The sequence below is a fragment of the Stenotrophomonas sp. YJH_SMC_105-26 genome, from assembly GCF_059368915.1.
On record NZ_JCAFSD010000001.1, the window covers coordinates 505921 to 563282 of the forward strand.

Consider the following 57362-nt stretch of genomic DNA (forward strand, 5'->3'; position numbering starts at 1 on the left):
GCTCGCCATCGCGCTGCAGTTCGCGCAGGCGATAGTCGAAATGGATCCGCACGCCCTGCTGTTTCAGGTTCTCGGCCAGCTGATCGGTCAGCTCGTAATCGAAGCGCTCCAGCAGGCGCTTGCCGCGCACCAGCAGGCTCACGCGGCTGCCGAGCGCCTGCAGCAGGCCAGCCAGCTCCACTGCGATGTAACCACCACCGATGATCGCCACCTCGGCCGGCGCCGCACGCAGGTCGAAGAAATCGTCGGAGACCAGGCCCAGCTCCGCGCCGGGAATATCCGGACGCAGTGGATGCGCGCCAGTGGCGATCAGGATGTGTTCGGCGCTGTAGCGCACGCCATCACTGCAGGCCACGGTGTGCGCATCAAGCAGATGGCCACGTGCCGGAATGCGCACCACGCCGGTTTCGTCCAGGCGCTTGTGGTAGCTGGTGTGGATGTTGCTGATGTAGGCCTGGCGATGGATCACCAGTTCCTTCCACGACAGCGCCGGGCGTGCCTCGACATCGAAGCCCATCGCATTGGCCAGGCCGATGCGCTCGTGCAGGTCGGCCGCCAGCCACATCGCCTTCTTCGGCACGCAGCCGACATTGACACAGGTACCGCCCAGTTCGCCGGGCTCCAGCATCGCCACGCGCTTGCCATGCTGCGCGGCGCGGATCGCACCGGCCAGGCCGGCGGAGCCGCCGCCAAGGACGATCAGGTCGTAATCATAGGATGCAGTGCTCATCGGAATCGCTCGGGTCGGTAAGGGGCAGGATCGATCGCTGGCGTGTGGCCGCAGACGAGATCGGCGATCCGCTGGCCGATGCCGGCGCTCATGCTGACGCCGAGCATGCCATGCCCCGCTGCAGGCCAGACGTGAGGATGCGCGGGCGCGCGGCCGATCAGCACAGCGCGTGCGCGCTCATCGCTCACCCCTGCTTCGTCCTGCGCCGCATCGGTGGCCACTGCCGGTAGGTCATTGCACGCCACAGCCATTCCATCGGACCAAAGCGGAAGCGCGCCAGCCACGCGTGCGAAACAGCCACCTGCACGGCAAACAACAGCAGCGCGAACAGCAGCTGCACGCTGCGCGGCATCATCTCGAACCTGCCCAGGCCGTAGTGGTAGAAGGTCCAGGTACACAGCAGCGACTGGCCAAGATAGTGGGTCAACGCCATGCGCCCCACCGGCGCCAGCCACGCCAGCCGCGTGCGCCAGTGCACGATCCACGCCAGGTAGCCCAGGCACATCGGCAGCCCGCCAACCGTGACCAGGGCCATCGCCGCGGTCACCGGCAGGTTGTAGGCGCCGGGTGCGAGGTAGGGTTTCCAGGCAACCCCCAGCAGCGTGACCAGCAGCCCCAGCGGCAGTGCGATCCAGCGCAGCGACGCGTACAGCCGCGGGAAGCGCTCCGGCGTCGCCAGCGCGCCACTGCCGGCGAACCAGCTGCCGAGCAGGAACATGCCCAGCACTTCCGGGCCGCTGATCAGCAACGCGCCCATCGAGGTGCCGAACTCGCTCAGGCGCTGCACAGTGGCCTGCGCCCAGCTGCCCTGCCCGTACACCTGCCGCTGCAGGTCGATGCTCTGCTGCGCCTCGGCAAGCATGCCCTGCACCTCTTCGGCCGAAGCCATCGACACCATCGCACCCACCAGCAGCATCATCGCTACACCGCCGAGGTAGACGATCACGCCCATCCACGGGAGCCAGCTGCGCGGCGCCTCGCGGCAGGCCAGCAAGGGCAACGAGACCAGCGCATACATCACCAGGATGTCGCCGGACCAGACCAGCAGTGCATGGCACAGGCCGATCAGCAGCAGGCCGGCGCTGCGGCGCAGGTAGAACGGGGTGAAGTCGCGCCCGGCCACCTCGGCGCGTTGCGCCATCACCGCAAAGCCGGCACCGAACAGCAGCGAGAACAGGGTGAAGAACTTGCCCTGCACGAACACATAGACGAAGGCGTCGGCCCAGTAATCGATGCCCCGCCAGTGCACGTCAATGCCGGTGAAGGCCAGGTCCAGCGGGCCGCTGAAAGCCTCGATGTTCATCAGCAGGATGCCCAGCAGCGCAGCACCACGCAGCACGTCCAGCACGGCGATGCGTTCGCCGGAAGCCACCGGCTGCAGGGAAGGAGAAGCGGCGTTCACGGGGCGTCCGTCAGGCAGGTCCGCCATTATGCCGCCGGCCCGTGCACCATGGATGGCCGCGGCGTGTTCCAGAAACGCAACGGCCCGCCGAAGCGGGCCATTGCTGCCATCACGATCGCGCTGCGATCAGTGCTGGTGACCGCCGTCGCCGTGGACGTGGCCGTGGTCCAGCTCTTCCTTGCCGGCTTCGCGCACGTCGACGATTTCGACGTCGAAGTGCAGGTCCTTGCCAGCCATCGGATGGTTCAGGTCAACGTCGACGACGCTCATGCCGACCTTCTGCACGGTCACCGCACGCGGGCCGAAGTTGGTCTGCAGCACGACCTGCTGGCCCGGCGCCAGCTTGGTATTGCCGAAGTGCTTCTTCGGCACGCGCTGGGACAGGCCCTCACGACGCTCGCCGTAGGCATCGGCCGCCTTGACGTCGACGTTGAAGGTCGCGCCGGCTTCCTTGTCCATCATGGCGTTTTCCAGGCCCGGGATGATGTTGCCGTGACCGATCAGGATCGCCAGCGGCTCGCCGCGGTCCTTGGACGATTCGATCGGCTCCTGGCCGACTTCGGAAACGGTGTAGTGGAAGCGGACAACGCGGTCTTTTTCGATCTTCATGCGCAACTCTGTCTGGATCTGCCGGAGGCAGGCGGGTTGGGGCGGGTTGTCGCCCGGCGGGGACGCCGCCATCATGGCGGCCAATCCAAGGTGGCGCATTATCCGGAGATCATGCACATCACGCCAGTTTCGTCCGGCCAGCGCCGGTTTCTCGCCCCGGCCCTGCTGCTGGCCCTGCCCCTGTTGATGACCGCCTGTGGCGGTGGCAAGGCCACCCGCCCGGCCCCGCCCCCGCCCACGGCGAACTGGCCAAAGACCGTGCCGGACAACCCCGAGGCTGCCAACTCGGTGCTGATGCGCGCCATCAGCCTGGTCGGCACGCCCTACCGCTATGGCGGCAACACCCCGGATTCGGGCTTCGACTGCAGCGGCCTGGTCGCTTATGTCTATCGCGAGATGCTGGACCTGCGGCTGCCGCGCACCTCCCGCGACCTGGCCGCGGTGCAGGGCCCGAAGATCGACCCGCAGCGCCTGGCCACCGGCGACCTGGTGTTCTTCGGCAGCCGCGGCAGCGTCACCCACGTCGGTATTTATGTAGGTGAAGGGCGTTTCGTGCATGCGCCGAGCACCGGCGGCACCGTGCGCCTGGACTCGCTCAGCGGTCCCTACTGGAAGGACCACTACACAGGGGCGAAACGCGTCCTTCGCTAAAATGAACAGGCGATATATTCAAAACTGTGACGAACATCACTGTGCAACTAACGAATTACTAACGGAATTTTTAACTTATCCGCGCTTTTACAGGGCATGATGCCCCATCGTTTTTTTCCTGTGACCGACGCGTGACGACTGACGACCTGAAAAGCGAAGGCCAGACTTCCGTATCTTCACGTAGTGCCCGCCCGCTGTTGCTTGGCCTGGCACTGTGTCTGACCAGCCTTCCGGCCTGGTCGCAGACTGCTCCGAACCGTTCCGATGTGACCCCGGCCCCGGTGGCCGAGAGCACCGCCCGACCGGCCGCCAAGGCCGAGGCTGCCGCTCCGCAGCGCAGCCGCGTCGATGCCGCCGCCAGTGCCACGCTGGCCGCCCTGCTGCCGCACCTGGCCGCCAACGATACCATTCCGCTGATGGACCGCTCGGCCGTGGTGGCCGGCGACCTCAGCCGCCTGCTCGCCAACTACGACACCAGCAGCGCCGCCAATGGCAGCGTCGTCGGCACCGCCGCCGACAACGGCAAGGTGCAGTCGCTGCTGCGCCGCGCGATGACCCTGCTGGGCACCCCGTACCGTTGGGGTGGCAGCAACCCGGACAGCGGTTTCGACTGCAGCGGCCTGGTCGGTTATGTGTTCCGTTCGGCCCTGGGCATCGAACTTCCGCGCGTCTCGCGCGAGATGGCCCACGATGACAATGCCGAACTGATCAACGACCGCACCGCGCTGGCCGCGGGTGATCTGGTGTTCTTCGGCCGCAAGGGCCGCGTCGACCACGTCGGCATCTACGTCGGCGATGGCCGTTTCCTGCATGCGCCGAGCTCGGGCAAGGACGTCCGCGTGGACACCCTGCTCAGTGGCTACTGGGGCAACAAGTTCATGCAGGCCCGCCGGGTCGACCTCTGACCGGCTGGCGTCACAGCGCCGCCTGATACGCAAAGCAAAGCCGCTGCCCTGCAGCGGCTTTTTTGTTGGGCCCGCGTAATGGTGGGTAGCTGCCGACCTTGGTCGGCACCGCCTCCATCCACGCATGGCGTGGATCTACCACGGCCGGCAGCGCGTCAGCCATCTCCCAAACGAAAGGCCCGCCGGTCAGGGCGGGCCTTTCATCTCCACGCAACCTCAGCTGCGTGGCGGTGTCGGGTCAGGATCGTCCACGCCCACATTGCTGGACGGATTGTCATACACCGTCTGGTCCAGCAGCCCGGTTTCCTTGGCCACGATCACCGGCACCAGCATCTGGCCGGTCACATTCGTCATCGTGCGCATCATGTCGAGGATGCGGTCGATGGCATACAGATAGCCGATGGTCTCCAGCGGCAGGTTGGCTGCGCTCAGCACCACCGTGGCCATGATCACCGCGGTACCCGGCACGCCGGCCGTACCGAAGCTGCCCAGCACCGAGGCGATCAGCACCACCACGTACTGCTCCGGCGTCAACGGCACACCGCTGTACTGCGCGATGAACACCGCGCACAGCGCCGGATAGATCGCGCCGCAGCCATCCATCTTGATGCTGGCGCCCAGCGGCACCGCGAACGAACCGTAGTCCTTGTTCACGCCCAGGTTGTGGGTGATCGAACGCAGCGCCACCGGCATCGCGGCGAAGCTGGACGAGCTGACGAAGGCCACCTGCATGCCCGGCGCCGCGCCGCGGAAGAACTTCAGCGGGTTCAGGCCGTGCGCCAGCAGCAGCGCGCTGTAGACCACCACGATGTGCAGGGCGCAGGCCACGTACAGGGCCAGCACGAAATGGCCCAGCGGCAGCAGCTTCTCGAAGCCATAGCTGCCGACCAGGCCGGCGATCAGGCCAAAGGTACCGATCGGGGTGACTTCCAGCACGAAGCGGGTCACCTGGATCATGATGTCGCTCATCTGGCCGACCAGCTTGCGCGCCTCGGTCACCTTCTCGCCCAGCTTGACGATGGCAAAGCCCACCAGGCCTGCGAAGAAGATCACCGGCAGGATCGAGCCGCGACCGGCCGCCAGCACAGTCTCACCGGCCGCATTGACCTTGGTACCGATGCCGGACAGCGCGTAGAAGACATTGGCCGGCACCACGTCCAGCAGCACCTGCACCACACTGGGCACTTCGCGCGGCACGTAGTTGCTGGCCATTGTCAGCTGCAGCCCGCCGGCACCGGGCTGCAGCACGGTCCCCACGCCCAGCCCAACGCATACCGCCAGCGCCGCGGTGATCACGAACCACAGGAAGGTGCGGCCACTGAGCGCGGCGACCGACTTCTGCCCGTGCAGCGACGAGATCGCGTTGATGACCGCGAAGAACACCAGCGGCACGGCGATCATCTTGATCAGGGTGACGTACAGCTCACCGAGCGGGCCGAACCACGTTTCCGCGGCCGGGCCAAGCGCCCAGCCGGCCAGCGCGCCGAGCACGAAGCCACCGACCACGCGCTGCCAGAATGGAATCCGCAGCCAGGCAGAGACCAGCTTCATAGGCAATCCAGAGGGGAAGGAAGGGATGCTGGCACGATAGCCCAAGGCGGCCCGCAGAACGACCGCCCGGCCGGCAAATCAGTGTGTCATCGGCGTGCCTTGCAGGGGCGGGCATAATGAACGTCCCGTTACAGTTTGTGAGATCCCAGCGTCCATGCGCCGTTCCGTCTCAATGTTGGCCGCCTGCGCCACCACCCTGCTGCTGGGCGCCTGCGCCAGCACCACCCCCGCCTCTGTCCCGGCCGGCCTGAAGGTCGCCGTCGACCCGGTCGCCCATCCTGCCGGCGAGACCCCGCAATGGTGGTACCGCAGTGGCGCCGCCCAGGCCGCCGCCAACGGCGCGATGTCCGGCAAGGCGAAGAACGTCATCCTGTTCCTCGGCGACGGCATGAGCCTGACCACCGTGGCCGCCTCGCGCATCTACGAAGGCCAGCAGAAGGGTGGCTCGGGCGAGGAGAACCTGCTGTCCTGGGAGCGCTTCCCGGCCACGGCGTTCAGCAAGACCTACAACACCGATTCGCAGACGCCGGATTCGGCCGGCACCATGACCGCCATCACCACCGGCGTGAAGACCCACATGGGCGCGATCGGTGTCAGCGCCGGCAGCCGCACCGACTGCGCCGACAGCCTGTCCAAAGGCCTGCTGACCTGGCTGCAGCTGGCCGACAGCGCCGGCCTGGCCACTGGCGTGGTGTCCACCGCGCGCCTGACCCATGCCACCCCCGCCGCCACCTACGCGCACTCGCCCGAGCGCAACTGGGAAAACGACACCGACCTGACTGAAGCGGCCAAGGCTGCAGGCTGCAAGGACATCGCACAGCAGTTGCTGTCGACCTCGCGTTATGGGCGCGGCCCGCTGGTCGCTCTCGGCGGCGGTCGCGGTGAATTCACCACCGTGGAAGAGCGCGATCCGGAATACGACGACAAGGTCGGCCAGCGCCTGGATGGCCGCAGCCTGGTGCAGGAATGGCAGCAGGCGCACCCGCAGGGTGCCTACGTGTGGAACAGCAAGCAGCTGGCGGCGGCCGCCAATGCGCCGGCCATCCTCGGCCTGTTCGAACCGGACCACATGCGCTACGAATACGAGCGCCCGCAGGATCCGGGCGGTGAGCCGAGCCTGGCCGAACTGACGGCTGCAGCGATCAGGAATCTGGCCAGGCACCAGGAAGGCTACGTGCTGATGATCGAAGGCGCGCGCATCGACCACGCCAACCACAGCGGCAACGCCTACCGTGCACTGACCGAGACCGTGGCGCTGTCCGACGCGGTGCGCGTGGCCAACGAACTGACCTCGGCCGACGACACCCTGATCATCGTCACCGCCGACCACTCGCATACGCTGAACTTCGTCGGCTACCCGGCACGTGGCAATCCGATCCTGGGCAAGGTGAAGGACAAGGGCGGCGAAGATGGTGCCGGCAAGCTGGACTACGCGCTGGACGGCACCGGCCAGCCGTACACCACGCTGAGCTATGCCAACGGCCCGGGCCATACCGGCAGCAGCAACCAGCAGCCGGCCGGCCCGAAGCGTTACCCGCACAACCCGAGCAGCTTCGAACCGGCCAACGGCCGCCCGAACCTGCGCGAGGTCGACACCGAGCATCCGGACTACATGCAGGAAGCACTGGTGCCGATGAAGTCCGAATCGCACGGTGGTGAGGATGTCGGCATCTGGGCGCGTGGCCCGGGCAGCAAGGCGATCCGCGGCACGCTGGAACAGAACGCGATCTACCACATGATCGTGCAGGCCACCCCGGCCCTGCGCGAGCGCCTGTGCCAGGCCGGCACCTGCGATGACAAGGGCGTGCCGGTGCAGCTGCCGGCACCGACGGCCTTCGAGCGCAAGGCCGAGGCCAAGTGATCGTGCGGCAGGCCCGCCTCGACCGCGGCCGCTTCGCGCGGTCGCTGGTCCTGCTCGGCGTACTGGCCGGTTCCAGCGCGCTGGCGCAGGCGCCGGCCTGCAAGCTGCTGACCGACGAACACGGGTTGTGGCCGCTGCCCAACTGCGAGGTGGTCGATCACCGGCCGAAGATCAGCGCCGATGCGCTGAAGGACCTGAACTACGACGACCACGGCCTGGCCGTGGTGTATGCCGACCAGGGCTTCCACTACGTCGACCGCAAGGGCCGCAGCCTGCCTGTGCTGACCTGGGACAACGGCCCGGAAACACCGCAGGAAGGCCTGCTGCGCGGCCGCGTCGGCAACCGTGTCGGCTACTTCGACCTGACGTTCCGCCAGGTGGTGCCCGGCACCTACGATTTCGGGTGGCCGTTCCAGGATGGCGTGGCCGAGGTCTGCAACGGCTGTCGGCGCGGCACGCCGGATGCCGATGGCCACACGCCGATGGAAGGCGGGGAGTGGTTCCGCATCGACCGCGCGGGCCGTCGGGTGAAGTAGGTTTTTCGGCAGGGCTGCGCCCTGCACCTGCTACACGCCAGAGCAATAGCAACGGCCACGGCCGAAGCAACAGCAACAGCGTGCGTTCCGTGGGATGGCGGGGCACTGTGGGTTTGCGGGGACGCCGTAAACCCGTCCCTGGGGGCTTGGTCGCCGCATCCATGCGGCTCACACCCCGCAAACCCACAGTGCCCCGCCTTCGACAGTTTTCCGGCGGCTGTTGGTAGGTGTCGACCTTGGTCGACACATCTGTCAGATATCGAAATAAATCGGGGTCAGATCCGTTTTCCGCAGGAAAACGGATCTGACCCCATCGGCACGTCCAACAGTTCGCAGGAAACTGTCGAAGGCGGGGTGGGTCCGGTTGCGGGGGCGTGAGCCGCATGGATGCGGCGACCGAGCTTACATGGACGTACTTGCAGCGGCCCCCGCAACCGGACCCACCCCGCCCACCCTCAGGAAACCAGCTTCTGCTGTTGCTGTTGCTGTTGCTGTTGCTGTTGCTGTTGCCGTTGCTCTGGATCGTAGCGGGTGCAGGGCGCAGCCCTGCCGAGCAACCCTATACTTGCCGCCGTGACTGCCTTCCCTGCCCTCGTTCCGCTGGATGCACCACTGCTGGTGGGCTACAGCGGCGGTGTCGACTCGAACGTGCTGCTGCACTGGCTGTGGCGCTGCGCCAAGGCCTCCGGCACGGCGCTGCGCGCGGTGCACGTGCACCATGGCCTGCACCCCGATGCGGACGACTGGGTGCGGCATTGCCAGCAGCAATGCGCAGCGCTGGGCATCGAACTGGCCGTGCATCGCGTGCAGATCGCCCCTACATCGGGCCTGGGCCTGGAAGGCGCAGCACGGCAGGCGCGACGCGCCGCGTTCGCCACCGAACTGCGCGACGGCGAAACACTGGCGCTGGCGCAGCACCTGGACGACCAGGCCGAGACCTTCCTGCTGCGTGCCCTGCGTGGCTCCGGCGTCGATGGTCTTGCCGCGATGTCCGCAGACAGCCGCGTAGGCGAACACCGTGTGTGGCGACCGCTGCTGGCGGTGCCGCGCCGTGCGCTGCTCGATTATGCGCACCAGCACGCGCTGCGCTGGGTTGAAGACCCCAGCAACGCCGACGACCACGCCGATCGCAATTTCCTGCGCCTGCAGGTGCTGCCGTTGCTGCGCCAGCGCTGGCCGCACGCCGCCGCGGCATTGGCGGGCAGCGCCCTGCATTGCCGGCAGACCCGCGAGCTGCTGGACGAGGAGGACGCCGAGCTGATCGCGCATCTGGAGGTGGCACCGCGTGTGCTGTCGCTGCAGCTGCTGCGCCAGGTGTCACCGGGCCGCGCCGCGCGCGTGCTGCGTGCCTGGGTGATCGGCCATGGGGCCGCCCCACTGCCGGCCACGGTGCTGCAGCAGGCGCTGGACGAGCTGCTGCCAGCCAGCAACGATCGCCAGGCGCGGGTGCGCTGGCACGATCATGCCATCCAGCAATGGCGCGATCATGCCTATCTCCTGCCCGCGCAACTGCCGGCGCTTCCCCATGATTGGCAGGCCGGATGGGATGGACGCGCGCCATTGGCGCTGCCCGATGGCGGTCAGCTGCACCTGCACGGCGCCGAGGCCTTCGAACGGCCGCTCCAGGTCCGTGCGCGTGTGGGCGGCGAACGCATCCTGCTGCCCGGTCGCCAGCATTCGCATGCGCTGAAGGACTGCCTGCAACGCGAACACCTTGCCCCCTGGCGACGCGCCCAGCTGCCGCTGGTCTTCGATGGAGCGCAGCTGCTTGCCGCCGCCGACGTGGTCATCGCAGCTCCCCTGCAGGCCTGGTTGCAGGCCCACGACGCGCAGCTGCAGTGGCGTCCCGGCGGCTGGTGAATTGACCCCCGCGCGCAGCCCGTCCACACTTGCCGCATGGCCAAGAAGTCCCCCGAAAACGCCTCCCCGGTCGCCCAGTTCGAGCAGTCGCTCGAATCGCTGGAGCAGCTGGTGGAGCAGATGGAAACCGGCGAGCTGAGCCTGGAAGCGTCGCTCAGTGCTTACGAACGCGGCGTCGGTCTGTACCGTCAGTGCCAGCAGGCGCTGGAGCAGGCCGAGTTGCGCGTGCGCCTGCTCAGCGATCCGGCCCAGCCGGAAACGGCCGAGCCTTTCGATCCGCCCAACCATGACGGCTGAAGCCCTGTTCGCGCGCTGGCGCGACCGTATCGAAAGCCAGCTCGATGCCGCCCTGCCCTCGCCTGCCGAAGCACCGCAGCGCCTGCACCAGGCCATGCGCTATTCGGTGCTGGGCGGTGGCAAACGCATGCGCCCGCTGCTGGTGTATGCCAGTGGCCACCTGTTCGGCGCGCAGCCGGAACAGCTGGACGCGGCGGCGATGGCTGTCGAGCTGATCCACGCCTATTCGCTGGTGCATGACGACCTGCCGGCGATGGACGACGACGCCCTGCGCCGCGGCAAGCCGACCACCCACATCGCCTTCGACGAAGCCACCGCGATCCTGGCCGGCGACGCCCTGCAGACGCGTGCCTTCGGCCTGCTGGCCGATGCGCCGCTGCCGGCCACGCTGCGCGTGGCCTGCCTGCAGACCCTCGCTCACGCGTCCGGCGCCTCCGGCATGTGCGGTGGCCAGGCGCTGGACATCGATGCCACCGGCCAGCAGCAGACCCTGGCGGCACTGACCCGCATGCATGCGCTGAAGACCGGCGCGCTGATCCGTGCAGCGGTGCGCATGGGGGCGCTGTGCGGCCAGGCCCACGAGCCGCAGCTGGCCCAGCTCGACAGTTTCGCCGATGCACTCGGCCTGGCCTTCCAGGTCCGCGATGACATCCTCGATGTCGAAGCCAGTTCCGAACAGCTGGGCAAGACCGCCGGGAAGGACCAGGCGCAGGACAAGAGCACCTTCCCCGCGCTGCTCGGCATGGACGGCGCGAAGGCGCAGCTGCGCGAACTGGCCGCACGCATGCAGGCCACGTTGGCCGGCCATGGCGAAGAGGCCGATGCGCTGCGCGCGCTGGCAACGCTGGCGGTGGAACGCGATCACTGATCGCCGCCGGTGGCGCTGCCCTCAAACAGGAACGCCCGGCAATGCCGGGCGTTCCTGTTTGCGCATGCGGCCGGTATTACTTGATCAGGCGCAGGGTGAACGGGTAGCGATAGGCTTCGCCGTTGTTGGCCTTGACTGCGGCAATGATGCAGAACACCAGGTTGATGATGCCCACGATCGGCGCCAGGATGCCGCCGATGATCACCACCATCAGGATGATGCTGATGACCATGGCGATGGTCACGGTGATCTGGAAGTTCAGCGCTTCCTTGGCCTGGTCGGTCACGAAGGCCTTGCTGGCGTCATCCTTGTTGATCAGCCAGATGATCAGGGCGCCGATGAACCAGGTGAAGATGCCCAGCAGGTGCGCAGCCAGCGCCATGGTGCGCTGGTCGGCCGGGGCATCGGTGGTTGCCGGCGGCGGCGGGACGTTATCGAATTCGCTCACGACAAAACTCCTTTTCATTGGGTGGTCTTGACCCACCAGCACCAAGCTGGTTGCGTCAGGCGCGCATAGCTTACGTCATCAATGCCATCAATCATTACCGGCGACGGTCATCCGCCCCAGCAGGATCGAACCGGTCCGGATGTGCGAGCGCGGGTCGACGTCGCTGCCGACCGCCTCGATGCTGCTGAACATCTCGCGCAGGTTGCCGGCGATGGTGACGCCGTCCACCGGGTACTGGATCTCGCCGTTCTCGACACGGAAGCCGCCCGCGCCTCGTGAGTAATCGCCGGTCACCCCGTTCACGCCCTGCCCCATCAGCTCGGTCACCAGCAGGCCGTCACCCATCTGCCGGGCGATCTCTTCCAGCGAGCCGGCATTGGCCGCCAGCTGCAGGTTGTGCACGCCGCCAGCATTGGCGGTGGTCTGCAGGCCCAGCTTGCGCGCCGAATAGCTGCCCAGCACGTAGCGCTGCAGTACGCCGTCACGGACCAGCGCCGAACTACGGGTGGCCACGCCGTCGCCGTCGAAGGCGGCCGAGCGCAGGCCACGGCGCAGGTGCGGCAGCTCGTCGATCTGCATCCACTCCGGGAACAGGCGTTGGCCGACGCTGTCCAGCAGGAAGCTGGCCTGGCGGTACAAGGCGCCGCCGGACACCGCCGACAGCAGGTGGCCGACCAGGCTGCGCGCCACTTCCGGGGCGAACAGCACCGGCATGCTGCCAGTAGCCAGTGAACGCGGCTGCAGGCGGGCCACGGTGCGCTCGGCGGCACGACGGCCGACCAGGCCCACGTCTTCCAGGTCCTCCCGGGCAAGCGCGCTGGTGTACCAGCCATCGCGCTGCATGCCATCGCCCTGCCCGGCGATCAGCGCGCAGCCGACCGAATGGTGGGTGCCGCGCTCACGACCAAAGAATCCATGCGAATTGGCATACACCGACAGGCTCTGCATGCTCGACACCGATGCGCCGTCGGAATTGCGGATCTGCGCGTCGGCCTCGCGACCGGCCGCCTCGCAGGCCAGGGCCAGGTCCACCGCCTCATCGGCCTGCAGCGCCCACGGGTGCCAACCGTCCAGCTCCGGGAAGTCGGTGGCCATCAGTGCGGCCTCGGCCAGGCCGGCAGCCGGGTCATCCTCGGTATGCCGGGCAATCGCGCAGGCCTGCTCGACCGTAGCGGCCAGGCTGGCCTCGTTCAGGTCACCGGTGCTGGCACTGCCCTTGCGCTGGCCGAAATAGACGGTCACGGCGATGCCGCGGTCACGCGTGGACTGCACGGTCTCGACCTCGCCGAGGCGGACATTGACCTCCAGTCCGCGGTCCTCGCTGCAACTGACCTCGGCCTGGCTGGCGCCCAGCGCGCGGGCGCGGTTGAGCAGCTGCTGGGAGAGGTCGGCCAGCCGTTCCAGCCGGGCCGGGCTGTCGTCGCCGACGGCCACTTCAGGGGCGATCACGTTCAATGCTTTATCCTGTACAGGTTGGGCCCGGCATCACGCCGGGCGACTTTTTTTGAGATCAGGTAGGGACGATGCGCGGACGCGACGAAGAAACCGGTGAATTCCACGACAAGAGCCGCAGCCAGAACCGGCGCGACGCGCTCGACGTCCTGGCCCTGGGCGAGAAGCTGGTGTCGTTGACCCCGGCCCAGCTGGCGCGCCTGCCGATCCCGGAAGACCTGCTGCCGCATATCGCCGAGTGCAAGCGCATCACCGCCCACATCGCCCACAAGCGCCAGCTGGCGTTCCTGGCCAAGCACATGCGCCGCGAGGACGAGGCAACGCTGGACGCGATCCGCGATGCGCTGGACGCCAACAGCGAGACTGGCCGCCGCGAAGTGGCGATGATGCACCGCGTGGAAGACTGGCGCGACCGCCTGTTGGCCGACGGTGACAAGGCGCTGGCCGCCCTGCTTGACGACTACCCGCAGGCCGACCGCCAGCAGCTGCGCACCCTGGTACGCAACGCGCAGGCCGAAAAGGCGAAGAACAAGCCGCCGCGCGCCTACCGCGAGATCTTCCAGGTGCTGCGTACGCTGATGCTGCCGGCGGCGCTGGGCTTGAAGACGGCGGGCGACGAACACGCCGGCGATCCGGTCGACGAGGCCGACGAGGACTGAGTCCGCGCCGGCCCGGGCGGTGGCCGCGGCCATCGCCACGCTCAGGCCTGCGTACCGCCGACGGTGATGCCCTCGATCAACAGCGAGGGCTGGCCGACACCCACGGGCACACTCTGCCCGTCCTTGCCGCAGATGCCCACGCCCTCGTCCAGGGCCAGATCGTTGCCGACCATGCGCACCTTCTGCATGGTCTCCGGGCCGTTGCCGATCAGGGTCGCGCCCTTCACCGGGGTGGTGATGCGGCCATCCTCGATCAGGTAGGCCTCGGTGGCCGAGAACACGTACTTGCCGCTGGTGATGTCGACCTGGCCACCACCGAAGTTCACCGCGTACAGGCCCTTCTTCACCGAACGGATCATCTCCTGCGGGTCGTGCTCGCCGGCGCGCATGTAGGTGTTGGTCATGCGTGGCATGGTCAGGTGCGCGAACGATTCGCGGCGCCCGTTGCCGGTCGGGGCCATGCCCATCAGCCGCGCGTTGAGGCTGTCCTGCATGTAGCCGACCAGGATGCCGTCCTCGATCAGCGGGGTGCACTGGCTCGGGTGGCCTTCGTCGTCGATGTTCAACGAACCGCGGCGACCGTCGAGGGTGCCGTCGTCGACGATGGTCACCCCCGGTGCGGCGACGCGCTCGCCGATGCGGCCGGCGTAGACGCTGGTGCCCTTGCGGTTGAAGTCGCCTTCCAGGCCGTGGCCGACCGCTTCGTGCAGCAACACGCCCGGCCAACCCGGGCCGAGCACCACCGGCATCATGCCGGCCGGCGCCGGCACCGCGTCCAGGTTCACCAGCGCCTGGCGCAGCGCTTCCTGGGCCAGGGCTTCGGGGCGGCCGCTGGCGAACAGCGCTTCGTAGCCATAACGGCCACCACCACCGGCGTAGCCGGACTCGCGACGGCCGTTGTGTTCGACGATGACCTGCACGTTCAGGCGTACCAGCGGGCGCACGTCGGCCGCCAGCACGCCGTCGCTGCGGGCGATCAGCACCGTATCGACGCCGCCGGACAGGCTCACCATCACCTGCTTCACGCGCGGGTCGGCGGCACGCAGGTAGCCATCCAGGCGCTTGAGCACCTCGACCTTGGCCTCGTTGCCGATGCCGTCGATCGGGTCCAGCGCCGGGTACAGCGCGCGCGCATTGCCGCGCAGCAGCGAACGTCCGGTCTGCGCACCGCCCTCGCGCGAGATCGCGCGCGCCGACTGCGCCGCCGCCAGCAGCGCATCGGCATGGATGTCATCGGAGTAGGCGAAGCCGGTCTTCTCGCCGGAAATCGCCCGCACGCCCACGCCCTGCTCGATGGAATGGGCGCCGTCCTTGACGATGCCGTCTTCCACGCTCCAGCTCTCGCGGCGGGCGTGCTGGAAATAAAGGTCGCCGAAGTCGACACCAGGGCCGAGCAGCTGCCCGAAGGTGCGCTCCAGGCCGGCGGTATCCAGGCCGCCGGGGCGCAGCAGGCGGTCTTGGGCAAGCGTCAGGGCGATATCAGTCATGGTTTCGATCTGGGGGTGCGGGGGCGCTCAGGCAAGCCCCGTGAACAGGAAGCTGTGCTCAGCGCGAGCGCGGCAGGTCGGTGACGGTCGGCGGAATGGCCGGTGCAGGTGCCGGCACGGGCGGTGATGGGGTCTTGTCGCGGCTGCGCTCGATCACTTCCACCTTCGGCTCCTTCCATGGACCGGTCACCTTGTAGGTACGGGCGCCAATCTCGCCCAGCGGCTTGGACAATACCGCATTGGTGGCCGCGCCCAGCGCCGCCCCCACCGGGCCGCCGGCCACCGCACCGACCACGGTCAGCAGGTTGCCCGCGCGCGGGTTGACGTCGATGGTCTGGTCGAACTGCTGGTTGCGCAGGTCGGCCTGGCCACGGATGGTGATGTTGGCCGCCGGGCCTTCGATCAGCACCTTGTCGGTGCGCGCCATGCCCTGACCGAACTGCATGCTGCCCTCGATCTGGTTGAACGCGAAGCCCTTGGAGAAGAAGTCGCGGAAATCGAACATCAGCCGCCGCGGCAGCTGCGCGACGCTGAGCAGGCCCAGCACGCGGCCGGCGCCCGGCTCCAGCTCCAGCAGCTGGCCATTGCGCGCATGCAGGTCGAGGCTGCCCTGCAGGTTGCCCAGCTGGAAGTCCGACGGCCCCCCGCTCCAGGCCGCCTGCAGCTGCGCCTGGCCGGAACCGCCGCGCAGCTGGCCGCCGTAATCAAGGTTCTGCATCAGCCCGCCCAGGTCCTCGCTGCGCACCTGCGCGGTCAGTTCGGTACGGGCGCCGCCCGTACGGCCGAGCCAGCGGCCGGTGATGTCGATTTCCTGGTCCGGCGCGCGGAAGCGCAACGCGTCCACGTTCAGGCCGTTGGCCAGCGGGCGCGTGCGCAGCACCGCCTGGCCCAGCACCACCTTGCCGAACTTCAGGTCGGCGATGTCCAGCGCGAACGGCGGCAGCTTGGCCGGGTCCATGTCATTGGCACCGGCCTGTACCCGCGCCGGCGCGGCGGCCGCCCCCGGTGCCGTCGGCAGTGACTGCCAGTGCACGCGGTCAAGCTGGCCGCTGATGGTGCCGCCGTCGGCGTTGGGTACGGTCAGGCGGCCGGCCAGCGACGGCCCGTCCAGGCGCACGTCCAGTGCCTGCGGGCCCGGGTGCAGCTGCAGCCGGGTCTGCTCGAACACTCCGCCGATCAGCTTGAGCTGGCCGACCTGCACGTCGACCGCGCGCAGCGGCATCGCGTCGTCGTCACTTCCACCGCGCGCCAGGCTGATCCACTCCAGCGCATCCAGGGTCGGGCTGCGGCCATTGACCGTCAGTCCGCTCGCCGGCGGCTCGCGGTCGACATGGTCGCTGCCCAGCGTGACCTGCACACCGGTCTGGTTGTTGTGGCTGCGCGCGGCCAGGGCCAGGCGCTGGCCGAACGCTACGTCGATGCGGCCGGCGCCCATCGGCAGCTGCGCGGCCACCGTGGTCGCCAGCGGCTCGGCGGCCGGCTTGTCCAGCGGCGCCGGCAGGTCGAGCCGGGTGCCGACCAGGTCCGAACTCAGTCGCAGCTCGCTCGGCGGCGCAGGTGCGCCGGGCGCCACCTTGGGCAGGTTGACGCCGATGGTCCAGGCCGAATTGCCGTTGATGTAAGGCTTGAGCCAGGCCATCTCGGGAGCACGGTCGATCAGCACGCTGGCATCGAGGCGGGCGGTCAGCTGCGACTCGAAGGCGCGCGTGCTGTCATGCACGTAACCGCCGGCACGCAGGCTCAGCCGTCCTTCCTGGCCGAGGTGGCGCACCGCCAGGTCCTCGGCGCCGAAACCGCCATTGCTGTAGCGCGCCTGCCCGTGCATGTTGTCAAAGGTCAGCTGGAAGCGCTTGTCGACCAGCTTCACGCCGGCCAGATCGACCGTGCCCTGCAGGTGGCCCTCGCCTTCATCCTGATGCAGCGGCTGCAGCAGATCGAAGGTCACATGGGCCGGACCACTGGCGACCAGATTGTCCAGCGTATCGCCGTAATCCTTGTGCAACGGGCTCTGGCGCAGCATCGCCAGCAGCTTGCCGGCCTCGCTCGGCGCGTCGGCACGTACGTACAACGGCTGGTGCCCGAAGTCCGGAATGCCCGCTTCGAATTTCTGTACCGCCACGCCGGCAAGATCACCCCGTCCACGCATGTCGAAGCCAGGGCCGATGAAGGCGATGTCGGCGTCGACCTGGCTCATCAGCGGCCAGTCGTGCTGGAAGCGGATGTCGCCATTGGTGATGTGGCCGGTGGCCTCGAAGCGGCCATCATTGTTGTCGAACGGCCAGTCGTCCAGGTCACCGGTGACCAGGCCGACGCCATTGCGCACCTGGCCGCCAGCCAGCGCCATGTCCAGCCAGTCGGTGGCGCCCTTGCTCATCTTGGAGTGGATCCAGAAGCGCTTGGCCGCCGTCATCGGCACGTCGTCCAGCTTCGCGGCCAGCTGCAGCCACGGCCGCGTGCCGTCGCCCTGGAACCAGACCCCGCCGCGCACGTCGGCCGCGTAGTCGGTGCCTTCCACACGCATCGCCGGCGTCCCGATCCGCCAACCACCGCCCTCGTCGCGCCAGCCCACGATCTGTCCGGCCAGGTGCAGGTCATGGCGCACGCCGAAGCCGGTCGGCCAATCGAACTGCAGCTGCCGTTGCGGTTGCAGCTGCAGGCTGAAGCCGTCGGCGTCGCCTTCAAAGCGCCCGCCCAGGCCGCGCAGGCCGGGCGAGTTGCCCACGCTGGCGAAACCCAGCGACTGCAGTTCACCCTGCGCCCACAGGGGGCCATCGCGTTCGCCCGACAGCTGCAACGCGCGCACGTCCAGCTGCGGCCTGGACAGGAACAGCCAGCGACGCAGGCCCGGCTCAAGGCGATCACTCAGGGCCAGCGCACGCAGTGCGATGCCGGCCTGCACTTCACCGGAACGGACCTGCAGCTGTTTGCCGACCTGCAGCTGCAGGCCATCGAGGCGCTGCTCGCCGTCTTCATTCTTCAGCCGCAGTTGCGGTACCTGCAGCGCCCAGCCCTCGGCCTGGCGCTGCCAGCGCAGGCGGGCCTGCAGTCGCTGCAGCTGCAGCTGCGGCGCCGCCATGCCGGGTATCGGTGCGCCATCGATACGCACGTCGCGCAGGTCCGAATCCGTGGTCAGCGCCACCGGCGCGAAATCGCGCAGGGTCAACCACAGGTTCAACTCGCCCTTGCCCTCGCGCAGGCGCACGCCGCCAGCCGCCAGCAAGGGCGCCCAGGCGTGGAAATCGACCGGGTCGGCGCCCAGCCAGGCCTCGCCGTTGCCGCGCGCACGGTCCACGTCCAGCACCGCGGTCAGCGGCAGCGCTTCGGGCTGCGCCCAGGCGCGTACGCCCACGCGCAGGCGATCGCCATTGACCCGCATGCGCAGGTCGATGCGCGGCAGCGTGGTGTCGATGCCCAACGTCGGCGCGTGCACGCCCAGGCGCCCCCCGATCACCTGCAGCTCGCCCAGCCGGCGCAGCGCATCCAGCGGATCGCCGCCGTTGTCCGATTGCGGCAGCCCGCGCACCGTCCAGCGTCCGTCCTCGCCCTGCTGCAGATCCAGCGCCAGGCCACGCAGGCGCAGCTCGGTCAGCGAGCGCCCGGGCAGCAGCCCGCTGTACATCGATACCAGCACCTCGGCCTCGCCGATCGCCAGGCCCTGCCCGGCGCCGATGCGCAGGCCTTTCAGCTGCAGCAGCGGGCCACGACGGGTCCAGGCGGTCTGCAGCTGGTCGAAACGCACCGGCTGGCCGGCACGCTCGCTCAGCCAGGCGGCAATCCTGTCAGGATGACGCTCGGCCAGCGGCAGCAGCTGGCTGAGCGTGCCCACCAGCAGTGCAAGCCCGACCAGGCCCACCGCACAGGCGGCAATGAAATGACGGCGGATCCTTCGCAGTCGCAGGCGCGGCGGCGCGCTCATCGGCCACCGCCGGCCTGCAGCCGGCGAGGATCAGAGCAGAACGACATCGAATTGCTCCTGCAGGTACTGCTCGTCCGCCTGGAAGCGGATGCTCTTGCCGAGGAACTCTTCCAGCTCGGCCACCGCCGAGGATTCCTCATCGGTAATGCGCGCGACCACCTTGGTCGAGGCGATCACCAGCAGGCGCGCAGCGTCGAACTGGCGCACGGCACGGGTGATCTCGCGGAAGATCTCGTAGGTCACCGTCTCGGTGGTCTTGATGCTGCCGCGGCCGCTGCACTGCGGGCAGGTCTCCGACAGCTGGCGCTCCAGGCTTTCCACCGTACGCTTGCGGGTCATCTCCACCAGGCCCAGCGGCGAGAAATCATAGACCGTGGTCTTGGCATGGTCGCGGGCCAGCGCCTTTTCCAGCGTGCGCAGCACCTGGCGACGATGCTCCGCATCATCCATGTCGATGAAGTCGATGATGATGATGCCGCCCAGGTTGCGCAGCCGCAGCTGCCGCGCCACCGCCTGCGCCGCTTCCAGGTTGGTGCGGAACACCGTTTCTTCCAGGTTGCGCTGGCCGAGGAACGAGCCGGTGTTGACGTCGATGGTGGTCATCGCCTCGGTCTGGTCGATCACCAGGTAGCCACCGGATTTCAGCGGCACCTGCTTGTCCAGCGCGCGGCCGATCTCGTCCTCCACGCCGAACATGTCGAAGATCGGGCGGTCACCGGAGTACAGCTCCAGCTTCTCGGCCAGCACCGGCATGTACTTGGCGACGAAGGCCTGCAGTTGGCCGAAGGTTTCCTTCGAGTCCACCTTCACCTTGTCCACGTCCTTGCGGATCAGGTCGCGCACCGACCGCAGCGGCAGGCTCAGGTCTTCATAGATGATGCTGCACGACGGCGCTTCGCGGCCGCGGCGCTCGACCACGTTCCACACGCGCGACAGGTAGGCGATGTCCTCGGCGATGGCCTCGGCCGGCTGCCCTTCGGCGTTGGTGCGCACGATGTAGCCGTAGCCGCCGTGCTGCGCCGACAACTCGGTCACCAGCGCCTTCAGGCGGGCGCGCTCGGTTTCATCCTCGATGCGCGCGGACACCCCCACCACCTTGGACTGCGGCAGCAGCACCATGTAGCGCGAGGGAATGCTGATCTGCGTGGTCAGGCGTGCACCCTTGGTGCCGATCGGGTCCTTCACCACCTGCACCACGATGTCCTGGCCGTCACGCAGCAGCTCGACGATCGGCACGCTGGCCGGCGGCGGCAGGGTCGTGTTCTCGGTGTCGGCACTGGCCACCGGGGCCGGGCGCACCACGTCGTTGGCGTGCAGGAACGCGGCGCGCTCCAGGCCGACCTCGACGAACGCGGCCTGCATGCCGGGCATGACCCGCTGCACCTTGCCCTTGTAGATGTTGCCGACCACACCCCGGCGCCAGCCGCGCTCGATGTGCAGTTCCTGCAGCATGCCGTTCTCGATCACCGCGACCCGGGTTTCGCGGGGGGTCACATTGACCAGGATTTCCTCAGACATCGGCAGCCTCCCTGGCGGCATCGGCAGTGGGGGCCGGCACGCCACAGCGCGCCAGCAGACGATCGGTATGCAGCAATGGCAGCCCCATGACGCCGGAGTAGCTGCCGGAAAGATGTTCGATCCAGCGCTCGGCCCCGCCCTGGATGGCGTAGGCCCCGGCCTTGTCCAACGGCTCGCCGGTGGCGACATAGGCGGCGATGTCGGCGGCGGCGATCGGGGCGAAGGTCACTTCGGAAATGACCAGTTCGCTGTCCAGCCCGTCGGCGCCGACCACCACCACCGCAGTCATCACCTGGTGGGTGCGCCCGGCCAGGCGCGCCAGCATCGCGCGCGCGCCGGCGGCGTCGGCCGGCTTGCCGAACACTTCACCGTCCAGCACCACCTCGGTGTCCGAGCCGAGCACCCGCGCCTGCGGGTCCTCGGCCAGCACCCGGGCCAGGCCGGCGCGCGCCTTGTCGGCGGCGACCCGGCACACATACTGTTCGGCACTCTCGGTCGCGGCGCGCTGCTCGACGACCTCCAGGTCCAGGGCCTGGAAGGGGCGTCCGAGTCGGGCCAGCAACTGGTTGCGTCGGGGGGAGCGGGAAGCAAGATAGAGCATCGGCACAGCATAACCTGAGCCCGTCACCTGAATCGTCGGCAACCCGTTACGGAACGCGTACAACCCCGGACAGGCTCACAGCGCGTTCATCGCTACGACACCACCCTCACCGCACAACAAGGAGATCCCATGCGCCTGACCGCCACCCCGCTGCTGCTCGCCCTGTCCCTCGCCCTTGGAACCTCGATGACCGCCCATGCCGCTACGTCGTCGCCGTCGATCGCCGCCGCGGCCGAAGGCACCCTGCTGAACATTTCGGCCAACGCCGAGGCCACCCGCGTGCCGGACGTCGCCACCCTGTCGGCCGGCGTGGTCACCCAGGCCGCCGACGGCAACAGTGCCATGCGCCAGAACGCCCAGCAGATGGACAAGGTGCTGGCCGCGATCAAGGCCGCCGGCATCGCCGAGCGCGACGTGCAGACCAGCGGCGTCAGCCTCAACCCGCAGTACCGCTATGCCGACAACGAGGCGCCGAAGATCACCGGCTACCAGGCCAGCAACACGGTCAGCCTGAAGGTCCGTGACATCGCCAAGCTCGGCAAGGTGCTCGATGCGCTGGCCGCTCAGGGCGCCAACCAGATCAACGGCCCCAGCTTCGAGATCGACCAGCCGGAACCGGTCTATGACGAAGCCCGCCTGGCCGCGCTGAAGAAGGCCCAGGCCCGCGCCCAGACCTATGCCAAGTCGCTGGGCCTGCAGGTGCGCCGCATCGTCAGCATCTCCGAGAACAGCAGCGGCGGTTTCCGCCCGATGCAGATGATGCGCACCATGGCGGCCGGTGCGGCGATGGACAAGGCCACCCCGGTCGCACCGGGCGAATCGACCGTCTCGGTCAACCTGGACGTGGTGTTCGAACTGGGCCGCTGATCGCGTCCGCCGCGGTCGACGACACAGGCGGGTCCCGCAGGGGGCCCGCCTTTTTCGTGCCCTCCGCCGACACTGGCTGAAGGCCAGCCCAACGATCATGCCCCTGCCTCTAGGCAGTAGCCGCCGTGCCGCGCTACTGATGGACTGCCAGCCGCGTGCGGCAACCCCGCCACGGGCCCTGGTGCGTTGAGGACTTCGTCACTGGCATGGAGGTGGATCATGGTTCGTACGTACCCCGTTGCATCCCTGCATTTCGACCCCGCCCGGGTGGCCGCCTGGAGCGCGGCGATCGCCCTGCACCTGCTGGCCTTCCTGTTGCTGCTCATCCCTGCGACCTACCAGGCCGTGCAGGTCCCGCGTGAAAAGACGCCGGTCCGGCTGATCGAGAAGATCCCGCCACCGCCAACGCCGCCGGTTCCGGTCACGCCCAAGGAGATCGTCCAGGTGGTGCCGAAACCGCGAACGCAGCCGGTGGTGCCGCCACTGCCCGCGCCCACCGCGACCGTGGAGGAGACCCAGGGCATCGCGTTGCCGGCCGCCGAACCGGCTCCGCCGCAGCTGGCGCCCAGCATCGACACGTCCACCCCTCTGGCCGGCGCCCAGCTGCAGTACCGCAGCGCCCCGCCGCCGACCTACCCCATCCAGTCCCTGCGCAACCACGAACAGGGCACGGTGCTGTTGCGGGTGGAAGTGGACAGCCATGGCCAACCGGTCGCGGTCAGCGTCGAGCGCAGCAGCGGCTCGCGCAACCTGGACCAGGCCGCCCGCCAGCAGGTGCTCCGGCACTGGCGCTTCGAGCCTGCCCAGCGTGACGGCGTGGCAGTTCCGGCCATCGGCCTGGTACCGGTACAGTTCTCGCTGCCCGACTGAGCCCCACCACCGGCCCGGCCTCGCGCCGGGCCGGTCCCTGCCGCTGCCCGGGAAATGCGGAGAGGCCAGGGACCAAGCGTTACCGATTAAGCAAAATTTCACGACTTCGTCACCTGCAGGAAACCTAGATTGGCGCGTCCCGGTATCGATCCGGCGACAGCCCTCAACGCTACGGTTTTCCAGTTAGGAGAGAAGCTGTGAAACACCCGATCCAACGGCCCGCCAGCCGCCGCCGCAGCACCCTGGCATCGTCCATCACCCACATCCTCACCGGCGGCGCCCTGCTGCTGGCCGGCGCCGTCGCTTCCTCCTCCGCCTTCGCGCAGGAAAAGGCCACCAACCTCGACCGCATCACGGTCACCGGCTCCAACATCCCGCGCACCAACACCGAGACACCGTCGCCGGTGCAGGTGGTGACCCGCCAGGAAATCGACCGCACCGGCAAGACCTCGCTGGCCGAGTACCTGCAGACCATCACCGCCGATGGCGCCGGCTCGATTCCCAAGACCTTCGGCAACGGTTTCGCCGGCGGTGGTGCCGGCATCTCGCTGCGCGGCCTGGGCGCCGGCTCGACGCTGGTACTGTTGAACGGCCGCCGCATGGCCACCTATGGCCTGGCCGATGACGGACAGAAGGTCTTCACCGACCTCAGCACCATTCCGCTCGATGCCGTCGAGCGCGTGGAAGTCCTGAAGGACGGCGCTTCGGCGATCTACGGCTCCGATGCCATCGCTGGCGTGGTCAACATCATCCTGCGCAGCGACTTCCAGGGCGCCATCCTGCGTGGCTCCTACGGCCTGTCCGGTGACAGCGATGGCGACGCCCGGAAGGCAACCCTGACCGCCGGTACCGGCGACCTGGCCACCGATGGCTGGAACGCCTTCTTCAGCCTGGACGTTGGCAAGACCGACGCGATCAAGATCAGCGACCGCAAGAACCGCAAGTGGATCGGTACCGGTGACACCCGCCCGTGGGGCTATGACAAGACCGCCCAGTTCCTCGGCGGTGCCTACACCCGTGGTGGCACCTCCGGCGGTTCCGGCCCGAATGGCTCCTACCTCGACGCCACCGGCCATCTGGTGCCGCTGCCGGGTTGCGCCGGCCTGACCACCATCGGTGGGCAGACCCCGGCCAGCATCGCCGCCGATGGCTGCCTGTGGGATCCGGCGCAGCAGTACCGCGACCTGATTCCGGAAGAGAAGTACGTCAACGTGTTCGGTCGCGCCAGCTTCGCCTTCGGTGAAGGCGGCGAGATCTACACCGAGATCGGCTACTCGAAGAAGGAAACCATCTTCAGCAACACCCCGTCCGGCGTGTCGGGCGGCTGGGGCTATCCGGGCGGCCCGGTCAACGCCAACAGTGGCCCCGGTGCCACCGTGCTGGGCCCGAACCATCCCGACAACCCGACCCCGGGCACGGCGCGCCGCGTGCGTTACTCGGCCTGGGATGTCGGCCCGCGCGTGACCGACAACACCAATGAGTTCAACCGCTTCCTGGTCGGCATCAAGGGCAACTGGGGCGACTGGAGCTACGACACCGCCTACCTGCACTCGGGCACCGACCTGACCAACAAGCGCACCGGCTTCCTGCGCTACAGCGCCGTCCAGTGTGCACTGGGCAATGCCAACTGCGCCGGTGGCGTGTGGCGTATCGGTGATGATGCCGGCAAGAACTCGCAGGCGCTGTACGACTACATCTCGCCCACGATCAGCGCCCGCGCCAAGTCCAGCCTGGACATGTTCGACTTCACCGTCTCGCGCAGCCTGATGGACCTGAAGGGTGGTCCGCTGGGCCTGGCGATCGGTACCGAGTGGCGCAAGACCAGCAACAGCCTGACCCCGCAGACCTACACCGACCAGGGCGACATCATCGGCCTGGGCTACTCGGCCTATGACGGCACCCAGAACGTCTACGCCGGCTACGTCGAACTGTCGGCACCGGTGCTGGAACAGCTGGAACTGTCCGGCGCCCTGCGTTACGACAAGTACGAAAGCGGCGAAGGCAAGGCTACGCCGAAGCTGGGCGTGAAGTGGACCCCGGCCGACTGGATCGCCCTGCGCGCCAGCTACGCCGAAGGTTTCCGCGCGCCGAACCCGGCCGAGAACGGTGACGGTGGCCTGGCCGCCTTCTCCACTGCGGTCGACCCGGTGCGTTGCCAGATCAGCGGCGGCGCTGCCAGCGAATGTGGCGCCAATTCGGTGGCGATCATCACCAAGCCGAACAAGCTGCTGAAGCCGGAAGAGTCCAAGAGCTACTCGGTCGGCATCGTGCTGCAGCCGACTTCGACCACCTCGATGACCGTCGATGCCTGGCAGATCAAGCGTACCAACGAGATCGTGCAGGGCAGCACGGCGGCGGCGATCCTGGCCGGCAACGTGCTGCGCGACAGCAACAATCTCAATGGCGTGGCCAACAGCGGCACCATCCTGGCGGTCAACACCGGCTACGTGAATGCCAGCTCGTCGCGCGTGCGCGGTATCGATACCGATATCCGCCAGACCTTCGAGATCGGCCCGGGCCAGCTGGAGCTGGACCTGCAGTGGAGCCACATCCTGAAGTTCGAGCGCACCGAAGGCGGCGACACGGTTGATTACGTGGGTACCCACGGCAACTGCGACGTCACCAACTGCATCGGTACGCCGAAGGACAAGGTCAACTTCGGCACCACCTGGAAGCAGGGCCCGTGGAGCGTCAGCGGCATCGTCAACTACATCAGCAAGATGGACAACATCGACAGCCGTGGTGGCAGCTACCTGGCCTTCTACGCTGACGGTACGCCGGTGAAGAAGATCTCTTCGTTCACCACGATGGACCTGTCCGGTCGCTGGAGCATCAACGACTCGTTCGAACTCAACGCCTCGGTGGCCAACGTGTTCGACCGCATCGCCCCGCTCGATCCGACCACCTACGGCGCGGTGAACTACAACCCGATGCACTTCTCCGGTGCGCTGGGCCGTTACTACACCGTCGGCTTCAAGTACACGTTCAAGTAAGACCGGTTGCAGCGTCACCTTCGAAGGCCCGGGCCGTTGCCCGGGCCTTCGTCGTTTTCACGCGGGCCGGTTCCTGCAGGCTGGCGCTTGCCTGCTGACTCTTGCGGACATGTTCACGAGGACATGGCTACCGTATGCTCGCGGCATTCGCGCCGCAGGGGATCTCCATGGCCGCGACATCGCAACGGCTGGGCCTGCCCGCGTTGACTGCACTGGTAGTCGGCTCGATGGTCGGCGCCGGCATCTTTTCACTGCCGCAGAACGTCGCGCGCAGCGCCGGCCCGGCCGCCGCCTTGATCGGCTGGGCGGTCAGTGGCGCCGGCATGCTGATGCTGGCCTTCGTGTTCCAGGCCCTGGCCAATCGTCGCCCCGACCTGGATACCGGCATCTACGCCTATGCGCGCGAAGGCTTCGGCAACTACATCGGCTTCTCCGCGGCGTGGGGCTACTGGGTGGCGTCGGTGCTCGGCAACGCCAGCTTCTTCGTACTGATCTTCAGTGGCCTCGGCCACTTCGTGCCGGTCTTCGGTGAAGGCAATACACCCGCCGCCGTAGCCGCTTCATCACTGCTGCTGTGGACCGTGCACCTGCTGGTGCTGCGCGGCCTGCGCACGGCCGCCATCGTCAACGGCCTGGTGACGGTGGCCAAGCTGCTGCCCATCGCGTTGTTCCTGATCCTGGCGGCGGGCGCGTTCCGCATGGACGTGTTCCGCGCCGATTTCCTCGGTACGCCCGCACTCGGCGACCTCGGCCAGCAGTTGCGCGGCATGATGCTGGTGACCGTGTGGGTGTTCATCGGCATCGAAGGGGCCAGCATCTATTCGCGGCGTGCCGCGCGCCGTGCCGACGTCGGCCATGCCACGGTGATCGGTTTCCTCGGGGTCTGGCTGCTGCTGGTACTGGTCAGCCTGCTGTCGATGGGCGTGCTGTCGCAGGCCGAGCTTGCCGGGCTGCCCAACCCGTCGATGGCCTACGTGCTGCGCGCCATCGTCGGCGAATGGGGCGCGACGGTGATCATCATCGGTTCGATCGTCTCCGTGCTCGGCGCATTGCTGGCCTGGGTGCTGCTGTGCGCCGAAGTGCTGTATGCCGCCGCCGGTGATGGCACCATGCCGGCCTTCCTCGGCCGCGAGAACGCGCGTGGCGTGCCGGCCAATGCACTGTGGTTGAGCAATGGCCTGATCCAGTTGTTCCTGCTGATGGTGCTGGTCAGTTCGGGCAGCTACACCGGGCTGGTGCTGCTCGCTGCGTCGATGAGCCTGGTGCCCTACTTCCTGTCCACCGCGTTCGGCGTGCAGCTGGCCTGGCGCGGGCAGGCCTACGCCGGCGAACCAGGCGTGCGCTGGCGCGATTTCGGGGTCGCACTGCTGGCCAGCGCCTATGCGCTGTGGCTGGTGTATGCCGGCGGCCTGGACAACCTGCTGCTGTCGGTACTGCTGTACGTGCCCGGCGTGGTGTTGTTCGCTTTGACCCGGCGCCAGCGCGGCGAGCGGGTATTCACGCGCTGGGAGTGGGTACTGTTCGGCGCGATCCTGGCGGTGGCGATCGCCACGCTGGTGGCCTTCTGCAGAGGTGAGCTGGCACTGTAGAGCCGAGCCCACGCTCGGCTTCACACAGGCAGCCGAGCATGGCTCGGCTCTACAACTGGCGTTCCGCCAGCATGCCGATATCCTGCATCCAGCGCTCGGCCAGCTGCGGCCACGCCGCGACCGGTGCATCCTTCATGCGCAGCCCGAATGCGTGGCCGCCGCGTGCGAACAGGTGCATTTCCACCGGCGCGCCCGCGTCCGCCAGGGCACGGTAATAGGCCAGCGATTCACGCACGTCATCGGTGCGATCGTCGGTGGCCTGCGCGATGAACGTCGGCGGCACCTTGTCATCCACGGTGATGTCCCTGACCAGCGACAATCCCTTCCCGTGCCCTGCCCACAGGTGCCCGGAATACATCACCATCGCGAAATCGGGACGGCTGGGTTGCTCATCCGCAGCATCGACCGGCGCGTAGCTGCGCAGCGCGTGCGTGCTCAGTCCCGCCACCACGTGACCACCGGCGGAAAAGCCGATCGCCCCGATCCGCTTGGGATTGATTGACCAGCGCTCGGCCTGTGCGCGCAGCAGGCCCATTGCACGCTGTGCATCCTGCAGGGCCATCGGCACTTTCGGAATGTCGCGGCAGTTGCACTCGGGGTCCCAGTTCGGGCCAGAGGCTGGCACCCGGTACTTCAGCAATGCACAGGTGATGCCCTGTGCGGTCAGCCAGCCGCAGATCTCGCTGCCTTCCAGGTCCATCGCCAGCACCCGATAGCCTCCGCCAGGCACCACCATCACTGCGGTGCCGGTGGCCGGTCCCTTCGGTGGAAACACGATGAGGGTCGGCGCAGCGACGTTCTGCAGCATCATCCAGTGTTCGCCACTGGCTTCGGAGATCACTTCGCTGACCTGCTCGGGCCCCTTCAACTTCGGCGGCGCGATCACCGTGCCCTGCGGCCACAACGGAAGCTCGGTGGTGCCCTGTGGCGGATGCCAGGTGGAAGGCGCGGCCTTCGTTGTGGCGAACGGCACCATCGCCAGCAGCAGGAAGCTCGAGGACAGCAGCACGCGCATGATCGGCATCCATGGTTGCAGCAGCAGAGTGTAGCGACAAAAAAAAACCTGCATCTTGCGATGCAGGTTTCTCAAGGTGGCGCCCGAAGTTGGACTCGAACCAACGACCCCCTGATTAACAGTCAAGTGCTCTAACCGGCTGAGCTATTCGGGCAGACGACTAGTATAACCACTCTTCACGCGCGATGGTAGGGGTGATTGGCAATCATTGCGGCGGCCCGATACAGCTGCTCGGCCACCACCAGGCGCACCAGCATGTGCGGCAGCGTCAGCGGTCCGATCGACCACTTCTCATCGGCCAGCGCGGACACCTCCGGCGAATGCCCTTCCGGGCCACCAATCAGGAACGCCAGGTCGCGGCCCTGCCCGCGCCAATGCTCCAGGCGCTGTGCCAGCTGTTCGGAACTCAGCTGTCGTCCTGGCACATCCAGTGCCACCACATAGGCGTTCTTCGGCAGCGCAGCGATGACCCGCTTGCCTTCCTCTTCAGTGGCGCGGCGCGGATCACGTCCCTTGCCGCGCAAGCCGGGCTCGATTTCCACCAGCTCGAACGGCAGCCAGTGCGACAGCCGCTTCTGGTACTCGGCGAAGCCCTGCGCGACCCAGCTGGGCGCGCGTTCACCGGTGGCGATCAGGCGGGCTTTCATCTACACGGTCCTCCAAAACGTCGACGGCGCCATCGGCGCCGTCGAAGGGATGCATCAACGTGCGGCTCAGGCCACTTCGTCGTCGCTGGACGGCGGCTGGTCGCCAACGGTCCACAGGCGCTCGAGGGCGTAGAACTCACGCACGCGCGGCAGCATCACGTGGACGATCACGTCGCCCAGATCGACCAGCACCCACTCGGCTTCGCGCTCGCCTTCAACACCCAGCGGCATCACGTCGATGTTCTTGGCGAAGCGCACGACTTCATCGGCGATCGACTTGACGTGGCGGGTCGAGGTGCCCGAAACGACGATCATGTAGTCGGCAACGCTGGACCGGCCGCGCACGTCGATCTCGACCAGGTCCTTGGCCTTCAGGTCTTCGGTGGCTTGGCGGACGCTGGCCAGCAGTTCCGGCACGGACGGCGGCGGGCTGGGCAGATCGACCTTGATGGTCTGGGGCTGGGTCTGGTTGCTCAAAGTGGATCGACTCGATAAACGTGGGGGCGATTATACGGGGATGGCACGGCGGCGCCATTCACGCTGTGGCCGGGCGGTACAGCCCGTGTGCAGCGACGTAGTCCGCGACGGCCGGCGGCAGCAGGGCGCGCCAGGGGCCACCGGCGGCGATCTGCGAGCGCACGGCGCTGGCCGATTCCTCGCGCAGCGGGTGGTGCAGGCGCAGGATGCGCCCGGCCGGGCTGGCGAACAGGGCCTGTTCGTTGTCGGCCCAGCGCCCCTGCAGGGCACGCCCCAGTTCACCGTCGATCGACGCCTGCAGCGGGCTGCCCGGCCGCTCGGCCACCACGAAGTGGGCCAGCCCGAACAGGGCCTCCCATTCGTGCCAGCCGGACAGGCCCAGCAGGCTGTCGGCGCCCACCAGCCAGGCCAGGGGCCGGCTTGGGCCCAGCTCGCCACGCAGCTCGCGCAGGGTATCGACGGTGTAGGACGGACGACCGGGATAGCGCGTGGCACGGTCCAGTTCACGACGGTCCAGCAGCAGGCCCGGCTCGTCGCCGATGGCCAGCGACAACATGGTGCAGCGCTGCTCGGCGGTGGCGCCGGGCACCGCACGGTGCGGCGGATCGCCTGCCGGCAACATGCGCACGGCCACCTGCAGTTCGTCCCGCGCGGCTCGCGCGATTGCCAGATGCCCCAGGTGCACCGGATCGAAGGTGCCCCCGTAATAGATCCGCAGGCTCATCGCTCAGGCCCGCGCCAGCAGGCGCACGGCACGCGGTTCGGCCACGGCCACCAGCAGGCGCTCCAGCGCCAGCCAGGCATCGCCGTCGGCCCGCCCCTTGGCGATGCGGTCGACCAGCCCGGCTTCGGCCACGAAGCGTTCCCAGCGCTTGCCTTCCGGGTGCCGCTGCAGCGCGCGCTTGTAGGGCGCCTGCCGTGATTCCCAGATGCCACGCGATTTCATTTCGGCGGCCAGGTTGCCGCCACGGGCCTGCACACGGGCCAGGCCGGCACCGGCCAGCAGTTCTCGGATCACGATCGGCATCAGTGCGGCCACCGCTTCGCCTTCGCCGCGCAGGCCAGCCAGCATGCGCAGTACGGCCGGCGGCTGGCCGGAGAACGTCGCCTCCACCAGCCGGAACACGTCGTAGCGGGCAGCGTCAGCCACCAGCGATTCCATCCGCTCCACATCCAGCGGCTGGCCATCGGCCAACAGCGCCAGCTTGTCGATTTCCTGGGCGGCGGCCAGCAGGTTGCCCTCCACCCGCTCGGCCAGGCGCTGCACGGCGGCCGGGTCGGCACGCAGGCCCTTGCCGCGCAGGCGGCGCTCGATCCAGTCCGGCAGTTCGTGCGGCTTGATCGCCCAGGCCACCGACAGCACGCCGATGCGGCTGACCGCCTCGGCCCACTTGCCCTGATGGGCCTTGCTCCATTCATTGGCGGTGATCATCAGCACCACGTCCGGCGCCGGATTGGCGCAGAACTGGCTGATCACTTCGGCGCCGTCCTTGCCGGGCTTGCCGCTGGGCAGGCGCACCTCGACCAGGCGGCGGGCGCTGAACAGGCTGGGCGCATTGAAGCTGGCGTCGAGCTGGTTCCAGTCGAAATCCCGCCCGTCGGCGTCGAACACTTCGCGTTCGCCGATGCCGGAGGCGCGCGCGCGCGCGCGGACGGCATCTGCCGCCTCCAGCACGCGCAGGGTTTCCGGGCCTGCGATCAGGTACACCGGCGCCAACGGGGTGTCAGCGCCCTGGCTGGCCAGCTGCTCCGGACGCAGTTCCATCGTCGCTGCCGCTCAGTGCTTGACGTCGGCGGCCGGCACCGCACCCTCGATCGGCTTGGCCTTCGGCGCGGACAGGCTGCCGCCCTTCTCGATCTCGGCGCGGACCACGCTGTCGATACGGCGGATGATCGAGGCGGACATTTCCCGGCGCAGCTCCGTGGCCAGGATTTCGCGTTCGGTGGTGGTACCGGTGGCGTCGGTCGGCGGCGACACATAGTCGCGCGACAGTTCGATCACCTGCTGCGGCACCAGTTCGCTGCCATCCTCGCGACGGAAGATGAAGATCACCGCGTAGCGCAGGCTGTATTCCTGTGCGCGGCCCTGCGAGTCGATGGCGATCGGCAGGTCACCCCAGCGCTCGGACAGCACCTGCAGCTGGGCGTTGGGTCCCTTGCTGTCCTCATCGGCCAGCTTGGCACCGGAGGCCAGCAGGCTGCGGTTGAGCAGCTTGACCAGTTCACTGTACGGGGCGGTGGAGACCACCTTCACCGGGGCAGTGTCGGTCGGCAGCATCAGCTTGTTGCGCAGATGGAAACCGCAGCCGGCGAGGCCGAGGACAAGAACGAGGGCAAGCAGGATTCGGGTCATGGAGACAGTCTGGCGGAGCCGGGCGATCACGGCAACACACAGCGTGCCCGAAGCCGCGTGAATGCAGGGCCATCAGGCGCCCGGCCCTGCTCATGGAATGGCACCGGCCACCGCGCGGGTGACCGGTGCCGGGGACATCAGGCAGCGACGATGTTCACGATCTTGCCCGGGACGATGATGATCTTGCGCACCGTCAGGCCTTCCATGAACCTGGCCGCGTTGGGCTCGGCCAGGGCCAGCGCCTCGACCTGCTCGCGCGCGGCATCGGCCGCCACCTCGATGGTGCCACGCAGCTTGCCGTTGACCTGCACCGCCAGGGTCAGCGCATCGCGCACCAGCGCGCTGCTGTCGGCCTGCGGGAACGGCTGGTCTTCCAGCAGCGTCTCGCCATGACCCAGCACCTGCCACAGGGCGTGGCTGGCATGCGGGGTGATCGGGTTGAGCAGCAGCACGATCGCCTGCAGCGCTTCCTGGCGCACCGCGCGGCCCTGCTCGCTGCCATCCTCGAACTTGGCCAGCGCGTTCATCAGCTCCATCACCGCAGCGATCGCGGTATTGAAGCTGTGGCGGCGGCCATAGTCGTCACCGACCTTGCCGATGGTTTCATGGGTCTTGCGGCGCAGCGCCTTCTGGTTGGCATCCAGCGCCGCGGCATCCAGTGCCGGGGCGGCACCGTCGGCAGCGTGCTTCTGCACCTGGGCCCAGAGGCGGCGCAGGAAGCGGGCCATGCCGTCCACGCCGGCTTCGTTCCACTCCAGCGACTGTTCCGGCGGTGCGGCGAACATCGAGAACAGGCGCACGGTATCGGCGCCGTACTTGCCGACCATCGCCTGCGGGTCCACGCCGTTGTTCTTCGACTTGGACATCTTCTCGGTACCACCGACCACCACCGGCTGGCCGTCGGCGATCAGGGTGGCGCCGGTGATGCGGCCGCGCTCGTCGCGCTGTACTTCCACGTCGGCCGGGTTGATCCAGTCCTTCGAGCCGTCCGGGTTCGGGCGGTAATAGGTTTCGGCGATCACCATGCCCTGGCACAGCAGGTTGCGCGCCGGTTCGTTGCTGTCCACCATCCGCGCGTCGCGCAGCAGCTTGTGGTAGAAGCGGAAATACATCAGGTGCAGGATCGCGTGCTCGATGCCACCGATGTACTGGTCCACCGGCAGCCAGTAGTTGCCGCGCTTGTCGACCGCATCACGGGCACCCGGCGAGGTGTAGCGGGCGTAGTACCAGCTCGACTCCATGAAGGTGTCGAAGGTGTCGGTCTCGCGCTCGGCCGCGCCGCCGCATTCCGGGCAGGTGGTCTTGCGCCATTCCGGGTCGGTCTTGATCGGCGAACCGGTGCCGGAGAACGCCACGTCCTCCGGCAGCACCACCGGAAGCTGTTCTTCCGGCACTGGCACTGCGCCGCACTTGGCGCAGTAGATCACCGGAATCGGGCAGCCCCAGTAGCGCTGGCGGCTCACGCCCCAGTCGCGCAGGCGGTAGTTGACGCGGCGCTGGCCCTGGGCCTTGCGCTCGAAACGTTCGGCCAGGGCTTCAAAGGCGCCCTGGAAGTCCAGGCCGTCGAATTCGGCCGAGTTGACCAGTTCGAAGGCACGGCTCTTGTCGCTGTACCAGTCCTGCCAGCGGCTACCGTCCCAGTTGCGCTCTTCTTCAGTGCGCGGGTCCTTCAGCGCGATCACCTGCTTGATCGGCAGGCCGTACTTGTTGGCCACTTCATTGTCGCGCTGGTCGTGGCCCGGCACCGCCATCACCGCGCCGGTGCCGTAGCCCATCAGCACGAAATTGGCGACCCACACCGGGACCGGCTCGCCGGTGACCGGATGCAGCGCGCGCAGGCCGGTGTCCATGCCGCGCTTTTCCTGGGTTTCCAGTTCAGCCTCGGACACACCGCCCTGCTTCAGGTCGGCCAGCAGCGCGGCCAGTTCCGGATTGTTCTTCGCCGCATGCAGCGCCAGCGGGTGTTCGGCAGCGATCGACACGAAGGTCACGCCCATCACCGTGTCCGGGCGGGTGGTGAACACGCGCAGCGGGTCCAGCGCGCTGCCATCGACATCGCGCACATCGAACTGGATCTCCAGGCCCTCGGAACGGCCGATCCAGTTGCGCTGCATGGTCTTGACCGATTCCGGCCAGCCGTCCAGCTCGTCCAGGCCATCCAGCAGTTCCTGGGCGTAGTCGGTGATGCGCAGGAACCACTGCGGGATCTCGCGCTTCTCGACCAGGGCGCCCGAGCGCCAGCCGCGGCCGTCGATGACCTGCTCGTTGGCCAGCACGGTCTGGTCGACCGGGTCCCAGTTCACCACCGCGTTGCGGCGGTAGGCCAGGCCCTTGCGCATCAGGCGGGTGAACATGCGCTGCTCGTGGACGTAATAGTCCGGACGGCAGGTGGCGAACTCGCGCGACCAGTCGATGGCATAGCCCAGCGACTTCAGCTGGCTGCGCATGTGGTCGATGTTCTTGTAGGTCCACGCCGCCGGCGCGGTCTTGTTCTTGATCGCAGCGTTTTCCGCCGGCAGGCCGAACGCGTCCCAGCCCATCGGCTGCAGCACGTTGTGGCCGGTCATGCGCTTGTAGCGGCTGATCACGTCGCCGATCGTGTAATTGCGCACGTGGCCCATGTGCAGCGCACCGGACGGGTACGGAAGCATCGACAGGCAGTAGTACTTCGGCTTGTCCGAAGTCTCGTCGACCTCGAAGGCACGGGTGGCGTCCCAGTACTGCTGGGCGGCGGATTCAACCTGCTGCGGGTCGTAGGCGTTGGTTTCAGCGCTGGTCATGGAACACGCGGATGCGGCGGCAAAGCGGTACAGCGTACCGCAGTGCGGCAAATGGCTCCAATCCTGCCTGCCGGACGCCGGCGCCGCGGCGCTCGGGGAGGCGTCTCAGCGCGGGCGCGACAGCGGCAGGGCCGCCGCCAGCCAGACCAGCCAGCAGGCGAACGCGAGCCGTTGTGCCATCGGCGCCGGCAGTGTGCCCTGCAGGGCGAACGCCGCCAGCGCGGCCAGCACGCCGCAGCCCAGGGCCACTGCGCCCGAGGCCCGGCCATGCGCCTGGCGCAGATGGGACACGCCCAGCAGCACGGTGCCGGCGACGAAACCCAGCACCCAGATCATCCAGGCGCTGGCATGCAGCTGGCTGGCGGGCCCATGCAGGTCATCCACGTCCAGTGGCAGCAGCCCCATCGCGGCAAAGGCCAGACCGGCCAGCAGCAGCATCTGGCTGCCGACCCGTGGCGCCCAGCCAGCAGTGGCCGGCAGACTGCGGCGCAGGCGCTCAGCCACCGCCACCGCCAGCACGCCGGGCAGCACGAAACCCAGCAGATTGAAGGCCAGCGCATGCGGTACACCGCGCGCACCCAGCAGCGCCACCGGGTGGCGAGCCTGGGCATAGCCGTCCAGGCCGGCACCGAAGCCGGCCACGGCCAGGACGAATACGACTGCCGCAAGCAGCCCCAACCAACGATCAAGCCGGACCACGGACATTGCGCGCAATCACCCGGAAAGGAATGGACCACGGCATTGTCGCGGCAGCGGCGCGATGCGCCAAGCGCGGCGCATTCCAGAGCACTTCAATATCCGCCTGCTGCGCCTACCGTGATGCTCGATGCATGGCAGTTCCGCCCTGTCGCAAGCGCGCCTCCCCATCGAAGCCTGTCGCCTCCGGCTAGTGGGTGATCCACTCGCTGCACTGCGCCCCTGCCGGCCCGCCAGCACCACTCGAGGGCGTACTCCGTGATCGCAGGGTTGAGACCGACATCGATCGTCACCATAGAATCGGTCTCCAGATGCCAAGCGATGCCTCCCCCATGACCGAGACGACCTACGTATTCGACGCCACCACTGCGACCTTCGAGGCCGAAGTCCTGCAGAAGTCGCTGCAGACGCCGGTGCTGGTCGACTTCTGGGCCACCTGGTGCGGGCCGTGCAAGACCCTGGGCCCGATGCTGGAAAAGCTGGCTGCCGAGTACAACGGCGCTTTCGAGCTGGCCAAGGTCGATGTCGACAAGGAACAGCAGATCGCGGCGGCCTTCCAGATCCGCTCGGTGCCCACCGTGTTCCTGGTCAAGGGCGGCCAGCTGGTGGACGGCTTCCCCGGCGCCATTCCGGAAGGCCAGCTGCGTGAATTCCTGGCCCAGCACGGCATCGTGCCGGCCGATGTCGGCGATGCCGCCCCTGAAGATGAAGCCCCGCTGGACCCGCAGGCGCAGGTCGACGTACTGCGCGCGCAGATCGCCGCCGAGCCGGACAAGGATGAGCTGAAGCTCGACCTGGCCCTGGCCCTGCTGCAGATCGGCGGCGTGGACGAGGCCGGTACCCTGATCGACGGCCTGCCGGCCAATCTGGCCACCGACGACCGCGCCGTGCGCGCCCGTGCCCGCCTGGCCTTCGCCGCTGCGCTGAAGGATGCCCCGGCGGCCGAGGTGCTGGAGGCCCGCATCGCCGCTGATGGCAAGGATCTCAAGGCCCGCCACCTGCGCGGCGTGCAGCTGCTGCTGGGCGGGCATGACGAGGCCGCCCTGGCGCAGTTCCTGGAAATGCTGCGGATCGACCGTGGATTCGAGGAGGGCCTGCCACGCAAAGCCTTGATCGACGCCTTCAATGTGATCTCCGACGAGGACCTGGTGGGCCAGTACCGCCGCAGGATGGCGTCGCTGCTGTTCTGAACGGAAGCCCGCTCCGTTCAGAATCCCTGCACTGAACGCGGGCAATAATGCGCGCGCTGGCGGCCTTGCGGTCGCCACGATCCGTTCGGGGGGATGAGGTCGGGGCCATGGGGTCTTGCAGCTGCACCCCCGCATTGCCGGGATTGCAAACTGTGACCGTCGTCCGCTCTCTGTCGTTCGCCATGCGTTTAACGGGCGCCCTGCTCTGCGCCCTCCTCCTGCCGCCTGCCATCGCCGGCGCCCAGGACTGGAACTACCGGGTCCGGCCCGGCGACACCCTGTGGGACCTGGGTGGGCTGTACCTGAAACCCTCGGTACGCTGGCAGCAGCTGCAGCAGCACAACCGCATCGACAACCCCTACCAGTTGCCGCCGGGCCAGCTGCTGCGCTTCCCGATCAGCTGGCTGCGCACCGAACCGGCGCCGGCCCGGGTGCTGTCGGTGCGCGGCAAGGTCGAGCTGTCCGGTGCCGATGGCACGGCGACCCGTGCGCTCCAGGCCGGCGAGCAGCTGCATATCGGTGACACCGTGGAAACCGAGGGCGATTCCAGCATCACGCTGGAATTTGCCGATGCCTCGCGCCTGCAGCTGCGCGAATACTCGCGCCTGCGCCTGGACCAGCTCAGCCGCTATGGCCACACCGGCATGGTCGACACCCGCCTGCGCCTGCAGCAGGGGCGCGCCAGCAACCGGGTGACGCCGGCGCGCGGCCCGGCCTCGCGCTACATCATCGATGCACCCACCGCGACCAGCAGCGTGCGCGGCACGGTGTTCCGGGTCAGCGCCGGGGATACAGGGCACGTCGGCGCCACCGAGGTCCTGCAGGGCAAGGTGCAGGTCGGCAACCCCCATGGCCAGCGGCTGGTACGGCCGGGGCAGTCCACCCGCAGCAGCAGCGCCGATGCGGCCCCCGCCGCGGTCTCGGCCCTGCTGCCGGCGCCGGCGCTGCGCAATGACGCGCTGCGCCTGGCGCCGCTGCCGACCCTGCTTGCCTGGGAACCGGTCACTGGCGCCGATCACTACCGGGTGGAAGTGGTGCAGGCGGCAACGCCGGAGATCCTGCTGTTCGCCACCTCCACCGCCGACACCCGGTTGGCGATCGGCGACCTGCCGCCCGGCCAGCTGCGCCTCCTGTTGCGCGCGGTCGACGCACAGGGCGTCGAAGGCATGGATGCGAGCGCCGATTTCGAGCTCAGTGACCAGCCACCGCCGCCGCTGACCGTATCGCCGCTGCATGGGCAGACGATCAACAGCGACCGCCCGCGCTTCCGCTGGAGCCAGGCCCCCGGTGCACGCAGCAGCGTGCTGCAGATCGCCGCCGAACCCAGCTTCCGGCAGCCACTGCAGGAGCAGGCTACCCATGCGACCGACCTGCGCCTGGCGCAACCGCTGCCGCCCGGACAGTACTACTGGCGCGTGGCCTCGCGCGATGCCGAAGGCCACCAGGGCCGCTATGGCCAGGCGCTGCCGCTGCAGCTGAGCAACGAGCCGGTGGACCCTGCACTGCAACCGCCCGAGGCCGCGCACGGCGAGCTCACCCTGCGCTGGCAGGCCGGCAGCGAAGGCCAGCGCTACCGGGTGCAGGTGGATCGCCGCGGTGACTTCAAGGCCCCATTGATCGATGAAACCGTGGCCCAGCCGCAGGTGAGCTTCAAGCGCCCGTGGAGCGGCACGCTGCACGTGCGCGTGCAGTACATCGACGATGACGGCCACGCCGGCGAGTTCTCCCCTGCCCAGCAGATCCCGTTGCCATGCCGCCTGTGCTACGGCGCCGGTGGCGGTGCACTGCTGCTCTGGTTGTTGTTGTGAGGCGCTCGCCGCTGCCATGGTCGAAGCGGATCCTGCTGGCCCTGCTGGCCGGCGTGCTGACCATCGTGGCCAGCCAGGGCCAATGGCTGTGGCGGCAGGACGAGGCGGCCTATGACGCACTGGTCGGCAACTGGGACTACCGCCCCGACCCCAGCGTGCTGATCGTGGCCATCGACGAAGGCAGCCTGCAGCGTATCGGCCAGTGGCCCTGGCCGCGCTCGGTGCATGCCCGCCTGCTGGACCGCCTGACCGATGCCGGCGCCGAACGCGTTGCGCTGGACCTGATGCTGTCCGAACCCGACCGTCGCGACAGCCGCCAGGATGATGAGCTGGCGGCCGCGATCCGACGCAACGGCCGGGTGGTGCTGCCGGTGCTGGCGGCACCGGCGGCCGGCGACCGCATGGCCGAGGAAATGCTGCCGATCCCGCAGATCGCCGCCAGTGCCGCCGCGATCGGCCACACCGATGTCGAGGTGGATGGGGACGGCGTCGCCCGCGGCGTCTATCTGCACGCCGGTATCGGACGGCCGCACTGGCCGGCACTGGGCCTGGCACTGGCCGACCTGCCGGCGGGTGCGGTACGCGGCCTGCCCGACCCCGACCCGGCGCTGGGCTCGCCCTATCAATGGCGTCGCGATGATTACGTGCGCGTGCGCTACGCCGGCCCGCCCGAGCGGCTGCCGCAGGTGTCCTATGCGGACGTGCTCGATGGGCACGTGGATGGAGCGATGCTGCGTGGCCGCCGCATCGTGGTCGGCATGACGGCCAGCGGCATCGCGCCTCGCCTGCTGACCCCGACCACCCGCGAGTTCTGGATGAGCGGCAGCGAGTACCAGGCCAACATCACCTCGATGCTGCTGCAGCACAAGCAGATCGACGTGCTGCCGCACGCCTGGCAGCACGCCATCAGTGGCGTGCTGGTGGCGCTGTGCGTGATTCTGCTCGGCCTGCGCCTGCCGTGGCTGGTCGCGCTGTGTTCGCTGCCGATGCCGCCGCTGCTGAGCTGGCTGCTGCTGCGCACCGGTGACCTGTGGTGGGCACCGGCCAGCGCGATGCTGGGCGTGGTGCTGGCACTGCTGGTCTGGGCGGTGTGGCGGATCTCGGCCTGGCACCGCCTGGCCAACCGCGATGCCCTCACCGGCCTGGGCAACCGCCTGCGCTTCGAGCAGTCACTGCAGCAGGAATGCGACGCCGCGCGGCGCAGTGGCAAGCCATTGAGCCTGGCGCTGATCGACGTCGACCACTTCAAACGCCACAACGACCGCCATGGCCACCAGGTCGGTGACCGCGTGCTGCGTGATGTCGCCCGCCTGATCGGCGCGCATGCGCGCCGCCCGCGCGACATGGCGGCGCGCTACGGTGGCGACGAATTCGCACTGGTGCTGCCGGATACGCCGGCCGAGGGCGCGCGCCGGGTGATCGAGGACCTGATTGCCTGCGTGCGTGCACTGCCGGCGCCGGGCGACGGCAGCGATGACGGCGTCACGCTCACCATCGGGGTATTCACCCGCGTGCCCGACGGTGACCTGCAACCGCACCATTTCGTGGAAGGCGCCGACACCGCCCTTTACCAGGCCAAGGCCAACGGCCGCGACGGGTTCATGATCGACGGCGGGACGTGACTCCCGGGGTGCAACATACGCATGCGAATGGTTAGACTGGGCACCTCGCCTCGCGCCCCGGACCCGCATGAACGCCCGCCTGTTCCGCTTCGGCATCAACCTCTGGCCGCCGTTCCTGTTCACCGGCATCCACGTCACCCGGATCACGCCCGATTACCGTCAGATCGACGTGGCACTGCGACTGCGGCCGTGGAACCGCAATTACGTGGGCACGCATTTCGGCGGCAGCCTGTTCGCGATGACCGATCCATTCTGGATGCTGGGCCTGCTGCACATCCTCGGCCGTGACTATTACGTGTGGGACCGGGCCGGTACGATCGATTTCCTCAAGCCTGGCCGGGGCACGGTGCGTACTTCGTTCCGCATCGATGATGCACTGCTGGCTGAACTGCGTGCCGAAGCGGCCGGCGGCGAAAAGGTGCTGCGCTGGTTCAGCAACGATGTCGTCGACGAAAGCGGCGAAGTGGTCGCCCAGGTACGCAAGCAGGTGTACCTGCGGTTGAAGCCGCACGCACGCTGATCCAGCACGCGCGCGCTATCCTCGGCCTCCCTGCCATGGAGGCTCCGATGCGCCCGTATGCGCTTGCCACACTGCTGACCCTGCTGTCCTTCACCACCCACGCCCTCGACCTGCCACCGGTGCAGTATCCGACGCTGCCGGCCCAGGCGGCCAATGCCGCCGGTTTCGTCCCCCAGGGCTGGGCACTTGAATCGAGCGTCGAAGGCGATCTCGACCAGGATGGCCGCGCGGACCTGGTGCTGGTGCTGCGTCAGCAGGCGCCACGCAACGTCATCGAGCACGATGGCTTGGGTCCCTCGCCGTACGACAGCAACCCGCGCATTCTCGCCGTGGCGTGGTCGCGCCCGTCCGGCTATGTGCTGGCGGTGCAGGACCACCAGCTGATACCGCGCCCGGACAATCCGGTGATGAGCGACCCGCTCGAAGACGGCGGCGTCAGCATCCAGCGGGGCACCCTGAAGGTCGCACTGTTTTCATTCGCCAGCGCGGGCAGCTGGTCAATGGGCACGACCGCCTTTACCTTCCGTTGGCAGGACGATGCCTTTGCGCTGATCGGCTACGACCAGAATTCGGTGATGCGCAATTCCGGGCAGACCGAGTCGGTGAGCGTGAACTTCTCCACCGGCAGGGTAAAGCGGAGCGAAGGCAGCATCGAGGACGACAAGGACAGCGTGCACTGGGAGGCCCTGCACAGCCGCCGCCGCTGGACGCTGCAGACCATCGGTGATGGCTGGGCATTCGATCCGCTGGCGGGCAGCGACTGAGACGCTGCTCAGTCGCGCGCAGCAGCGGCCGGGGCGTTCTCCATCACCAGCGGCACCGACAGCCATGGGCTCTCGTCGGTGCTGCGCGACGGTGAACGCCGCGGCACCTGCAGACGGCGGCCATCGGCCGACAGCTGCGGTGCCCGCACCGGCGAGCGGAACTGCGCAGGCAGGCGCTGCAGCGCATCCACCGGATCCTGCGCCTGCTGCCGCAGCCAGCGCTGCGCGCCGATCAGCCGCACCATCGCGGCGGCATCCTGGGTCCGTGACGAATAGGCCGGATAGACCGGGCGGGCAATATCGGTCAGCACGCACCCCAGGATGTTCGACAGGCAGCCAAAGTCATGCTGCGGCGGTGCCGGCACCGGCAGCGGGCGATCCGCTTCCAGCGCCGCCATCGCCGCCGCGCCGCAGGCCCAGCCCAGATTGCCCGCCGCGCGCGCCAGGGTACTGCTGCGATCCAGTACCAGCACCCCGCCCAATTCCTGCGCCGAGGTTTCGATCGCAGCCCGGCTCATCGCGTACTCACCCTGCATCGCACGGCACAGGCTCTGTTCGGCGGCCAGCATCGGCTGCATTGCCTGATCGCATTCCGCTGGCAACGGATGGTCGGCCGGCAGTTCGACCAGCATGTCGGCCAGCAGTTGGGCATTGGCCTGCACCAGGCTGGCACCGATGATGCTCTCCACCAGGTAACTGCCGCCCGTCACCAGCCGCCGGCCCAGCTGAAGACCCCTGCAACTGCCACGCAGCGCACCGTCGATATCGCCCTGCACATAGGCCAGCGCGCGTGCGCTGGTGGCATCGATCATCAGGCCATAGGTCGGCATCGGCACCAGGATGCCGTCGCCCTTGGGCCGGAATGGCGACACGAAGTGGTCCGCATCGGCCAGCTGGTCCAGGCGCGCATGCAGCTGCTGGTGGCCAGCGTGGGCATCGACGAAGCGCTGCGGGTCGGCGCGCACCTGGCCCAGGCAGTCACTGGCGGTCGGCCCGCAGCTGGCCGCCGGTCGTGATCGCAGCGCGTCATGGTCCTCCGCCAGCTGCGGTCCGGCGCCGCCATTGCCGCGCGGATCGGCCTCCCAACGCTGCACGTCGCGGGCCAGGGCCTGTTCGCGCTGGCGCGCGTCCAGATCGTCGAACGCGAGCGTCCACAGCAGCGCAAAACCGTTGTGGCCGTGGACAGGCAGGCGGGCCTGCAGGCGCTGCTGGGCCTGTAGCCGCGATTCCGGCACCGGCCACATGCGCGAGGCGCACCACACCACGATGGCCAGCACCAGAAGGCCTACCAGGGTCCAACCCAGTCCGCGCAGAATCTTCAACACAGCTTCCCTTCCATGTGCCGTTGCCGCAGTCGATTGCCCAGCGTAATCGACCGGCCGTGACCGCTACAATGCGCACATGTCGCTCGAAGCCCCCGCCCTGGTCCCCCGCCCCTCCCTGCAGCGCCTGTTCCTGACCGGCCTGCTGACCCTGCTGCCGATCTGGCTGACCTGGGTCGTGGTCAAGTTCGTGTTCGTGCTGCTGTCGGGCATTTCCAGCCCGTTGGTGGTGCCACTTTCCGAGCAGATCGCGACAAGCTTTCCGCACTACCTCGGCTGGGTCCGGGCCGAGTGGATCCAGAACACCATCGCCCTGCTGGCCACCCTGCTGGTGATCCTGGCGGTGGGCGTGGCCAGCCGCCGCGTGCTGGGCCAGCGCCTGCTGCGCTGGGTCGGCGCGGTCATCAAGCGCATTCCGCTGGCCAGCATCATCTACGACAGCGCCAAGAAGCTGCTGGACATGCTGCAGACCGAACCGGGCAGCACCCAGCGCGTGGTGCTGATCGACTTCCCGCACCGCGACATGAAGTCGGTCGGCCTGGTCACCCGCGTGATCAAGGAACACGGCACCGACCGTGAACTGGCCGCGGTGTACGTGCCCACCACGCCGAACCCGACTTCGGGTTACCTGGAAATCGTGCCGGTGGAACTGCTGACCCCGACCGACTGGACCGTCGACCAGGCCATGAGCTTCATCATTTCCGGCGGCGCCGTCGCGCCGTCCAGCGTTCCGTTCACGCGCGCCGGCGATCGCAGCGAATGACCGCGGCGCCGATCGAGCGCCCGTTGCAGGACCGCGCGGTCCTGCTGTTCATCGTGCTGGCTGCGTTCTTCTGCGGCAATGCAGTGCTGGCCGAACTGATCGGGGTGAAGATCTTCGCGCTGGAAGACACCCTCGGCATCGATCCGCTGAACTGGAACCTGTTCGGCCAGACCGGTTCGCTCAGCTTCACCGCCGGCACCCTGCTATGGCCGGTGGTGTTCATCATGACCGACACCATCAACGAGTTCTTCGGCAAGCGCGGCGTGCGCTTCATCTCGTGGCTGGCCGTGGTCCTGATCGCCTATGGCTTCCTGTTCGCCTTCGCGGCGATCTCGCTGGCGCCGGCCAGCTGGTGGGTCACCTCCATGGACGGGCACGGCGTGCCGGACTACCAGGCCGCATTCGCAGCGGTGTTCGGCCAGGGCATGTGGACCATCGCCGGTTCACTGGTGGCCTTCCTGCTCGGCCAGCTGATCGACGTGGCGGTGTTCCATCGCATCCGCCAGGCCACCGGCGAGCGCCACGTGTGGCTGCGTGCGACCGGGTCCACCGCGATCTCGCAGGTGGTGGACAGCTTCGTGGTGATCTGGATCGCCTTCGTGCTCGGCCCGCAGCACTGGCCGACCTCGCTGTTCCTGGCCGTCAGCAGCGTCAACTACATCTACAAGATGGGCTTTGCAATTGCCCTGATTCCGGTGCTGTACCTGATGCGGCGTGCGATCACCCGCTATCTGGGCGCAGACAGGGCCGCTGCGCTGCGCGCGGCGGCGGCGGCTGACTGAAGCCCCAGCGGCGGCAAGCTGACTGCGCCTTCACGCTGGCCGTACGCGGCCGGATCGTGCAAGCTCCACGGTCTGTGTTCCACGGAAGCTCCTGATGCCGCATCCCACCCGCGCCCTGGCCGCCGCCATCGCCGCGTTGTTCCTGTTCAGTGCCGTGCCGTCGGCCGAAGCAGCGAAAAAGAAGGCCAGCCGCCCTGCCGCCGCGCAGACCCGCCAGGCTGCCAAGCCCAAGGCCAGGCCCGCCCGCGCCACCGCACCGGCGCGTGGCAGCTCGGCACGCCGCGCCGCGCCGCGTCCGGTGGCGCCGGCCCGTGCCGTACCCAAGCAGGTACAGCTGGAGCGCCTGTACGACGAGTACTGGGATGCCTCGATGCGGTTGAACCCGCTGCAGGCCACCTTCCAGGGCGAATCCCGCTACAACGACCAGCTGCCCAACATCCTGTCCGCCGCCTGGCGCCAGCAGTCGCACGACTTCACCACGCAATGGCTGGGCAAGGTCGAGAAGCTCGGCAGTGATGGCCTGCAGGGCCAGGACCTGCTCAGCTACGAGATCTTCGTGCGCGACGCACGCGCCTCGCTGGCCGCCGAGCGCTACCCGAGCTGGATGATGCCGATCAGCCAGTACTACAACATCGGCAGCATCATGGCGATCCTCGGTGCCGGTGCCGGCGCGCAGCCATTCAACACCGTGCAGGACTACGACACCTGGTCGCGCCGTTCGCTGGGCATTCCCGAACTGTTCGACCAGGCCATCGACAACATGCGCCAAGGCATGAAGGCCGGCGTGGTACAGCCGCGCGACCTGATGGAAAAAGTGCTGCCGCAACTGGATGCGGTGATCAAGCCGACCGCCGAAGAGAGCATCTTCTGGTCGCCGATCCGCACCATGCCCAACACCATCCCGGCCGAGGACAAGGCGCGCATCAGCGCCGAGTACAAGCGCATGATCGAACTGCGCATCATGCCGGCCTATCGCGCCCTGCGCGGCTTCATCGCCACCGAATACCTGCCGGCCACGCGCGCCAGCAGCGGCCTGGGCGCACTGCCCGATGGCCAGGCCTGGTACGCCAGCCTGATCGTGCAGACCACCGCCAGCGACCAGACCGCCGCGCAGCTGCACGCGCTGGGCGAACAACGCGTGCAGGAACTGCAGGCGCAGATCGCCACGGTGATGAAGGATGCCAAGCTGCGCGGCACCCCCACCAAGCTGCTGCGCAGCATGCGCAACGACCGCCAGTTCCAGTACGGCGATGCCAATGCGCTGATCAACCGTTACCGCCAGGTGCAGCAGCAGGTCAACGCACGCCTGCCGCAGGTGCTGGATACCTTGCCCAAGGCGCCGCTGGACGTACGCGCGGTGGAACCGGAGCGTGCGCTCACCGCCGCTGCCGCTGCCTACCAGCCGGCACTGCCCGGGCAATCCGCGGTGCTGTACGTGAACACCCGCGACCTGCCCGGCCGCAAGCGCTGGAACGTGCCGGTGCAGTACCTGCATGAAGCGATCCCCGGCCACCACGTGCAGCTGGGCCTGCAGCAGGAGCTGGCCAAGCTGCCGCGCTTCCGCCGCCTCGGTGGCGATCTCGCCTTCGTCGAAGGCTGGGGCCTGTACGCCGAAACGCTGGGCGAGGACCTGGGCATCTACACCGATCCCTACGACCGCATCGGCTACCTGTACTCGCGCCTGCTGCGCGCCGCCCGCGTGGTGGCCGATACCGGCGTGAATGCCCAGGGCTGGAGCAAGCAGCAGGCTGTCACCTACCTGCAGAAGACCGTGGACATGAGCAGCGACGATGCCAACGCCGAAGTCGAGCGGGTCATGGCCCAGCCTGGCCAGGCACTGTCGAACGTGGCCGGCCTGACCACCATTGTCGCCCTGCGCGACAAGGCCAGGGCGCGCCAGGGCGCCGCCTTCGACCTGCGCCGCTTCCACGCCGAACTGCTGAAGGACGGCTCGATGCCGCTGGACGTGCTGGACCGCAAGATGGAACGCTGGATGGCCCAGCCGGCCAGCGCCACGCCCGCCCCGTCACCCTGAGCCTTCCGGAGCCGCCATGCGTCCTGCCGTCGCCCTGTTCGCCGCCGTGCTGGGCCTGCTGCCGCTGGCCACCGTCGCCGCACCGGTGCTGGCCCCACCGGATGCGGGCATCGACGGCCTGATGCAGGCCTACGACGGCCAGGTGCCCGGCGCCGCCGTACTGGTGCTGCATGACGGCAAACCGGTATTCCGGCGCGGCTATGGCCTGGCGGTGGTGGAGGACGGCACGGCGGTCACCGCGGCCAGCAACTTCCGGCTGGCCTCGGTCAGCAAGCAGTTCACCGCTGCGGCGGTGCTGCTGCTGGTGGAAGATGGCCGGCTCGGGCTGGACCAACCTGCCCGGCAATGGCTGCCCGAACTGCCCCCGGCTGCGGCCGCCATCACCATCCGCCAGCTGCTCTCGCATACCGGTGGCCTGCCCGACTACGAAGACCTGATGGACCCGGCTGATGCTCGGCAGGTGCATGACGCCGATGTGCTGACCCTGCTGTCGCGCCAGGACCGGCTGAACTTCGCGCCCGGCACGCAGTACCACTACAGCAACAGCGGCTATGCGCTGCTGGCACTGATCGTCGGCCGCGCCTCCGGCCAGGATTTCGCAGCCTTCCTGCAACAGCGCATCTTCCGCCCGCTGGGCATGGCCCACACCGTGGCCCATCAGGACGGCATCGATACCATCGCCGCACGCGCCTATGGCTACAGCTGGATCGATGGCCGTTGGCGGCGCACCGACCAGAGCACCACCAGCGCCGTGCTCGGCGATGGCGGCATCTATTCCTCGCTGGACGACCTGGCCCGCTGGGATGCGGCGCTGTACGACGACCGCCTGCTGTCGAAGGCCTCGCGCCGCGCGATGTTCAGCCCCGCCACATCGACGCCCGAACCGGATGTACCGCACTACGGGTTCGGCTGGCGGCTGAATGGCCCCGTGCAATGGCACAGCGGCGAGAGCATCGGCTTCCGCAACGTGATCGTGCGCCACCCGGAAAAACACCTGACCGTGATCGTTCTGACCAACCGCAACGACCCCGAACCCTATCCGCTGGCGCTGAAGATCGCCCAGCGCTGGCTGGACACCCTGCAATGACCGCCGATTCCGGTGCCCTGCTGGGCATCCACCACGCCGCACTGATCTGCAGCGACTACGCACGTTCAAAAGACTTCTACGTGCGCATCCTCGGCCTGCGCGTGCTGGCCGAGAACCACCGCGCCGCGCGCGATTCCTGGAAGCTGGACCTGGCCCTGCCCGACGGCGGCCAGCTGGAACTGTTCTCCTTCCCCTCGCCGCCGCCCCGTCCCAGCCGCCCGGAAGCCCAGGGCCTGCGCCACCTCGCGTTCCGCGTGGCCACGCTGGAACCCTTCATCCAGCGCCTGTCAGCGCACGGCGTAGTGTGCGAACCGATCCGCGTGGACGAGTACACCGGCCGCCGCTTCACCTTCTTCGCCGACCCCGACGACCTGCCGCTGGAGCTGTACGAAGCCGGTTGACGTCCCCGGGGGTCAGATCCCTTTTCCGTCGGAAAAGGGATCTGACCCTATCGCCGCCACCGGAAACGTCATCCACGCATGGCATGGATCTGTGTCGACCAAGGTCGACACCCACCAACCGCACCAGCACCGGCAGATCGCCGGAAACTGTCGAAGGCGGGGCATTGTGGGTTTGCGGGGTGTGAGCCGCATGGATGCGGCGACCAAGCCCCCAGGGACGGGTTTACGGCGGCCCCGCAAACCCACAGTGCCCCGCCATCCCTCAGCAAGTCCGCTTTTGCTGTTGCTCCGGCTGTTGCGGCTGCCTCTGCAGGTGCAGGGCGCAGCCCTGCAAAGCCCCCCTTCCCCATACCCCGCCGAATGGGTATACAGTCGACCCATGCCGGCACCGTGCCGGAATGAACCCTGGGAGGGGACCATGCGCAACACCTTCAAGACCCTGCTGCTGGCACTGCCGCTGTGCCTGGCCGCCCTGTCGGCCCAGGCCGCCGACGGCGCCGCCGGCCGCTGGAAGACCATCGACGACAAGACCGGCAAGGTGAAGTCGATCGTCGAGATCACCCAGGCCGCCAACGGCACCCTGACCGGCAAGGTGGTCGACATCCTGCACTCGGACAAGGGCCCGAACCCGGTCTGCGATGGCTGTGAAGGCGCGAACAGGAACAAGCCGGTGAAGGGCATGACCATCCTCTGGAACCTGAAGGCCGATGGCGCCAACAAGTGGTCCGGCGGCACCATCCTCGACCCGGCCAACGGCAAGACCTACAAGTCGAAGATGGAGCTGCAGCCGGGTGGCACCAGGCTGGACGTGTCCGGCTGCATCGCCTTCATCTGCCGCGCGCAGACCTGGCAGCGCGAATAAGCGCCCCGGCCCCCGCTTCATCCCCGTGACCCGGCCCCGGCCGGGTCACGTCGTTGCGGGCATGCGATACTCTGCGGTTCCCCTCGGCTTCACCCCGCGACCATGACCCGTACCGCGCTCGTCACCACCGCCCTGCCCTACGCCAACGGCCCGCTGCACCTGGGCCACCTGGTCGGCTACATCCAGGCCGACATCTGGGTGCGTGCGCGGCGAATGAGCGGCGGCAAGGCCTGGTTCGTCTGCGCCGACGACACCCACGGCACGCCGATCATGCTGGCCGCGGAAAAAGCCGGGGTCACCCCGGAAACCTTCATCGCCAACATCCAGGCCAGCCACGAACGTGACTTCGCCGCCTTCGGCGTGGCCTTCGACCACTACGACTCGACCAACTCGGCGGCCAACAAGGCACTGACCGAGCAGTTCTACCTGAAGCTGGAAGCGGCCGGCCACATCAGCCGCCGTTCGGTCGCCCAGTTCTACGACCCGGCCAAGGGCATGTTCCTGCCCGACCGCTACGTCAAGGGCATCTGCCCGAACTGCGGCAGCCCCGACCAGTACGGCGACAACTGCGAAGTCTGCGGCGCGACCTATGCACCGACCGACCTGAAGGAGCCGCGTTCGGTCATCTCCGGCGCCACGCCGGAAATGCGCGATTCGGAGCACTTCTTCTTCGAGGTGGGCCACTTCGATGCATTCCTGCGCGAATGGCTGGCCGGCGATGTCGCCCTGCCGGGCGTGAAGGCCAAGCTGGGTGAGTGGCTCAACGCCGAAGGTGGCCTGCGCGCGTGGGACATCTCGCGCGATGCGCCGTACTTCGGTTTCCAGATTCCCGGCCAGCCGGGCAAGTACTTCTATGTCTGGCTGGATGCGCCGATCGGCTACCTGTCCAGCTTCCAGACCCTGTGCGGCAAGCTCGGCGAAGACTTCGAAGCGCACCTGCGCGCCGGCACCGCCACCGAACTGCACCACTTCATCGGCAAGGACATCGTCAACTTCCACGGCCTGTTCTGGCCGGCGGTGCTGCACGGTACCGGCCACCGCGCGCCGACCCGCCTGCACGTCAACGGCTACCTGACCGTGGACGGTGCCAAGATGAGCAAGTCGCGCGGCACCTTCGTGATGGCGCGTACCTTCCTCGATGCCGACCTGGAGCCGGAAGCGCTGCGCTACTACTACGCCGCCAAGTCCGGCGGTGGCGTCGACGATCTTGACCTGAACCTGGGTGATTTCATCGCCCGCGTCAACGCCGACCTGGTCGGCAAGTTCGTCAACCTGGCCAGCCGCTGCGCCGGCTTCATCAGCAAGCGCTTCGACGGCCAGCTGGCCGCGCAGCTGCCCGACGCGGCGCAGTACCAGCGCTTCGTCGACGGCCTGGCGCCGATCCGCGAAGCCTACGAGCGCAACGACCCGGCTGCGGCGATCCGCCTGACCATGACCCTGGCCGACGAAGCCAACCGCTACATCGACGACGTCAAGCCGTGGGTCATCGCCAAGCAGGAAGGCGCCGACGTGCAGCTGCAGGCCGTGTGCAGCCAGGGCCTGAACCTGTTCCGCGTGCTGGTCACCGCACTGAAGCCGGTGCTGCCGGCCACCGCCGCGCAGGCCGAGGCCTTCCTGGCCGCGCCGGTCAATGACTGGACCGAACTGGCACAGCCGCTGCTGGGCCACCGCATCACCGACTACACCCCGCTGTTCACCCGTATCGACCCGAAGAAGATTGACGCCATGATCGACGCCTCCAAGGACACCCTGCAGCCGGCCGCCACTGCCGCCCCCGCCGCCAGGACCGACGCCGCCAAGCCGGCCACACCGGCCCCGGCCAAGGACGGCGTGAAGAGCGCCGATGCTCCGGCCTATATCGGCATCGACGATTTCGCCAAGCTCGACCTGCGCATCGGCAAGGTGCTGGTGTGCGAGTTCGTGGAAGGTTCGGACAAGCTGCTGCGCTTCGAACTGGATGCCGGCGAACTGGGCAAGCGCCAGATCTTCTCCGGCATCCGTGGCAGCTACGGCGAGCCGGAAGCCCTGGTCGGTCGCAGCGTGGTGTTCATCGCCAACCTGGCCCCGCGCAAGATGCGCTTCGGCCTGAGCGAAGGCATGATCCTGTCGGCCGGTTTCGACGGCGGCGCGCTGGCGCTGCTGGACGCCGACAGCGGCGCGCAGCCGGGCATGCCGGTCCGCTGATGCCTGCAGCGGGCGCGGCCATCGCCGCGCCTGCTGGCAGCATCGGCCAGCGGAGGCAACGCGATGGGAAGCAATGGAATGGAACTGGCGCTGTTCGACTTCGACCACACCGTGACCACCTGCGATACCTATGGCCGTTTCCTGCGCCGCGTGGCCACCGCCGAACAGCTGGCGCAGGCGTGGTGGAAGGTCGGACCGTGGCTGGCCGCATACAAGCTGAAACTGATCTCGGCCGAACGCATCCGTGCACGCGTCACCCGCCTGACCTTCAGCAACCGCCACAGCGATGACATCGCCACGCTGGCCGCAGGCTTCTCGCGTGAGTTCCTGCCCGAGGTGGTGCGCCCGGAAATGCTGGAGCAGATCCGCTGGCACAGGGAACAGCAGCATACCGTGGTGATTGTGTCCGGCTCGCTGGACCTGTACCTGCGGCCATGGTGCGAGCAGCTGGGCCTTCAGCTGATCTGCAACCGGCTGGAAAGCCAGGACGGCCGCCTGACCGGTCGCTATGCCGGTGGCGACTGCGGCCCGCGCAAGGTCGAGCACATCCGTCGCCAGTTCGATCTGTCCCGCTACGTGCGTATCCATGCCTACGGTGACAGTTCCGAAGACAAGCCGATGCTGGCGCTGGCCCACGAGCGCTGGTTCCGTGGCAAACCCCTGAAGTAACCCCGACGCGCAGCCTTCGCCACGCATGAGCATGAGCCTGATCCCGCCCCTGACCGAACGCCTCGACCGCCTGCTGCCGCAGACCCAATGCGGGCAGTGCGGCTACGACGGCTGCCGCCCGTATGCGCAGGCGATGGCGCGCGGCGAGGTGGGCGTGGACCGCTGCCCGCCGGGCGGCGATGCCGGCGCGCGCGCGCTGGCGCAGGTACTGGGCGTGCCTGCCATTCCGTTTGATCGTTCGCGTGGCGAACACAAGGTGCCGCAGGTGGCGCTGATCGTGGAAGCCGACTGCATCGGCTGCACCAAGTGCATCCAGGCCTGCCCGGTGGACGCCATCGTCGGCGGCGCCAAGTACATGCACACGGTCATTGCCGATCTGTGCACCGGTTGCGAACTGTGCATTCCGCCGTGCCCGGTGGACTGCATCGAGTTGCTGCCCCTGTAACAGGGCGGATCCCTTTCCGCGGGAAAGGGATCCGGCCCCATCCCGCAGTTACGGCACGGCCGCCGTCACCACGATCTCGACCTTCCACTCGGCGTGGGCCAGCTTGGCTTCGAAGGTTGCGCGGGCCGGGGTCGCGCCCTCGACCACCCACTCGTCCCACGCCTTGTTCATGCCGTCGAAGTCGGCGATATCGGCCAGGAACACTTCCGCGCGCAGCACGTGCTGGCGATCACTGGCGACCAGTGCCAGCAGCTTGTCGATCTCCGCCAGCACCTGCCGGGTCTGTCCGGTGATGTCCTGGCTGGTGTCTTCCGGAATCTGGCCGGAGAGGTAGGCGACCTTGTTGTACACGGTCATTTCGGACATGCGCGGTCCGACGTCGTAACGCTCCATCATGGGCGTGGCTCCTGCGGGTGATCAGGCCTGCATTGTCCTCCAATCCGGTCGACGGTGGGTGCACGGGCACCTTCCGCGACACGTCACTACCGGGCTCCGACGGTCCCACTGGTCAAATGACGATGACAGGCGCACGATGCGCCACGCCCGCGTTGACACCGCCCTCGCCCCTCCTGCCGCACCCTTGCGCCGATGACCGTCCCCATCGATTCCACCACTGCCCCTTCCACGCCAGCCTGGAAGCGGGTTGCCACCATCGTCATCCCGCTGCTGATCCTCGCCCTGGCCCTGCACGGCCTGGCCAATGAGTTCGACGAGCACGGCTACCGGGCCATCCGCCAGGCGTTCCGCCAGCTCAGTGGCATGCAGATCGCGCTCACCGTGGTACTCGGCCTGGCCAGTTACGCCTGCCTGATCGGCTTCGATGCCATCGGCCTGCGTCGCAGCGGCATCCGCGTGCACCCTGCGCGAGTCGGCATCACTGCGTTCCTTGCGCACACGCTGGGCCAGACCGTGGGCTTTGCCGCGTTGACCGGCGGCGCGGTGCGCCTGCGTGGCTACCGCAGCGCCGGCCTGGACCTGGCGCAGATCGGCCAGGTGGTGCTGATGAGCACGCTCGGCTTCGTGTTCGGGGCGTGGCTGCTGATCAGCGTGGCACTGTGCATGGAACCTGCAGCGGCAGCGTTGGCATTGCCATTGAATCCCGATGCCGTGCGCATCGTCGGCATCGTCGCCCTGCTCGCATATCTCTGCACCGTACTGCTGGTCGGCCGCGATGGACGGCAGTTCAGCGTGTTCGGCCATGCGTTGTGGCTGCCCGACCGCCGCACCATGATCGGCGTCACCGTGCTGAGCGTGATCGAACTGGTGCTGGCCAGTGCCGCGTTCTACGTGCTGCTGCCGGACTCCACGCCGACCGGACTGCCCGGCTTCGTCGGCCTGTACCTGGTGGCCGTGCTGGCCGGCCTGGTCTCGACCGTGCCCGCCGGCCTTGGCGTGTTCGAGTGGAGCCTGCTGAAGCTGTTGCCGCAGGTGGCACCGGCGGCGGTGCTGGCAGCGGCGCTGATCTACCGCGTCACCTACTACGTGCTGCCGCTGGTGCTGGCCACCCTGCTCGCGCTCGCGCCCGCCCTGCGCCAACCGCTGCAGGCCAGCGCCGGGGCAACCCGTGCGGGCTGGAACGCGCTGCGCCCGTGGCTGCCGCAGATCATCGCGCTGGCGGTGTTCAGCATCGGCGCCGCACTGGTCATCGACGGCACGCTGCCGACGCCACGCCGTCACCTGGTCAATGCCTCGCTGCCGATCCTGGAGACCTCGCACCTGATCGGCAGCCTCAGCGGCGTCGCACTGCTGCTGATCGGCCAGGGCCTGGCCCGGCGCAGCCACGCCGCGTGGGTGCTGGCGATGGCGGTGTGCGTGATCACCCCGCTGCCGCTGTGGCTGCGGGGTGGCCAACTGTTGATCGCCGTCTCGGCAGTGCTGGTGGCGATGGCACTGTGGGCCGCACGTCGCGAGTTCTACCGCCAGGGCGCGCTGCTGGACGAAGCCTGGTCATGGCCGTGGCTGCGCAACCTCGGCCTGGTGCTGGTCGCGGTCACCTGGCTGCTGTTCTTCACCTACAGCCATGTCGAGTACCAGAACGAGCTGTGGTGGCAGTTTGCGATATCGGGCAACGCACCACGCGCGCTGCGCGCGTTGCTGGTCGTGGCGATCGCGCTGGTGATGTTCGGCCTGGCGCGGCTGCTGCACAGCACGCGCAGCCCGCTGCCAGCCGCCGACGAGGCCACGCTGCAATCACTGGCGCCGGTACTGGCCGGTGCCACCGATACCCAGGCCTGCCTGGTACTGACCGCCGACAAGGCGGTGCTGCGCGACGAGGCGAAACAGGGCTTCGTGATGATGCAGCGCTACGGCGGTTCGCTGATCGCGATGGGCGATCCGGTCGGCCCGCCGGAGGTCGCCCGCGCATTGATCTGGCGCTTCCGCGAGGAAGCCGACCGGCTCGGCCTGCGCCCGGTGTTCTACCAGGTCGGCGAGTCCTACTGGCAGACCTACCTCGACCTGGGCCTGGGCCTGGTCAAGCTGGGCGAAGAAGCGATGGTGCCGCTGCACGATTTCGGCCTGGAAGGCCGCGAACGTGCGGACCTGCGCCAGGCCTGGAACCGCGGCAAGCGCGGCGGCCTGTCCTTCCGTGTGGCACCGGTGGAGGAAATTCCCAGCCTGCTGCCACGCCTGCACGCGATCTCCAACGCGTGGCTGGAAGACAAGGCCGGCGACGAAAAGGGCTTTTCGCTGGGCAGCTACGACCCGGATTACCTGGTGCGGTTCCCGGTGGCACTGGTCGAGGCCGAAGGCCAGATCGTGGCGTTCGCCAACCTGTGGCAGGCGCCGGCCGGTGCCGAGCTGTCGGTGGACCTGATGCGCCACGTCAACGAGGCGCCGAAGGGGACGATGGACTTCCTCTTCATCGAACTGTTCCTGTGGGGCCGCGCGCAGGGCTATGCACGCTTCTCGCTGGGCATGGCGCCACTGTCCGGGCTGGCACAGCATCGCCTGGCCGGCCGCTGGAACCGCCTGGCCGGCCTGCTGGCGCGGCATGGCGAACGCTTCTACGGCTTCAGTGGCCTGCGCCGCTTCAAGTCGAAGTTCGACCCGCAGTGGCGGCCACGCTATCTCGCTGCGCCGGGCGGCATGCACCTGCCGGCCGCACTGCTGGATGCCACGCGCCTGATCTCGCTGGACCCGCGGCGCAACTGAAGCCCCGCACCACCAGGCATACCCGGCGCCACCTGTCGCCCGGTAGGTGTCGACCTTGGTCGACACGCTCATCCCCAAGGCGCCCTCAGCCCCAGCGCCGACCAAGGTCGGCGTCTACCAAGCGCTACATACCGCCCTTGAGGATCACCTCGGCCAGCCGATCATAGTCACCACCGAAATGGTGGTCACCCGGCAGCTTCACCTTCTTCACACCGTCATTGGCCGGCAGGTCCGGGCACAGTGCGTCCTCATCCTTGTCGCCGTACACGCACAGCGTTTTCTCCGCCGGCAGTCTGGCCACTTCCGGCGCGATCGGCAGTCCGTCGCCGCCGCCGCCCAGCCAGTTGCTGACGTGGAACTCGAAGTCGGCCTTCTTGCCTACCGACAGCAGCACGATGCGGTCCAGCGCTGCACGGGTATCGGCATCGAGCTGGTTGATGGTCGCCGGCAGCACGTCGGCCCCCTGCGAGAAACCGATCAGCATCACCTTGTCGCGGTGCCACTGCTGGCGGTAGTGATCGATGATCTTCTGCAGGTCAGCAGCGAAACCCTTCGGCGTGCGCTCGCTCCAGAAGTAGCGCAGCGAGTCGATGCCGACCACGGCCACGCCGTGCTCGTTGAGCGACGACGCCACGTCCTTGTCCAGGCCGGCCCAGCCACCATCACCGGAGACGAACACGGCCAGCGTGTCGCCGTTGCCGGTCGACGGTACTTCCACCACCGGCAGGCCCTTCAGCGCGGCCGGCGGCGGTGCCAGGCTGACGCCTGCCTGCGCACCCATCACCCGCGCTGCAGCCACCAGGCCCGGTGAGGCATCACCACGCGCCGTGCGCTTGAACTCGCGCGCCATCGCCACCTGCTGCACGAAACCGCTGGCCTCGCCCGCCTTGCAGCCGTGATCACCGGCTGCACTCAACCACGGGAAGTTCAGTTCGGCGGGTTGCAGCGTGTTGCGCTTCACGCCATCGCCGCAGACCATGCGCTCGTGGTTGTGGTCCGGGCAGAAACCAGTGGTGAGCAGGCCGGCGAACACCTGCGTATCGGCCTGCGCAGCCAGCGCATAGGCCATTTCAGCGCCTTCGCCATCGCCGCCGACCAGCGGCAGGTGGTACCCGGGCAGATGCAGCGAGGCCTGCAGCCAGCGCGAGAAATTCTCGACATCGCCGGAACCGAACGAACAGGTCGGGTTGCCTTCGCGCTTGAGCACGCCGCGCAGGTGCGCGATGTCCACGGCGGCGACCATCGCACCGTCGGCACGCAGGGCCTCGATCGGCAGACGGCTGGTATCGCCACCGGGAGTCGGTTCGTGGAACCAGATCACCACCCGCTGCGGGGTACCGGCCGGCATGTGCACCGGAATCTGTTCGAACCGCCCGTGGCTGAACTGCTGCACGGTCGCTGCCGCGGTTGCCGGCAGTGCGGCCAGCGCCAGCACCACGCCCATTACCCTGCCCAGCCCTGCACGCTTCATATCGCAGCCCCGATGGAATGCGCACACGATACGCTGCCTCCACGTGCACGGCACGTACCGGTGCAGGCCGTTGGGGTTTCAGCAGGCTGCGGCGCGACGACTGCGCCGATACAGCGCCAGCGCCAGATACAGCAGCCAGCCCACGATCACCACGATCACCACTTTCTGCCCCAGCCCGCGCGGCGGCCCGCCACGCCACAACACGTGCAGCCACAGCAGCACGAAGGCCAGCCAGGCCCAGCCCCAGAGCAGGCCGGCGGCAGACTGCCAGCCCGGTTCGCGGCGCAGGTACCAGGCCTGCAGCAGCATGCCGACGCTGGCACACAGGAACGCAGTGTTGGCCGCCAACCCGTGGATGAACGGTGCCAGCAGCGGGGTTGCTTCGGGCAGCCAGCTGTCACCGATGGCGACCGTGGCCAGGCCCAGCGCCGAGACCGTGAACAGCAGCGGCGCCGCCGCGCTGCGCCGCGGGCCGATGCTGCCGCGGTAAAGGGCGATGCCGAGCAGGGTGATCGCCAGTGCCAGCAGGCAGTACGCCGCACGCAACGCCAGCCCCCACGGCCCGTGCAGGTAGAGGCTGAGCGTGGCCCGCACCCAGTCCAGGTCGGTGCGTGCGAACTGGGTCCACAGCGCGGTAACCAGGAAC

General features: G+C 68.1%; 49 protein-coding genes, 1 tRNA gene and 1 pseudogene (2 of these 51 only partly in view). 27 read left to right on the top strand and 24 right to left on the bottom strand.

Annotated elements, in window-relative coordinates:
- The 4 genes and pseudogenes from gorA to AC5P7F_RS02485 form a co-directional block, all read right to left on the bottom strand.
- A protein-coding gene (gorA, locus tag AC5P7F_RS02470) for a glutathione-disulfide reductase (RefSeq protein WP_126411224.1) crosses the window boundary here: on the bottom strand, nucleotides 1–730 show its 5' portion. Its footprint begins 629 nt before the window's first position; only the first 730 of its 1359 coding nucleotides appear in the window; it begins with the start codon at nucleotides 728–730; the stop codon falls past the left edge of the window.
- Nucleotides 727–879 (bottom strand): annotated as a pseudogene (locus tag AC5P7F_RS02475) (amino acid dehydrogenase); the annotation flags it as partial. The gene gorA and the pseudogene AC5P7F_RS02475, both read right to left, overlap by 4 nt.
- Before the next feature lie 35 nt (nucleotides 880–914).
- The gene (locus AC5P7F_RS02480; RefSeq protein ID WP_041863671.1) at nucleotides 915–2159 is read right to left on the bottom strand and encodes a DUF418 domain-containing protein; all 1245 of its coding nucleotides are present in this window, start codon (nucleotides 2157–2159) and stop codon (nucleotides 915–917) included.
- A 99-nt stretch (nucleotides 2160–2258) separates the two neighbouring features.
- Entirely contained in the window at nucleotides 2259–2741 is a 483-nt protein-coding gene (locus AC5P7F_RS02485; protein WP_014647924.1) for an FKBP-type peptidyl-prolyl cis-trans isomerase, read from the bottom strand.
- Nucleotides 2742–2852: 111 nt separating this feature from the next.
- Between AC5P7F_RS02485 and AC5P7F_RS02490 the strand changes: the two genes are divergently transcribed.
- Both AC5P7F_RS02490 and AC5P7F_RS02495 read left to right on the top strand, forming a co-directional pair.
- The gene (locus AC5P7F_RS02490; protein WP_026347086.1) at nucleotides 2853–3392 is read left to right on the top strand and encodes a C40 family peptidase; all 540 of its coding nucleotides are present in this window, start codon (nucleotides 2853–2855) and stop codon (nucleotides 3390–3392) included.
- A gap of 131 nt (nucleotides 3393–3523) precedes the next feature.
- Nucleotides 3524–4297: a C40 family peptidase gene (locus AC5P7F_RS02495; protein WP_005414115.1), complete on the top strand. Its 774-nt coding sequence runs from the start codon at nucleotides 3524–3526 to the stop codon at nucleotides 4295–4297.
- Between the two features lie 216 nt (nucleotides 4298–4513).
- Here the strand turns inward: AC5P7F_RS02495 and AC5P7F_RS02500 are convergent, their stop codons facing one another.
- Nucleotides 4514–5848: a cation:dicarboxylate symporter family transporter gene (locus AC5P7F_RS02500; RefSeq protein WP_164077997.1), complete on the bottom strand. Its 1335-nt coding sequence runs from the start codon at nucleotides 5846–5848 to the stop codon at nucleotides 4514–4516.
- Between the two features lie 154 nt (nucleotides 5849–6002).
- Here AC5P7F_RS02500 and AC5P7F_RS02505 point away from each other — a divergent pair, with 154 nt between their 5' ends.
- The 5 genes from AC5P7F_RS02505 (at nucleotide 6003) to AC5P7F_RS02525 (ending at nucleotide 11270) form a co-directional block, all read left to right on the top strand.
- Nucleotides 6003–7709 (top strand): alkaline phosphatase, encoded by a 1707-nt coding sequence (locus tag AC5P7F_RS02505; protein ID WP_053494758.1) that lies wholly within the window; start codon nucleotides 6003–6005, stop codon nucleotides 7707–7709.
- Nucleotides 7706–8245, top strand: coding sequence for a WG repeat-containing protein (locus AC5P7F_RS02510; protein WP_032960809.1), 540 nt, complete (start codon nucleotides 7706–7708; stop codon nucleotides 8243–8245). The genes AC5P7F_RS02505 and AC5P7F_RS02510 overlap by 4 nt, the downstream gene beginning before the upstream one ends.
- Nucleotides 8246–8818: 573 nt before the next feature.
- Nucleotides 8819–10105: a tRNA lysidine(34) synthetase TilS gene (gene tilS / locus AC5P7F_RS02515; RefSeq protein ID WP_239510510.1), complete on the top strand. Its 1287-nt coding sequence runs from the start codon at nucleotides 8819–8821 to the stop codon at nucleotides 10103–10105.
- 36 nt (nucleotides 10106–10141) lie between these two features.
- Nucleotides 10142–10402 carry an exodeoxyribonuclease VII small subunit gene (locus AC5P7F_RS02520; RefSeq protein WP_014647931.1) on the top strand — a complete coding sequence of 87 codons (261 nt, stop codon included), beginning with the start codon at nucleotides 10142–10144 and terminating at the stop codon, nucleotides 10400–10402.
- Nucleotides 10392–11270, top strand: a complete 879-nt coding sequence (locus AC5P7F_RS02525; protein WP_032961955.1) for a polyprenyl synthetase family protein — start codon at nucleotides 10392–10394, stop codon at nucleotides 11268–11270. Before AC5P7F_RS02520 ends, AC5P7F_RS02525 begins: the two co-directional genes overlap by 11 nt.
- Nucleotides 11271–11346: 76 nt before the next feature.
- Here the strand turns inward: AC5P7F_RS02525 and AC5P7F_RS02530 are convergent, their stop codons facing one another.
- Nucleotides 11347–11718, bottom strand: a complete 372-nt coding sequence (locus AC5P7F_RS02530; RefSeq protein WP_014647933.1) for a DUF4870 domain-containing protein — start codon at nucleotides 11716–11718, stop codon at nucleotides 11347–11349.
- A gap of 87 nt (nucleotides 11719–11805) precedes the next feature.
- Nucleotides 11806–13173, bottom strand: coding sequence for a metalloprotease PmbA (pmbA, locus tag AC5P7F_RS02535; protein ID WP_164077465.1), 1368 nt, complete (start codon nucleotides 13171–13173; stop codon nucleotides 11806–11808).
- A 68-nt stretch (nucleotides 13174–13241) separates the two neighbouring features.
- On the opposite strand from pmbA, the gene yjgA reads away from it, so the two are divergent.
- The gene (gene yjgA, locus AC5P7F_RS02540; RefSeq protein WP_014647935.1) at nucleotides 13242–13829 is read left to right on the top strand and encodes a ribosome biogenesis factor YjgA; all 588 of its coding nucleotides are present in this window, start codon (nucleotides 13242–13244) and stop codon (nucleotides 13827–13829) included.
- A gap of 41 nt (nucleotides 13830–13870) precedes the next feature.
- Here yjgA and tldD read toward each other — a convergent pair whose 3' ends face one another.
- From tldD to AC5P7F_RS02560, 4 genes are read right to left on the bottom strand one after another with little or no spacing between them, the layout of a single operon-like run.
- Nucleotides 13871–15316 (bottom strand): metalloprotease TldD, encoded by a 1446-nt coding sequence (gene tldD, locus AC5P7F_RS02545; protein ID WP_014647936.1) that lies wholly within the window; start codon nucleotides 15314–15316, stop codon nucleotides 13871–13873.
- Nucleotides 15317–15374: 58 nt separating this feature from the next.
- Complete coding sequence (locus AC5P7F_RS02550) at nucleotides 15375–19232, bottom strand: YhdP family protein (RefSeq protein ID WP_164077466.1); 3858 nt, start codon at nucleotides 19230–19232, stop codon at nucleotides 15375–15377.
- Between the two features lie 30 nt (nucleotides 19233–19262).
- Nucleotides 19263–20750, bottom strand: a complete 1488-nt coding sequence (gene rng, locus AC5P7F_RS02555) for a ribonuclease G (protein ID WP_005418079.1) — start codon at nucleotides 20748–20750, stop codon at nucleotides 19263–19265.
- Nucleotides 20743–21351, bottom strand: a complete 609-nt coding sequence (locus tag AC5P7F_RS02560) for a Maf family nucleotide pyrophosphatase (RefSeq protein WP_032961948.1) — start codon at nucleotides 21349–21351, stop codon at nucleotides 20743–20745. The genes rng and AC5P7F_RS02560 overlap by 8 nt, the downstream gene beginning before the upstream one ends.
- A gap of 129 nt (nucleotides 21352–21480) precedes the next feature.
- Here AC5P7F_RS02560 and AC5P7F_RS02565 point away from each other — a divergent pair, with 129 nt between their 5' ends.
- The 4 genes from AC5P7F_RS02565 (at nucleotide 21481) to AC5P7F_RS02580 (ending at nucleotide 27670) form a co-directional block, all read left to right on the top strand.
- Nucleotides 21481–22218: an SIMPL domain-containing protein gene (locus AC5P7F_RS02565; protein WP_032961946.1), complete on the top strand. Its 738-nt coding sequence runs from the start codon at nucleotides 21481–21483 to the stop codon at nucleotides 22216–22218.
- Nucleotides 22219–22437: 219 nt separating this feature from the next.
- Nucleotides 22438–23088, top strand: a complete 651-nt coding sequence (locus AC5P7F_RS02570; protein WP_049406597.1) for an energy transducer TonB — start codon at nucleotides 22438–22440, stop codon at nucleotides 23086–23088.
- Between the two features lie 197 nt (nucleotides 23089–23285).
- The gene (locus AC5P7F_RS02575; RefSeq protein WP_014647941.1) at nucleotides 23286–26081 is read left to right on the top strand and encodes a TonB-dependent receptor; all 2796 of its coding nucleotides are present in this window, start codon (nucleotides 23286–23288) and stop codon (nucleotides 26079–26081) included.
- A 167-nt stretch (nucleotides 26082–26248) separates the two neighbouring features.
- Nucleotides 26249–27670 (top strand): basic amino acid/polyamine antiporter, encoded by a 1422-nt coding sequence (locus AC5P7F_RS02580; RefSeq protein ID WP_164077467.1) that lies wholly within the window; start codon nucleotides 26249–26251, stop codon nucleotides 27668–27670.
- 49 nt (nucleotides 27671–27719) lie between these two features.
- Here the strand turns inward: AC5P7F_RS02580 and AC5P7F_RS02585 are convergent, their stop codons facing one another.
- The 9 genes from AC5P7F_RS02585 to AC5P7F_RS02625 all read right to left on the bottom strand — a co-directional run bounded on the left by AC5P7F_RS02585 (nucleotide 27720) and on the right by AC5P7F_RS02625 (nucleotide 35647).
- A complete protein-coding gene (locus AC5P7F_RS02585; protein WP_164077468.1) occupies nucleotides 27720–28685 on the bottom strand; it encodes a prolyl oligopeptidase family serine peptidase in 966 nt (321 codons plus the stop codon).
- 77 nt (nucleotides 28686–28762) lie between these two features.
- A tRNA-Asn gene (locus tag AC5P7F_RS02590) sits at nucleotides 28763–28839 on the bottom strand.
- A gap of 22 nt (nucleotides 28840–28861) precedes the next feature.
- The gene (gene rlmH, locus AC5P7F_RS02595) at nucleotides 28862–29332 is read right to left on the bottom strand and encodes a 23S rRNA (pseudouridine(1915)-N(3))-methyltransferase RlmH (RefSeq protein ID WP_014647944.1); all 471 of its coding nucleotides are present in this window, start codon (nucleotides 29330–29332) and stop codon (nucleotides 28862–28864) included.
- 66 nt (nucleotides 29333–29398) lie between these two features.
- Nucleotides 29399–29809 (bottom strand): ribosome silencing factor, encoded by a 411-nt coding sequence (rsfS, locus tag AC5P7F_RS02600; protein ID WP_005418109.1) that lies wholly within the window; start codon nucleotides 29807–29809, stop codon nucleotides 29399–29401.
- A gap of 58 nt (nucleotides 29810–29867) precedes the next feature.
- On the bottom strand, nucleotides 29868–30533 hold the full coding sequence (nadD, locus tag AC5P7F_RS02605) for a nicotinate-nucleotide adenylyltransferase (protein ID WP_014647945.1): 666 nt from the start codon (nucleotides 30531–30533) through the stop codon (nucleotides 29868–29870).
- A gap of 3 nt (nucleotides 30534–30536) precedes the next feature.
- Nucleotides 30537–31574, bottom strand: a complete 1038-nt coding sequence (gene holA / locus AC5P7F_RS02610) for a DNA polymerase III subunit delta (protein ID WP_032961944.1) — start codon at nucleotides 31572–31574, stop codon at nucleotides 30537–30539.
- A 12-nt stretch (nucleotides 31575–31586) separates the two neighbouring features.
- Nucleotides 31587–32162, bottom strand: coding sequence for an LPS-assembly lipoprotein LptE (locus tag AC5P7F_RS02615; protein WP_032961942.1), 576 nt, complete (start codon nucleotides 32160–32162; stop codon nucleotides 31587–31589).
- Nucleotides 32163–32299: 137 nt separating this feature from the next.
- Nucleotides 32300–34942 carry a leucine--tRNA ligase gene (gene leuS, locus AC5P7F_RS02620; RefSeq protein WP_164077469.1) on the bottom strand — a complete coding sequence of 881 codons (2643 nt, stop codon included), beginning with the start codon at nucleotides 34940–34942 and terminating at the stop codon, nucleotides 32300–32302.
- 105 nt (nucleotides 34943–35047) lie between these two features.
- Entirely contained in the window at nucleotides 35048–35647 is a 600-nt protein-coding gene (locus AC5P7F_RS02625; protein WP_046431876.1) for a DUF998 domain-containing protein, read from the bottom strand.
- 323 nt (nucleotides 35648–35970) lie between these two features.
- On the opposite strand from AC5P7F_RS02625, the gene trxA reads away from it, so the two are divergent.
- From trxA to AC5P7F_RS02650, 5 genes are all read left to right on the top strand, one after another.
- On the top strand, nucleotides 35971–36828 hold the full coding sequence (gene trxA, locus AC5P7F_RS02630; RefSeq protein ID WP_164077470.1) for a thioredoxin: 858 nt from the start codon (nucleotides 35971–35973) through the stop codon (nucleotides 36826–36828).
- Nucleotides 36829–36935: 107 nt separating this feature from the next.
- The gene (locus tag AC5P7F_RS02635; RefSeq protein WP_069116171.1) at nucleotides 36936–38636 is read left to right on the top strand and encodes a FecR family protein; all 1701 of its coding nucleotides are present in this window, start codon (nucleotides 36936–36938) and stop codon (nucleotides 38634–38636) included.
- Nucleotides 38633–40258, top strand: coding sequence for a CHASE2 domain-containing protein (locus AC5P7F_RS02640; RefSeq protein WP_164077471.1), 1626 nt, complete (start codon nucleotides 38633–38635; stop codon nucleotides 40256–40258). The genes AC5P7F_RS02635 and AC5P7F_RS02640 overlap by 4 nt, the downstream gene beginning before the upstream one ends.
- Before the next feature lie 67 nt (nucleotides 40259–40325).
- The gene (locus tag AC5P7F_RS02645; RefSeq protein ID WP_134809158.1) at nucleotides 40326–40778 is read left to right on the top strand and encodes a DUF4442 domain-containing protein; all 453 of its coding nucleotides are present in this window, start codon (nucleotides 40326–40328) and stop codon (nucleotides 40776–40778) included.
- Between the two features lie 47 nt (nucleotides 40779–40825).
- Nucleotides 40826–41542, top strand: a complete 717-nt coding sequence (locus AC5P7F_RS02650) for a hypothetical protein (RefSeq protein ID WP_126411233.1) — start codon at nucleotides 40826–40828, stop codon at nucleotides 41540–41542.
- An 8-nt stretch (nucleotides 41543–41550) separates the two neighbouring features.
- On the opposite strand, the gene AC5P7F_RS02655 is transcribed toward AC5P7F_RS02650, so the two are convergent.
- A complete protein-coding gene (locus tag AC5P7F_RS02655; protein WP_197641335.1) occupies nucleotides 41551–42867 on the bottom strand; it encodes a hypothetical protein in 1317 nt (438 codons plus the stop codon).
- Between the two features lie 76 nt (nucleotides 42868–42943).
- On the opposite strand from AC5P7F_RS02655, the gene AC5P7F_RS02660 reads away from it, so the two are divergent.
- The 9 genes from AC5P7F_RS02660 (at nucleotide 42944) to rnfB (ending at nucleotide 52092) form a co-directional block, all read left to right on the top strand.
- On the top strand, nucleotides 42944–43627 hold the full coding sequence (locus AC5P7F_RS02660; RefSeq protein ID WP_014647956.1) for a DUF502 domain-containing protein: 684 nt from the start codon (nucleotides 42944–42946) through the stop codon (nucleotides 43625–43627).
- Nucleotides 43624–44409: a queuosine precursor transporter gene (locus tag AC5P7F_RS02665; RefSeq protein ID WP_126411235.1), complete on the top strand. Its 786-nt coding sequence runs from the start codon at nucleotides 43624–43626 to the stop codon at nucleotides 44407–44409. The genes AC5P7F_RS02660 and AC5P7F_RS02665 overlap by 4 nt, the downstream gene beginning before the upstream one ends.
- Before the next feature lie 94 nt (nucleotides 44410–44503).
- Entirely contained in the window at nucleotides 44504–46444 is a 1941-nt protein-coding gene (locus tag AC5P7F_RS02670; RefSeq protein ID WP_049442350.1) for a DUF885 domain-containing protein, read from the top strand.
- Nucleotides 46445–46460: 16 nt separating this feature from the next.
- A complete protein-coding gene (locus tag AC5P7F_RS02675; protein WP_046431895.1) occupies nucleotides 46461–47531 on the top strand; it encodes a serine hydrolase domain-containing protein in 1071 nt (356 codons plus the stop codon).
- Nucleotides 47528–47932 carry an SMU1112c/YaeR family gloxylase I-like metalloprotein gene (gene gloA2, locus AC5P7F_RS02680; protein ID WP_014647959.1) on the top strand — a complete coding sequence of 135 codons (405 nt, stop codon included), beginning with the start codon at nucleotides 47528–47530 and terminating at the stop codon, nucleotides 47930–47932. Before AC5P7F_RS02675 ends, gloA2 begins: the two co-directional genes overlap by 4 nt.
- Before the next feature lie 418 nt (nucleotides 47933–48350).
- Complete coding sequence (locus tag AC5P7F_RS02685) at nucleotides 48351–48794, top strand: DUF2147 domain-containing protein (protein ID WP_012480941.1); 444 nt, start codon at nucleotides 48351–48353, stop codon at nucleotides 48792–48794.
- A gap of 102 nt (nucleotides 48795–48896) precedes the next feature.
- Nucleotides 48897–50978: a methionine--tRNA ligase gene (gene metG, locus AC5P7F_RS02690; RefSeq protein ID WP_164077473.1), complete on the top strand. Its 2082-nt coding sequence runs from the start codon at nucleotides 48897–48899 to the stop codon at nucleotides 50976–50978.
- Nucleotides 50979–51056: 78 nt separating this feature from the next.
- The gene (locus AC5P7F_RS02695) at nucleotides 51057–51647 is read left to right on the top strand and encodes an HAD family hydrolase (RefSeq protein WP_032958670.1); all 591 of its coding nucleotides are present in this window, start codon (nucleotides 51057–51059) and stop codon (nucleotides 51645–51647) included.
- Nucleotides 51648–51678: 31 nt separating this feature from the next.
- Complete coding sequence (rnfB, locus tag AC5P7F_RS02700; protein WP_014647962.1) at nucleotides 51679–52092, top strand: Rnf electron transport complex subunit RnfB; 414 nt, start codon at nucleotides 51679–51681, stop codon at nucleotides 52090–52092.
- A gap of 48 nt (nucleotides 52093–52140) precedes the next feature.
- Here rnfB and AC5P7F_RS02705 read toward each other — a convergent pair whose 3' ends face one another.
- Complete coding sequence (locus tag AC5P7F_RS02705) at nucleotides 52141–52488, bottom strand: RidA family protein (RefSeq protein ID WP_005418155.1); 348 nt, start codon at nucleotides 52486–52488, stop codon at nucleotides 52141–52143.
- Nucleotides 52489–52680: 192 nt separating this feature from the next.
- Here AC5P7F_RS02705 and mprF point away from each other — a divergent pair, with 192 nt between their 5' ends.
- Entirely contained in the window at nucleotides 52681–55245 is a 2565-nt protein-coding gene (gene mprF / locus AC5P7F_RS02710) for a bifunctional lysylphosphatidylglycerol flippase/synthetase MprF (protein ID WP_142235310.1), read from the top strand.
- Nucleotides 55246–55369: 124 nt separating this feature from the next.
- Here the strand turns inward: mprF and AC5P7F_RS02715 are convergent, their stop codons facing one another.
- Both AC5P7F_RS02715 and AC5P7F_RS02720 read right to left on the bottom strand, forming a co-directional pair.
- Nucleotides 55370–56716: a virulence factor family protein gene (locus tag AC5P7F_RS02715; protein ID WP_032958666.1), complete on the bottom strand. Its 1347-nt coding sequence runs from the start codon at nucleotides 56714–56716 to the stop codon at nucleotides 55370–55372.
- A 78-nt stretch (nucleotides 56717–56794) separates the two neighbouring features.
- Nucleotides 56795–57362 carry the 3' portion of a DUF998 domain-containing protein gene (locus AC5P7F_RS02720; protein WP_014647965.1) on the bottom strand. Its footprint extends 50 nt past the window's final position, so 568 of the gene's 618 nt are visible here — the last part of the coding sequence; its start codon lies off the right edge, out of view; its stop codon occupies nucleotides 56795–56797.

Bases quoted from the DNA above. Each gene is read 5' to 3' on its own strand.
- AC5P7F_RS02480 (WP_041863671.1), bottom strand. From the start codon at position 2,159: ATGGCGGACCTGCCTGACGGACGCCCCGTGAACGCCGCTTCTCCTTCC.
- AC5P7F_RS02485 (WP_014647924.1), bottom strand. From the start codon at position 2,741: ATGAAGATCGAAAAAGACCGCGTTGTCCGCTTCCACTACACCGTTTCC.
- AC5P7F_RS02490 (WP_026347086.1), top strand. From the start codon at position 2,853: ATGCACATCACGCCAGTTTCGTCCGGCCAGCGCCGGTTTCTCGCCCCG.
- AC5P7F_RS02500 (WP_164077997.1), bottom strand. From the start codon at position 5,848: ATGAAGCTGGTCTCTGCCTGGCTGCGGATTCCATTCTGGCAGCGCGTG.
- AC5P7F_RS02505 (WP_053494758.1), top strand. From the start codon at position 6,003: ATGCGCCGTTCCGTCTCAATGTTGGCCGCCTGCGCCACCACCCTGCTG.
- AC5P7F_RS02520 (WP_014647931.1), top strand. From the start codon at position 10,142: ATGGCCAAGAAGTCCCCCGAAAACGCCTCCCCGGTCGCCCAGTTCGAG.
- AC5P7F_RS02525 (WP_032961955.1), top strand. From the start codon at position 10,392: ATGACGGCTGAAGCCCTGTTCGCGCGCTGGCGCGACCGTATCGAAAGC.
- yjgA (WP_014647935.1), top strand. From the start codon at position 13,242: ATGCGCGGACGCGACGAAGAAACCGGTGAATTCCACGACAAGAGCCGC.
- tldD (WP_014647936.1), bottom strand. From the start codon at position 15,316: ATGACTGATATCGCCCTGACGCTTGCCCAAGACCGCCTGCTGCGCCCC.
- AC5P7F_RS02550 (WP_164077466.1), bottom strand. From the start codon at position 19,232: ATGAGCGCGCCGCCGCGCCTGCGACTGCGAAGGATCCGCCGTCATTTC.
- rng (WP_005418079.1), bottom strand. From the start codon at position 20,750: ATGTCTGAGGAAATCCTGGTCAATGTGACCCCCCGCGAAACCCGGGTC.
- AC5P7F_RS02560 (WP_032961948.1), bottom strand. From the start codon at position 21,351: ATGCTCTATCTTGCTTCCCGCTCCCCCCGACGCAACCAGTTGCTGGCC.
- AC5P7F_RS02565 (WP_032961946.1), top strand. From the start codon at position 21,481: ATGCGCCTGACCGCCACCCCGCTGCTGCTCGCCCTGTCCCTCGCCCTT.
- AC5P7F_RS02570 (WP_049406597.1), top strand. From the start codon at position 22,438: ATGGTTCGTACGTACCCCGTTGCATCCCTGCATTTCGACCCCGCCCGG.
- AC5P7F_RS02580 (WP_164077467.1), top strand. From the start codon at position 26,249: ATGGCCGCGACATCGCAACGGCTGGGCCTGCCCGCGTTGACTGCACTG.
- AC5P7F_RS02585 (WP_164077468.1), bottom strand. From the start codon at position 28,685: ATGCGCGTGCTGCTGTCCTCGAGCTTCCTGCTGCTGGCGATGGTGCCG.
- rlmH (WP_014647944.1), bottom strand. From the start codon at position 29,332: ATGAAAGCCCGCCTGATCGCCACCGGTGAACGCGCGCCCAGCTGGGTC.
- nadD (WP_014647945.1), bottom strand. From the start codon at position 30,533: ATGAGCCTGCGGATCTATTACGGGGGCACCTTCGATCCGGTGCACCTG.
- holA (WP_032961944.1), bottom strand. From the start codon at position 31,574: ATGGAACTGCGTCCGGAGCAGCTGGCCAGCCAGGGCGCTGACACCCCG.
- AC5P7F_RS02615 (WP_032961942.1), bottom strand. From the start codon at position 32,162: ATGACCCGAATCCTGCTTGCCCTCGTTCTTGTCCTCGGCCTCGCCGGC.
- leuS (WP_164077469.1), bottom strand. From the start codon at position 34,942: ATGACCAGCGCTGAAACCAACGCCTACGACCCGCAGCAGGTTGAATCC.
- AC5P7F_RS02625 (WP_046431876.1), bottom strand. From the start codon at position 35,647: ATGTCCGTGGTCCGGCTTGATCGTTGGTTGGGGCTGCTTGCGGCAGTC.
- trxA (WP_164077470.1), top strand. From the start codon at position 35,971: ATGACCGAGACGACCTACGTATTCGACGCCACCACTGCGACCTTCGAG.
- AC5P7F_RS02635 (WP_069116171.1), top strand. From the start codon at position 36,936: ATGGGGTCTTGCAGCTGCACCCCCGCATTGCCGGGATTGCAAACTGTG.
- AC5P7F_RS02645 (WP_134809158.1), top strand. From the start codon at position 40,326: ATGAACGCCCGCCTGTTCCGCTTCGGCATCAACCTCTGGCCGCCGTTC.
- AC5P7F_RS02650 (WP_126411233.1), top strand. From the start codon at position 40,826: ATGCGCCCGTATGCGCTTGCCACACTGCTGACCCTGCTGTCCTTCACC.
- AC5P7F_RS02660 (WP_014647956.1), top strand. From the start codon at position 42,944: ATGTCGCTCGAAGCCCCCGCCCTGGTCCCCCGCCCCTCCCTGCAGCGC.
- AC5P7F_RS02665 (WP_126411235.1), top strand. From the start codon at position 43,624: ATGACCGCGGCGCCGATCGAGCGCCCGTTGCAGGACCGCGCGGTCCTG.
- AC5P7F_RS02670 (WP_049442350.1), top strand. From the start codon at position 44,504: ATGCCGCATCCCACCCGCGCCCTGGCCGCCGCCATCGCCGCGTTGTTC.
- AC5P7F_RS02675 (WP_046431895.1), top strand. From the start codon at position 46,461: ATGCGTCCTGCCGTCGCCCTGTTCGCCGCCGTGCTGGGCCTGCTGCCG.
- gloA2 (WP_014647959.1), top strand. From the start codon at position 47,528: ATGACCGCCGATTCCGGTGCCCTGCTGGGCATCCACCACGCCGCACTG.
- AC5P7F_RS02685 (WP_012480941.1), top strand. From the start codon at position 48,351: ATGCGCAACACCTTCAAGACCCTGCTGCTGGCACTGCCGCTGTGCCTG.
- metG (WP_164077473.1), top strand. From the start codon at position 48,897: ATGACCCGTACCGCGCTCGTCACCACCGCCCTGCCCTACGCCAACGGC.
- AC5P7F_RS02695 (WP_032958670.1), top strand. From the start codon at position 51,057: ATGGAACTGGCGCTGTTCGACTTCGACCACACCGTGACCACCTGCGAT.
- rnfB (WP_014647962.1), top strand. From the start codon at position 51,679: ATGAGCCTGATCCCGCCCCTGACCGAACGCCTCGACCGCCTGCTGCCG.
- AC5P7F_RS02705 (WP_005418155.1), bottom strand. From the start codon at position 52,488: ATGATGGAGCGTTACGACGTCGGACCGCGCATGTCCGAAATGACCGTG.
- mprF (WP_142235310.1), top strand. From the start codon at position 52,681: ATGACCGTCCCCATCGATTCCACCACTGCCCCTTCCACGCCAGCCTGG.
- AC5P7F_RS02715 (WP_032958666.1), bottom strand. From the start codon at position 56,716: ATGAAGCGTGCAGGGCTGGGCAGGGTAATGGGCGTGGTGCTGGCGCTG.